General features: G+C 69.1%; 40 protein-coding genes (1 of these 40 only partly in view). 12 read left to right on the plus strand and 28 right to left on the minus strand.

The window, feature by feature from the left end; genetic code table 11:
- Together VDQ83_RS13995 and VDQ83_RS14000 are read right to left on the minus strand one after the other, a co-directional pair.
- On the minus strand, positions 1 to 3,151 hold the 5' portion of the coding sequence (locus VDQ83_RS13995; RefSeq protein WP_455435408.1) for a TonB-dependent receptor. It extends 23 nt beyond the left edge of the window; 3,151 of the gene's 3,174 nt are visible here — the first part of the coding sequence; its start codon is at positions 3,149 to 3,151; the stop codon falls past the left edge of the window.
- Between the two features lie 773 nt (positions 3,152 to 3,924).
- On the minus strand, positions 3,925 to 5,106 hold the full coding sequence (locus tag VDQ83_RS14000) for a class I SAM-dependent rRNA methyltransferase (RefSeq protein ID WP_263396384.1): 1,182 nt from the start codon (positions 5,104 to 5,106) through the stop codon (positions 3,925 to 3,927).
- Positions 5,107 to 5,362: 256 nt separating this feature from the next.
- Between VDQ83_RS14000 and VDQ83_RS14005 the strand changes: the two genes are divergently transcribed.
- The 4 genes from VDQ83_RS14005 to VDQ83_RS14020 all read left to right on the plus strand — a co-directional run bounded on the left by VDQ83_RS14005 (position 5,363) and on the right by VDQ83_RS14020 (position 9,489).
- Entirely contained in the window at positions 5,363 to 6,316 is a 954-nt protein-coding gene (locus VDQ83_RS14005) for a TerC family protein (protein WP_263396385.1), read from the plus strand.
- A 102-nt stretch (positions 6,317 to 6,418) separates the two neighbouring features.
- Complete coding sequence (locus VDQ83_RS14010; protein WP_455435409.1) at positions 6,419 to 7,207, plus strand: rhomboid family intramembrane serine protease; 789 nt, start codon at positions 6,419 to 6,421, stop codon at positions 7,205 to 7,207.
- A gap of 394 nt (positions 7,208 to 7,601) precedes the next feature.
- Positions 7,602 to 8,462: an acid phosphatase gene (locus VDQ83_RS14015; RefSeq protein ID WP_455435410.1), complete on the plus strand. Its 861-nt coding sequence runs from the start codon at positions 7,602 to 7,604 to the stop codon at positions 8,460 to 8,462.
- 172 nt (positions 8,463 to 8,634) lie between these two features.
- Positions 8,635 to 9,489, plus strand: a complete 855-nt coding sequence (locus VDQ83_RS14020; protein ID WP_455435411.1) for an acid phosphatase — start codon at positions 8,635 to 8,637, stop codon at positions 9,487 to 9,489.
- 301 nt (positions 9,490 to 9,790) lie between these two features.
- Here the strand turns inward: VDQ83_RS14020 and VDQ83_RS14025 are convergent, their stop codons facing one another.
- Positions 9,791 to 12,559: a TonB-dependent receptor plug domain-containing protein gene (locus VDQ83_RS14025; RefSeq protein WP_455435412.1), complete on the minus strand. Its 2,769-nt coding sequence runs from the start codon at positions 12,557 to 12,559 to the stop codon at positions 9,791 to 9,793.
- 611 nt (positions 12,560 to 13,170) lie between these two features.
- Here VDQ83_RS14025 and VDQ83_RS14030 point away from each other — a divergent pair.
- Together VDQ83_RS14030 and VDQ83_RS14035 are read left to right on the plus strand one after the other, a co-directional pair.
- A complete protein-coding gene (locus VDQ83_RS14030) occupies positions 13,171 to 13,413 on the plus strand; it encodes a hypothetical protein (RefSeq protein ID WP_455435413.1) in 243 nt (80 codons plus the stop codon).
- Positions 13,414 to 13,684: 271 nt separating this feature from the next.
- Positions 13,685 to 14,704 carry a TIGR00266 family protein gene (locus VDQ83_RS14035; protein ID WP_309919866.1) on the plus strand — a complete coding sequence of 340 codons (1,020 nt, stop codon included), beginning with the start codon at positions 13,685 to 13,687 and terminating at the stop codon, positions 14,702 to 14,704.
- Positions 14,705 to 14,740: 36 nt separating this feature from the next.
- On the opposite strand, the gene VDQ83_RS14040 is transcribed toward VDQ83_RS14035, so the two are convergent.
- The 7 genes from VDQ83_RS14040 to VDQ83_RS14070 all read right to left on the minus strand — a co-directional run bounded on the left by VDQ83_RS14040 (position 14,741) and on the right by VDQ83_RS14070 (position 19,100).
- Positions 14,741 to 15,478, minus strand: coding sequence for an HvfC/BufC family peptide modification chaperone (locus VDQ83_RS14040; RefSeq protein ID WP_455435414.1), 738 nt, complete (start codon positions 15,476 to 15,478; stop codon positions 14,741 to 14,743).
- Positions 15,475 to 16,311 carry an MNIO family bufferin maturase gene (gene bufB / locus VDQ83_RS14045; protein ID WP_455435415.1) on the minus strand — a complete coding sequence of 279 codons (837 nt, stop codon included), beginning with the start codon at positions 16,309 to 16,311 and terminating at the stop codon, positions 15,475 to 15,477. Before bufB (VDQ83_RS14045) ends, VDQ83_RS14040 begins: the two co-directional genes overlap by 4 nt.
- 67 nt (positions 16,312 to 16,378) lie before the next feature.
- Positions 16,379 to 16,654 carry a BufA2 family periplasmic bufferin-type metallophore gene (gene bufA2 / locus VDQ83_RS14050; protein ID WP_263396393.1) on the minus strand — a complete coding sequence of 92 codons (276 nt, stop codon included), beginning with the start codon at positions 16,652 to 16,654 and terminating at the stop codon, positions 16,379 to 16,381.
- 86 nt (positions 16,655 to 16,740) lie between these two features.
- A complete protein-coding gene (locus VDQ83_RS14055; protein WP_455435416.1) occupies positions 16,741 to 17,199 on the minus strand; it encodes a DoxX family protein in 459 nt (152 codons plus the stop codon).
- Complete coding sequence (locus VDQ83_RS14060) at positions 17,196 to 17,957, minus strand: HvfC/BufC family peptide modification chaperone (RefSeq protein ID WP_455435417.1); 762 nt, start codon at positions 17,955 to 17,957, stop codon at positions 17,196 to 17,198. The genes VDQ83_RS14055 and VDQ83_RS14060 overlap by 4 nt, the downstream gene beginning before the upstream one ends.
- Positions 17,954 to 18,796, minus strand: a complete 843-nt coding sequence (gene bufB, locus VDQ83_RS14065; protein ID WP_455435418.1) for an MNIO family bufferin maturase — start codon at positions 18,794 to 18,796, stop codon at positions 17,954 to 17,956. Before bufB (VDQ83_RS14065) ends, VDQ83_RS14060 begins: the two co-directional genes overlap by 4 nt.
- A gap of 16 nt (positions 18,797 to 18,812) precedes the next feature.
- The gene (locus VDQ83_RS14070; RefSeq protein ID WP_309919848.1) at positions 18,813 to 19,100 is read right to left on the minus strand and encodes a BufA1 family periplasmic bufferin-type metallophore; all 288 of its coding nucleotides are present in this window, start codon (positions 19,098 to 19,100) and stop codon (positions 18,813 to 18,815) included.
- 519 nt (positions 19,101 to 19,619) lie between these two features.
- Here VDQ83_RS14070 and VDQ83_RS14075 point away from each other — a divergent pair.
- The 3 genes from VDQ83_RS14075 to VDQ83_RS14085 all read left to right on the plus strand — a co-directional run bounded on the left by VDQ83_RS14075 (position 19,620) and on the right by VDQ83_RS14085 (position 21,974).
- A complete protein-coding gene (locus VDQ83_RS14075; RefSeq protein WP_455435419.1) occupies positions 19,620 to 20,183 on the plus strand; it encodes a sigma-70 family RNA polymerase sigma factor in 564 nt (187 codons plus the stop codon).
- On the plus strand, positions 20,180 to 20,821 hold the full coding sequence (locus VDQ83_RS14080) for a DUF1109 domain-containing protein (protein WP_455435420.1): 642 nt from the start codon (positions 20,180 to 20,182) through the stop codon (positions 20,819 to 20,821). Before VDQ83_RS14075 ends, VDQ83_RS14080 begins: the two co-directional genes overlap by 4 nt.
- 124 nt (positions 20,822 to 20,945) lie before the next feature.
- Positions 20,946 to 21,974 (plus strand): patatin-like phospholipase family protein, encoded by a 1,029-nt coding sequence (locus VDQ83_RS14085; RefSeq protein WP_455435421.1) that lies wholly within the window; start codon positions 20,946 to 20,948, stop codon positions 21,972 to 21,974.
- Between the two features lie 89 nt (positions 21,975 to 22,063).
- Here VDQ83_RS14085 and VDQ83_RS14090 read toward each other — a convergent pair whose 3' ends face one another.
- On the minus strand, positions 22,064 to 24,271 hold the full coding sequence (locus VDQ83_RS14090) for a TonB-dependent siderophore receptor (RefSeq protein WP_455435422.1): 2,208 nt from the start codon (positions 24,269 to 24,271) through the stop codon (positions 22,064 to 22,066).
- Positions 24,272 to 24,521: 250 nt separating this feature from the next.
- The gene (locus VDQ83_RS14095; RefSeq protein ID WP_263396402.1) at positions 24,522 to 25,001 is read right to left on the minus strand and encodes an Lrp/AsnC family transcriptional regulator; all 480 of its coding nucleotides are present in this window, start codon (positions 24,999 to 25,001) and stop codon (positions 24,522 to 24,524) included.
- A 126-nt stretch (positions 25,002 to 25,127) separates the two neighbouring features.
- Between VDQ83_RS14095 and phhA the strand changes: the two genes are divergently transcribed.
- A complete protein-coding gene (gene phhA / locus VDQ83_RS14100; protein ID WP_455435423.1) occupies positions 25,128 to 26,018 on the plus strand; it encodes a phenylalanine 4-monooxygenase in 891 nt (296 codons plus the stop codon).
- A 29-nt stretch (positions 26,019 to 26,047) separates the two neighbouring features.
- Here phhA and VDQ83_RS14105 read toward each other — a convergent pair whose 3' ends face one another.
- The 11 genes from VDQ83_RS14105 to VDQ83_RS14155 all read right to left on the minus strand — a co-directional run bounded on the left by VDQ83_RS14105 (position 26,048) and on the right by VDQ83_RS14155 (position 38,091).
- Complete coding sequence (locus VDQ83_RS14105; protein ID WP_455435424.1) at positions 26,048 to 27,250, minus strand: Fic family protein; 1,203 nt, start codon at positions 27,248 to 27,250, stop codon at positions 26,048 to 26,050.
- Positions 27,251 to 27,373: 123 nt separating this feature from the next.
- Positions 27,374 to 28,501, minus strand: coding sequence for a GDSL-type esterase/lipase family protein (locus VDQ83_RS14110; RefSeq protein WP_455435439.1), 1,128 nt, complete (start codon positions 28,499 to 28,501; stop codon positions 27,374 to 27,376).
- A gap of 137 nt (positions 28,502 to 28,638) precedes the next feature.
- The gene (locus VDQ83_RS14115) at positions 28,639 to 29,295 is read right to left on the minus strand and encodes an RpiB/LacA/LacB family sugar-phosphate isomerase (RefSeq protein ID WP_455435425.1); all 657 of its coding nucleotides are present in this window, start codon (positions 29,293 to 29,295) and stop codon (positions 28,639 to 28,641) included.
- Between the two features lie 155 nt (positions 29,296 to 29,450).
- Complete coding sequence (gene kduD / locus VDQ83_RS14120; protein ID WP_309919824.1) at positions 29,451 to 30,206, minus strand: 2-dehydro-3-deoxy-D-gluconate 5-dehydrogenase KduD; 756 nt, start codon at positions 30,204 to 30,206, stop codon at positions 29,451 to 29,453.
- Between the two features lie 65 nt (positions 30,207 to 30,271).
- The gene (gene kduI, locus VDQ83_RS14125) at positions 30,272 to 31,126 is read right to left on the minus strand and encodes a 5-dehydro-4-deoxy-D-glucuronate isomerase (RefSeq protein WP_455435426.1); all 855 of its coding nucleotides are present in this window, start codon (positions 31,124 to 31,126) and stop codon (positions 30,272 to 30,274) included.
- Between the two features lie 526 nt (positions 31,127 to 31,652).
- Positions 31,653 to 32,711: a LacI family DNA-binding transcriptional regulator gene (locus VDQ83_RS14130; RefSeq protein ID WP_263396408.1), complete on the minus strand. Its 1,059-nt coding sequence runs from the start codon at positions 32,709 to 32,711 to the stop codon at positions 31,653 to 31,655.
- Positions 32,712 to 32,758: 47 nt separating this feature from the next.
- On the minus strand, positions 32,759 to 34,342 hold the full coding sequence (locus VDQ83_RS14135) for a family 43 glycosylhydrolase (RefSeq protein WP_455435427.1): 1,584 nt from the start codon (positions 34,340 to 34,342) through the stop codon (positions 32,759 to 32,761).
- A gap of 74 nt (positions 34,343 to 34,416) precedes the next feature.
- Positions 34,417 to 35,700, minus strand: coding sequence for a TRAP transporter large permease (locus tag VDQ83_RS14140; RefSeq protein WP_263396410.1), 1,284 nt, complete (start codon positions 35,698 to 35,700; stop codon positions 34,417 to 34,419).
- A 3-nt stretch (positions 35,701 to 35,703) separates the two neighbouring features.
- Positions 35,704 to 36,222 carry a TRAP transporter small permease gene (locus VDQ83_RS14145; protein ID WP_455435428.1) on the minus strand — a complete coding sequence of 173 codons (519 nt, stop codon included), beginning with the start codon at positions 36,220 to 36,222 and terminating at the stop codon, positions 35,704 to 35,706.
- Between the two features lie 10 nt (positions 36,223 to 36,232).
- Positions 36,233 to 37,231 carry a TRAP transporter substrate-binding protein gene (locus tag VDQ83_RS14150; protein WP_455435429.1) on the minus strand — a complete coding sequence of 333 codons (999 nt, stop codon included), beginning with the start codon at positions 37,229 to 37,231 and terminating at the stop codon, positions 36,233 to 36,235.
- 35 nt (positions 37,232 to 37,266) lie between these two features.
- Complete coding sequence (locus tag VDQ83_RS14155) at positions 37,267 to 38,091, minus strand: 2-keto-4-pentenoate hydratase (RefSeq protein ID WP_263396413.1); 825 nt, start codon at positions 38,089 to 38,091, stop codon at positions 37,267 to 37,269.
- A 283-nt stretch (positions 38,092 to 38,374) separates the two neighbouring features.
- Here VDQ83_RS14155 and VDQ83_RS14160 point away from each other — a divergent pair, with 283 nt between their 5' ends.
- Positions 38,375 to 39,529, plus strand: coding sequence for an alpha/beta hydrolase (locus VDQ83_RS14160; RefSeq protein ID WP_455435430.1), 1,155 nt, complete (start codon positions 38,375 to 38,377; stop codon positions 39,527 to 39,529).
- Positions 39,530 to 39,708: 179 nt separating this feature from the next.
- The gene (locus VDQ83_RS14165; protein WP_455435431.1) at positions 39,709 to 41,376 is read left to right on the plus strand and encodes a carboxylesterase/lipase family protein; all 1,668 of its coding nucleotides are present in this window, start codon (positions 39,709 to 39,711) and stop codon (positions 41,374 to 41,376) included.
- 236 nt (positions 41,377 to 41,612) lie between these two features.
- On the opposite strand, the gene VDQ83_RS14170 is transcribed toward VDQ83_RS14165, so the two are convergent.
- From VDQ83_RS14170 to VDQ83_RS14190, 5 genes are all read right to left on the minus strand, one after another.
- Positions 41,613 to 42,794 (minus strand): diguanylate cyclase domain-containing protein, encoded by a 1,182-nt coding sequence (locus tag VDQ83_RS14170; RefSeq protein WP_455435432.1) that lies wholly within the window; start codon positions 42,792 to 42,794, stop codon positions 41,613 to 41,615.
- A gap of 244 nt (positions 42,795 to 43,038) precedes the next feature.
- The gene (locus VDQ83_RS14175) at positions 43,039 to 44,586 is read right to left on the minus strand and encodes a PepSY-associated TM helix domain-containing protein (RefSeq protein ID WP_455435433.1); all 1,548 of its coding nucleotides are present in this window, start codon (positions 44,584 to 44,586) and stop codon (positions 43,039 to 43,041) included.
- On the minus strand, positions 44,583 to 44,855 hold the full coding sequence (locus VDQ83_RS14180; RefSeq protein WP_455435434.1) for a hypothetical protein: 273 nt from the start codon (positions 44,853 to 44,855) through the stop codon (positions 44,583 to 44,585). Before VDQ83_RS14180 ends, VDQ83_RS14175 begins: the two co-directional genes overlap by 4 nt.
- The gene (locus VDQ83_RS14185) at positions 44,845 to 45,141 is read right to left on the minus strand and encodes a hypothetical protein (protein WP_455435435.1); all 297 of its coding nucleotides are present in this window, start codon (positions 45,139 to 45,141) and stop codon (positions 44,845 to 44,847) included. Before VDQ83_RS14185 ends, VDQ83_RS14180 begins: the two co-directional genes overlap by 11 nt.
- 6 nt (positions 45,142 to 45,147) lie before the next feature.
- Entirely contained in the window at positions 45,148 to 47,424 is a 2,277-nt protein-coding gene (locus VDQ83_RS14190) for a TonB-dependent receptor (RefSeq protein WP_455435436.1), read from the minus strand.
- Positions 47,425 to 47,681: the final 257 nt, after the last annotated feature.

A 47,681-nucleotide genomic window follows, 5' to 3' on the forward strand; every position in this document is an offset into this window, starting at 1 on the left:
CCGTGTAGCGCGGACTCTGGTCGATCACCTTGATCACCTGCTTCTCCGAGCGCCCGTGCCAGCGCACGTCCTCGCTGGTCAGGTTGATCGCCTCGAAACCCACCGACAGGTTGTCGGTGATCGCGTAGCTGACGCTCAGGTCCAGCTGCCGGTACGGCTCGACGTAGTACGGATTGCGGCTGGACCCGTTCTGGTTGGCCGCGATCAGGTATTCGTCGCGCCAGTTCCAGGCCAGGCGCGCGCTCCACCCGTACTTCTCGTACATCAGCATGACGTTGGCGGTGTCGCTGAGGCCGAGCAGCGCGAACTGGTCGCGGTCCAGCACCGTGTTGTCGAAGCCGACGTCGCCCTTGACCACGGTGTAGTTGGCGTAGACGCCGAAGCCGGTTTCGCCCAGGAAGTATTGGCCGCCCAGTTCCCAGCCGTGGATCTTGGCCTTGTTCTGGTTGATCGGGCGCGACACGTCGAACTCGTACAGCGGATCGTCGGCTTCGCCGACCAGGTCGTAGGCGTTCTCCAGCGCCAGGGTCTGCGCCGAGCTGCCGTTGTAGGCGCCCAGCCCGCCGGTGGCCGCGGAATTGCGCAGCAGCGCCATCGCCGAGAACAGCGAGGTGTCGTTGGCCGAACATGCCGCCGCCACGTCGTTGCCGGCCGCGCCGACCTGCGCGGCGCAGGCTCCGCTCTGCAGGAACGCCAGCGCCGCCTGCGCGTCCGGCCCGGAGGTCGGATCGGTCAGCCCGTACAGGTTTTCGCGGGTGACGCTGGTGCCGATGAAGTTGGAGACGCGCTTGTCCCAGAACGTCAGCGACACGTAGCTGGCGTCGGCGAAGTACCACTCCAGCGCCAGGTCCAGGTTGTTGGATTCCAGCGGATCCAGGCTCGGGTTCTCCGAAGAGCCGGACGCGCGCGTGGAGGGGTTGATCAGGATCGAACCGGACGGCGTGCCCGGGGTCGGCCCGGCGATCAGGTTGGTGTACGGCGCCCGCGCGATGCTCTGCCCGAACGAGGCCCGGGCTTTGAGCGCGTCGGTAAGGTTGATGCTGAAATCCAGGTTCGGCAGGATGTGGCTGTAGCTGTGCTTTTCGCTGAACGGTTGCAGCTCGGCGGAGCGCAGCAGCCGGAAGTCGTTGTTGGCCTGCCACTCCAGCGCGGTCGGAGTCGACACCTGCGAGGTGGAGACCACGTCGGTCTTCTCATAGCGCACGCCGATGCGGGTATTGGTGGTCATGCCGCCGAGCTCGCCGTCGAACTCCAGCTGCATGTAGGCGGCGCGGGTCTTCTCCTCGACCTGGTTGTCGGAGCTGAACTGCGGGTTGTAGCGGGTGGTCGCGCCGTAGGCGGTGCTCGCCCATTGCGCCAGCTGGTCGGCGTTGCCGCGCCAGGCACCCGGCGCGGCGCCGGAGGCGTTGAAATCGTTGAACATGCCGGTGATGCCGACCGGCTGCAGCAAATCGATCATGCCCGGCTCGTTGCCGGCATTGGCCACGCTCCAGTCGCCCAGCGTCGAGTTGGTGTCGCTGATGCGCCGGTGCATCGTGGTCTTGGCGCTGTCCACGCCGAACTGGAAGCGGCCGTTGTCGAAGTCGAACTGGCCGTCGACGCGGCCTTCCTTCACCTCGGTCACCTGGCTCTGGTAATAGATGCGCAGCACCTGCGAACCGATTTCGGCCGGTGAGAAGTTCTGGTTGAGCAGGCCGTTGGTTCCGGCGACCGAATCGGCCGCGGTCGGGTACCAGGTGCGCGCGCCGATCGGCAGGCTGTTGTTGAAGAACAGTTCCTGCGCCCATTGGCCGCCGCATTGCGTGCCGCCGGTGCAGTTGTTGGTGCCGGCATAGCTGAAATAGGTGGCGCTGCCGCCGGTGACCGGATCGTTGGGCAGGCTCTGGGTCTTGGAGTTGTGCGCATCGAAGGTCAGGCGCAGGCGGTCGGTGGCCTGCCAGTCGGCATTGAAGCCGAGCGAGCCGAGCTTGTACTTCTGCATGTTGCGCTGCTGCTCCATGCCGAAGTCCTTGGCGCCGTTGGGCACGTCGCGCAGGTACACCGGCGTGGCCACCGCCTGCCCGGTGTCGAACACCAGGTCGGTGAAGCTGTTGGCGCGCTGCAGCCAGATGCCCTGCTCGCCGCGGTCCTCGCGGATCTCGTTGCTCGAGTAGGTGTAGTCCAGGGTCAGGGTCAGGCTGTCGGTCGGCGCGAACTGCACCACTGCCTGGCCGTTGAGCCGCTCGCGTTCGAAATCGGCGAAGGCGTAGCGCAGGTCGTTGGGCATGCCGTAGAGCTGGCCGATCGCCGGCGCGTTCTGCACGTTGGCGTCCGGGCGCAGCGCCGGATCGGTACCGGTCCAGCGCTGGATGTTCCAGCCGTTCTCGGTCGCCTGCACCGAACCGCCGCGGCGCTTCTGGTAGCTGCCGCTCAGGCCGATGCCCCAGGTCTTGTCCGGGTTGGTATAGCTGAAGATGCCGGAGACCTCCGGCGTGATCTTGTTGTCGAACGGCTGCGAGTCGTCGTACGCGGCCTTGGCGCCGGCGCTGGCGACCAGGCCTTTGTGGTTGAACGGGCGGTCGGTGAGGATGTTGATGGTGGCGCCGATGCCGCCGCTGGGCGCGTTGGCGCGGCTGGTCTTGTACACCTCCAGGCCGGTGATCGACTCGGACGCGAGCTGGGCGAAGTTGAACGCGCGGGTACCGCCGTCCACGCCGCCGATCGGCACCGCGCCCGGCGCGCCGAACGCATCGGCGCCGGGGATCACGCGGCCGTTGAGGGTGACTGCATTGAACTGCGGGCCGAAGCCGCGCGCGGTGACCTGCGCGCCTTCGCCGTCGCGGCGCTCGATCGAGATGCCGGTGATGCGCTGCAGCGACTCGGCCAGGTTGGTGTCGGGGAACTTGCCGATGTCCTCGGCGCTGATCGCATCGACCACGCCGGCGTTGTCGCGCTTGATCCCCATCGACTGGTTGAGGCTGTTGCGGATGCCGGTGACGCTGACCGTGTCCAGCGTGGTGGCATCGGCGGAAGACTGCTGCTGGCTGGTCTGTGCCTGCGCTTGCGCCTGGGTCTGCGGCGCCTGCTGGGCGAACGCCGGATTGATCACCAGCACCCCGCCGACGAAGGTGAACATGGCCTTGGAGCGGAACTTCTTCAACTGCTGACGCATCAGAATGTCCTCGGTGCTGGAGTCGGACGGGCAACGCCGCCTACGGCGCCCGACGCGCGGTCGCGCGCCGAAGCTGTCCCTGGTACGTGACACGCATCGCTGCATGCCTGCATGTGGTCCCCTAACTTCTTGTCGATGGATGAATCGCGCCTTCCCCCCGAAGGGCGCCGGGTGCGCCATCGCGCGCCCGCTTCCGACCCGGGCGCCGACAGAGCCGCCCGCTACAGCGAATGCCGGTACTCAACTCGAAACAAGTTCCATGCGGCGCTGCTGCCGCCGCGGCGGATGACGCGATGGCCACGGCGTCAGACTCTGGCTGCTCGTGATAGCGCTATCAACCGACCGCGCAAACCTAATCCCGTGTGCCAACGTTTGTCACCGTGCGGCGCAACAAAGCTACGTTATGCAGACATTCGCTGGGATGCGGACCACGATGTAAGCGTTATCAGTTGCAGGCGTTGCGCAAGCGGCCGCCTGCAGCGGAATGCTGGAGTTGGGCGTCGCCGCGAGGCCATGGACGCATGCGCAAGGTGCGTGGACGCTGCCGCGTTGGCGTGGTCACGCTGATGTAGACAAAACGGCGGCACGCGCGTGCCCCGGCGCGATATGGGCGTGCGTGCGCATCGCGACCGCGCATGCGCACGCTCGGACTTACGCAATGGCACGCGGCTGGAAGCGTTCTCAGCCGTGACCGCACCGCGCATCGCGATGCCGGCACGCCGCCGGAACGATGGCTTTGCTGCGCGCGGCAAACGCCAGCGCGCAGCGGCGGCTCAGTTCAAGACGCGGCAGAACACCGCTTTCAGGTAGCGCGATTCCTGCACGTGGGCCATGAACGGGTGGTCGGCGCCGGCGCCGGCGACTTTCAGGATCTGGATCGTGCGGCCGGAGAAATACGCGGCGCGGCGCAGCATGTCCAGGAACTCGTGCTCGGCGACCAGGCCGGTGCAGGAGAACGTGGCGAACAGGCCGCCGGGCGCGACCACGCCCAGCGCCAGCTTGTTCATGTCCAGGTATTTCTTCAGCGCCGGGATCACCTGGTCGCGGTCGCGGGTCATCTTCGCCGGGTCCAGGATCACCACGTCGTAGCGGTCGCCGCGCAGCGCCGCGTCGCGCAGGTACGGGAAGATGTCGGCCTGCACCAACTTGAGCCGCACGTCGTTGAGCTTGGCGTTGCCCTTGGCGATCTCGATCACATCCTCGTCGATGTCCACGCCGACCACGTCCTCGGCGCCGCGCACCTTGGCGTAAACGGCGAAGCCGCCGGTGTTGCAGCACAGGTCGAGCACGCGCTTGCCGGCCACCTGCTGGCTCAGCCACTGGCGGTTCTCGCGCTGGTCGGCGAAGAAGCCGGTCTTGTGCGCGCCGGCCGGATCGGCGCGGAAACGCACGCCGTATTCGCTGATGATCGCCGGCTCCGGACGCTCGCCGCTGCTGGACACCGGGCGGTAGTCGAAGCTCTCCTGCTTCTGCACGTGTTCCTCGGCGAAGCTGTAGAAGCGCGCGCCGGGGAACTGGGTGCGCAGCGCGGCGTAGATCCATTCGCGGTAGCGGAACATGCCGGCGCTGAAGAACTCCACCACCAGCAGATCGCCGTAGCGGTCCACCACCAGCCCGGACAGGCCGTCGCCCTCGGCGTGCACCACGCGCCAGGCGTCGGACACCGCGTCCAGCTTCAGCACGTCGCGGCGCAGCGACACCGCCTCGGCGATCTTGCCGGCGAACCAGGCTTCGTCGACCGGCACGTCGCGATCGATCTCCAGGATGCGCACGGCGATGCGCGAATGGCCGTTGTAGAAGCCGCGGCCGATCCACTCCCCGTCCACCCCGACCACGTCGACGAGGCTGCCCGGCTTGGGCTTGGCGGCGGGCTTTTCGACCAGTTTCTGGAAGATCCACGGATGGCTGGAGCGCCAGGCGTTCTTGAGGCGGACTACGGGCAGGGGAGTATTCATGAACGCCATTGTATCCGCCCGGATTGACGCCACCGCCGCCAGCCGCAAGAATGGGCGCAGAAGGGGAGTAGCTCCCGACGTTGTCGCCGTCAATTCGAGCCAGCAGGCTCCGGTGCAACGGCAGCCGGAACATCGGCTGCGAGCGAGACCTTCGCCGCAGTGGCGAAGGCATTCCTCTGGCAACGATCCATCGTTTCCGTCCAGGACGCCTCGCCGCCACGGCCCGAGGTTCAACCTTCACTGACGGGAATTCCCCATGCAAACGATAGGCAACGTGTGGTTGTGGAGCGGTTTCGCGATCGTGGTGATCGCGGCGCTGCTGGCGGATCTGGTGCTGATGCGCCACGGCGGTCCGCACAAGGTCACCTTCAAGGAAGCGCTGTGGTGGAGCCTGGGCTGGATCGGGCTGGCGCTGGCGTTCAACGCCGGCCTGTGGTGGTACCTGCGCGAGACCATCGACGTGGCCACCGGCAACCAGTACGCGCTGGAGTTCCTGACCGGCTACCTGGTGGAGAAGTCGCTGGCGGTCGACAACATCTTCGTGTTCCTGATGATCATGAGCTACTTCGCGGTGCCGGAGGAGCAGCGCCAGCGCGTGCTGGTGATCGGCGTGCTGGGCGCGATCGTGCTGCGCGCGATCATGATCTTCGCCGGCTCGGTGCTGCTGACCAAGTTCCACTGGCTGCTGTACGTGTTCGGCGCGTTCCTGCTGCTGACCGGCATCAAGATGTGGTTCTCGGCGGGCAAGGAGCCGGACCTGGAGGCCAACCCGGTGCTGCGCTTCATGCGCAAGCACCTGCGCCTGACCCCGCAGTACCACGGCAACGCGCTGAGCGTGACCCAGGAAGGCAAGCGCTGGTTCACCCCGCTGTTCGCGGTGCTGATGCTGATCGCCATCACCGACGTGATCTTCGCGGTGGACAGCATCCCGGCGATCTTCGCGATCACCACCGACCCGTTCCTGGTGCTGACCTCCAACGTGTTCGCGGTGCTGGGCCTACGCGCGATGTTCTTCCTGCTGGCGGGCATGGCCGACCGCTTCCACCTGCTGCCGTACGGGCTGGCGATCGTGCTGGTGTTCATCGGCACCAAGATGCTGATCATCGACCTGTACAAGATCCCGGTGCTGGTGTCGCTGCTGGCGGTAGCGCTGGTCATCGGCGCGACGGTGGCCTTGAGCCTGCTGCGCCCGGCCAAGCCGGCGCACTGACGCGCGGGACGGGTTGCGGCCGCGGATTGTCCCGCGGCCGCGGCCAGTCCCTCCCACCGGCGGCGCCTTGCCCTGGGCGCTGGGCGCCGCCATCCAGGGACCATGGACACCTCTTCTTCGCTCGCCTCGCCCCCGCCCGCCGACGACGCGCAGGCGCAGGACCTCTTCGATCGCGCCCGGATCCTGCGCGCCTTCAACGCCAGCCTGGCCCTGATCGCGGTGCTGGTGGCGGTGTTCGCCAGCCAGGGCCTGTTCGACTGGCGGCCGTGGTCGGTGGGGCCGCAGCAGGCCAGCGGCCTGCTCGGGGTGCTGACCGCGCCGTTGCTGCACGGTTCGCTGGAGCACCTGGCCGGCAACGCCGGCGCGCTGCTGATCCTGGGCACGCTGGCCGGCAGCGTGTATCCGCGCGCCGCCCTGGCGGCGCTGCCGTTGCTGTGGCTGGGCTCGGGCCTGGGCGCGTGGCTGCTCGGCGACCCCGGCAGCCACCATCTGGGCGCCAGCGGCGTCACCCATGGGCTGCTGTTCCTGGTGTTCGCGCTCGGGTTGCTGCGCCGCGACCGCGCCGCGATCGCCGCCAGCATGATCGCGTTCCTGTTTTACGGCGGCATGCTGATGACGGTGCTGCCGCACGAGGCCGGCGTGTCCTGGCAGTCGCATCTGGGCGGCGCGCTGGGCGGCGCGGTCGCGGCGCTGCTGCTGCGCCACCGCGACCCGCTGCCGCCACGCAAGCGCTACAGCTGGGAAGACGAGGACGAGGAGACGCTGTCGGCGCTGGACGAGGAACTGGAACCGCCGCCGCCGGCGCAGGTACCGGTGCTGTGGCAACCGCCGCAGGTGCCGCGCGGCGTGGTGCTGCGCTTCCCGCCGCGGCAGGAGCGCGACGAGGGCTGAGGCCTCTGCCGCGGGCGTGATTGCCCGCTGCGCGGTACGGCAGCGGCTGTCTGCCTGCAGGTGCGCTCTGCCCCAGGACGCCCAGCACTGGAGTCTGGCGACCCAGGTGTTTACGGTTACCGCGAGCTTTTTGTGGGAGCGGCTTCAGTCGCGACAGGCCTTACCGGCGATGCGTCGCGACTGAAGTCGCTCCCACAGGTTCCCCCGCTCGGCATGATCGTTGCCGTCCCAGTCCAACACCTCTCGCGCACTGGACGCATCGACCTGGCTGCTGCAGGCCGTAGCGAGGGCCGCTCCAGACCCTCCGACCTGCGCCTTGGTCGCCTGCCGCCGCCTGCCGCACCACGACACCGGCCCTACACTGCCCGATCCGCCGTCGCCCGCCCGAGATCGCATGCCCGCGTCCCCTGCCTTCCGTTTCCGTTCCGCCGCCCTCGCCCTGCTGGCGATGGCGCTTGCTGCGTGCAGCACCTCGCCCGCCCGTGCGCCGGTACCGGCGCCGGACCAGGCGATGGCCGCGGCCGAGGCGGACAAGGCGATCGGCTACCTCGCCGCGGCCGCGGTCCCGGCCAGCCTGCAGCTGCTGCCGCCGCCACCAGCCGAGGGCTCGCCTGGCGAAGCGCTGGACCTGGCGGTCAACCGCGAGGCGCTGGCGTTGCAAGGCAGCGCGCGCTGGCAGCAGGCCGCGCGCGACGCCGAACTGAGCTTCCCGGTCGGCGCCGGCCAGTTCGCCTGCGCGCTGGGCGTGGCCATCGACGCGCAGCGCACCCCGCACCTGTACACCTTGCTGGAACGCAGCCGCATCGACGCCAGTGCTGCGACCAAGGCGGCCAAGAACCAGTACCTGCGGCCGCGCCCGTTCATGCGCAACCAGCAGCCGACCTGCACCCCGGACGACGAAGACGGGCTGCGCCACAGCGGCTCCTATCCGTCCGGACACAGCGCCATCGGCTGGGCCTGGGCGCTGATCCTTGGCGAGATCGCGCCCGATCGCGCCGACGCCTTGATCGCCCGCGGCCGCAACTACGGCGAAAGCCGGCTGGTGTGCAACGTGCACTGGCAGAGCGACGTGCTGGCCGGCCGCTTCATGGGCGCGGCGGCGGTGGCCAGGCTGCATGCCGACCCGGCATTCCGCGCCGACCTGGAGGCGGCGCGCGGCGAGATCGCACGCGCGCAGGCGCAGGGCGCCACGCCGAGCGAGGACTGTGCGGCGCAGATGCAGACGCTGCAGGTGCGGCCGGCCAGCGCCCTGTAGCGCGCGGCCGGTACGACCCGGCGCCATCCGCAGACACCGCCGGCCACCGTATCCCGCTGGCGGCGACCACATCGGCGTTTGCCTGACGCCAGCTGTACGGCCATAGCGACGGCGCCACGCACTGTCACATGCGTGCCTTCACATGGCCGTTTCCCCCGCAGTGGATTTCGCCATGGTTCGTCGCTCTTCCCGTTTCCCCGTGCTCGCCGGCCTCGGCCTGGCCCTGGCCGCCGCGATCGCCGCGCCGGTCGTGTTGCAGGCCAAGCCGCCCGCCGCGCCGGCACCCTCGCCGATGGCCGAGGCCAAGGCCAGCGGCTATCTGACGCCGTCGCAACTGCCCGACAGCCTGCTGCTGGTGCCGCCGCCGCCGGCCATGGGCTCGCCCGGGCGCGCGCTGGACGAGGCGGTGAACCAGGAAGCGCGGGCGATGCGCGGCACGCCGCGCTTCGCGCTGGCCGCCCAGGACGCCGAACTGCACTTCCCCGGCGCGGCCAACCATTTCAGCTGCCCGCTCGGCGTCCAGGTCAGCGTCGAGCACACCCCGCACCTGTACCGGCTGCTGCAGCGCGTGGCCGAAGACGCCGGCGACGCCGCGGAGAAGGCCAAGGCCTACTACCACGTGCCACGCCCGTTCATGGACAACGGCGAAGCCAGCTGCACGCCCGCCGATGAGGCCGAGCTGCGCCCGAACGGTTCCTACCCGTCCGGCCACACCTCCATCGGCTGGGCCTGGGCGCAGGTGCTCAGCGAAGCCGACCCGGCGCGCACCGACGCGCTGATGGCGCGCGGCCGCAGCTACGGCGAGAGCCGCATCGTCTGCAACGTGCATTGGCAGAGCGACGTGCTGGCCAGCCGCATCGTCGGCGCAGCGACCGTGGCCAGGCTGCAGGACAACCCGCAGTTCCGCGCCGACCTGGACGGCGCGCGCAAGGAGATCGCCGCCGCGCGCGCGCAAGGCCTGAAACCGGCCAAGGATTGCGCTGCGGAAGCCGAGACGCTGCAGGTACGGCCGGCGAGCGCGCTGTAGGGCGGGATCGCTGCGGGGATCGATGGATCGGTCGCGGCTGAAGCCGCTCCTACAAACGCGTGCATGCCGCTTGCGCCGAGCCAGCACGCGCTTGTGTAGGAGCGGCTTCAGCCGCGGCGCTTTTCGATCCCGAGGGAGGCTTCGTTGCGTCGCCACTGAAGCGAGCCGCCGGACCCCGTTGCAGCAGATCGACGCACTGCGGGCGGGCGGCACCGACCTGCCGCCGGCCCGCCGCCACGCCACAAAGCGAAACGCCCGGCTAAGCCGGGCGCTCCGTTTGTATCGCTGCTCCAGCACCGCATCAATCGAACCGGTAGACAACCTCCGCCGCCACTTCGCGGCCCACCGGATTGGCCACGCAATAGGCGAAGCCGCCGCACCACTTGTCCTGGTAGTGATCGTTGAGGATGTTGTTGACGTAGACGTTCAGGCGCAACGCGTCCGTGGCCTGGTAGCCGAGGCTGGCGTTCCAATAGATCCTGTCCTGGTTGTAGTACTTCACCAGTTCGCTCTGCTGCCCGTAGCTGATGCTGCGCTCGCCTGCCGCGTTCGTGCGTAGATCCGTGCAGTCGGTGGCCACATCCGGGCGGAAACCATTGGGCAGCGCGGTGCAGCCAGCGAAGCGGTCGCTGCGGGTCCCCGCGGTCCAATCCACGTACAGCACCGCGGTCCAGGGATCCAGGTTCCAGGTAGCGCTGGCGCGTCCGCGATAGCGTATCTGCCGGTCCTGGTCGCGCGTGTTTTCGAACAGATCGCCCGGGAACTGCGCAATCTTGTAGGTCAGCTGCCGGGTGTAGTTCAGCGCGAAATCGAACGTTCCCCAGTTCTCGGTCTGCAGGCTGTAGCGCGACGCGACGTCCACGCCACTCACGCTCTGCCTGGCGCGGTTGATCGGGCCGATCTCCACGCGCGTGACCACGCCGTTGGCGTCGCGCGTCACCCGGCTCAGCTGCAGTTCGCACAGCGCTTGGCTGGGCGGCGTCCGCGCCGGCTTGTCGGCGGGCTGCTGTCCGGTGATGCAGTAAGCCTCGTCCAGCAACACCTGGTTGGCGTCGACGTCGTCGATCGCGTCCTCGATGTTGATCCGCCAGTAGTCGGCACTGACCGAGAACCCTTCGAACGCATCCCAGACGAAGCCGTAGGTGAGCGAGTCGCCGGTTTCGTACAGCAGGTCTTGCGAACCCTGCCGGGCGATCAGCGGATTGTCGATGTGGTACGGGTCGCCATCGCCGCCGGGGCAATTGCTGGTCTGGCGGTTGGGATCGGTCAAGCAGGTCCGGTAGTCGACCTGGTCGGCCACGCTTTCGCTGGGATCGGCATACACGTAGTGCATGTCCGGCGCGCGGAAGCTGGTGGCGTAGCTGCCGCGCAGCAGCAAGGTGGAGAAGGGACGCCACTCCAGGCCAACGTTGTAGGTGCTGGCGGCATCGTCGGCGACCGCGTCATAGCGATCGTAGCGGCCTGCGGTCGACAGGGTCAGGCTCTTGAGCAAGGGGATCTTGAACTCAACACCCGCCGCGTAGCGCTTGCGCTCGCCGCCGCCCGTCTCGACGTTGCCGAACGGGGTTTCGTACACGGGATCCAGGCCCATGGTGTTGGGATCGGGAGTCAGCTTGTAGCCCTGTTCCGCAGCTTCCAGCACGCCGGCAAAGCCAATCGGGCCGGCCCACCCTTCGAACAGGTTGCCGCTGAGTGCAGCGCTCGCCTGGGTGAGCCAGGTGCGCGACTTCTTGTCGCCGAGTGCGCGAATGCCTTCGTAATCGCCGCGGGACGCCGGATTCCACAGCCGGTTGTAGTCGGGCGCATAGATGTCCAAGCCGCTGGCCGCATCCGTACCCAGCGATGGTCCGAGGAAGTATTGCGTCGCCCGCCCGTTGTGGATCGTCGGGAAGCGCTCCCGTATCTCGTATTCGGCGCGACCGGCCATCACTTCCCAGTCGAAGCGATCGCTGAAGACCGTGCCACGCAGCCCGGCGCTGAAGTCCCAGTTCTTCTCCTTGGACTTGGTCAGCGCGCGGTCTTCGCCGCCGATTTCGCCGGGGGTGAAGTAACGCAGCAAGCTGCGTTCCTGGCCACTGTCGCGATCGATGTAGTTCTGGCTGCCCCAGGCCGGCATGAAGGTGTTGCTCTTTCCGGTCGAGTCCCAGTACCCGTAGGTCGCCCAGGCTTCGACGCTGCCGAACTGCTTGGTACCGTACAGATAGATCGAGAGATCCTTGCTGCCGTTGCGCAGCGTCCAGTGCTGGAACGCGGAGCGATTGGCGCACTGCCAGCCGGTATCGGTCTGCGCACCGGTGAAATCGTTGTACAGAATGCGGTTGTGTTCGTAGAAGTCGCCGCCGAACTGGTCGCAGGCACCACTCGGCGGCCTGATGCGCACGTCGTTGGTCACGTCGTAGAGACGGATGCCGGACTGCGGCGTATTCGTCGCGGCGTTTTGCCGCACGCCGCCGTAGGTCCAGTTGCGGCGGGGCGAATCGGACTCCTGGTCCATGAAGGGACGTTCGTGCGACCACAACGGCTTACGGTCGAAGTACTGCATCGTGTAGGCAACGCTCCAGTCCTCGCCGTGCCGGCCACCTGACCAGGAGACATCGCGGACGTCGCGTCCACCCTCGGTGGTGGTGCCGTAGCGCGCGCGCAGGGTGTCGCCGTCGATGTCCTTCTTGAGGATGACGTTGACCACGCCGGCCACCGCGTCGGAACCGTAGATCGCCGAGGCGCCGCTGGAGAGCACCTCGATGCGATCGACGATGCCCGTGGGAATGTTGTTGTAGTTGGCGAAGTTGCTCTTGCCCTGGTAGGGCATCGGATAGTCGGCCACGCGGTGGCCGTTGATCAGCAGCAGGCTGCGGCCGGGGCCGAGGTTGCGCAGGTTGAGCGGGCTGGCGTTGACCGAGCTCTGGCCCCAGTCGTAGTCGTTCTGCACGTTGCCGGTGACCTCGGTGAGCGAGCCGAGCGCTTCGTACACCGTGGTGAAGCCTTCCTTCATGATCTGAGCGCCGGTGATGACCGTCACCGGCGCCGGGCCTTCGACGTCCGTGCGCTTGATGCGCGAACCGGTGACCATGACCGAATCGAGCGTCTTCGCCTTTTCGTTGGTCCCGGCCGCGGCGGACGGGTCGGCCCGCTCCGCGGGGGGTGGTGGCGCGTCCTGCGCCTGGGCCAGTACGGCTGACGGCGAAAACAGCGCCAATGCGAGCGCACTCGCCATGGCAGTGCGATGGAATGTTGAGTGCTGCATGTATCCCCTCCGAACGTTGAAAATCAGGCCTAACGGTCCAACGCGATGGACAGGGTCCACCCCGAATTGCCGCGTTCGCTCGACATGCGAAATGTCAGCCGTGTGTCACCGATCCCCCGGTGGCGAACATACGCGAGATAAACGGCCGATAAACGTGACACAGTTCGCTTTTTGGAACGATCTAAGGAATCCCCTTCAAGACGATTCTGTGTGCGTTGCAGCATCCGCACTGGGACGAGGCGCTTTGCTGATGGGAATCTCCGCGAGCGCCACTGGCAACACCAGGTCGCGGTGTTTGCGATCGACTGCGGCTGGACCGTATGGATGTCGCCCGGTAGGCGGAGTTCGCAAGTAGTCGCCCTCGTATCCGTCGACGTGCAGCCGCGCTCTGTGATGCCGCCGCCCTCACGTCCCCGCCTCAGTGCGGAGCAGGCTCCGTGCTGTCGGGCGACGCATTCGATCTTCGCCGCCATAACGCGCCTTCGTTGCTCAGTGGGGCCGCTCCAACGCCTACCGACGCGCCGATGGCGCGCGGGCGCAGCTGCGGCGAAAGCCGCATCGGCGGCGCGGCGACGGTCGCCAAGCTGCAGGACAACCACACGGTTCCGCGGACCTGGATGGCGCGCGCACGGCTTGAGGAAGCTGAGACCTTGCCGGCGCGGCTGGCGAGCGAGCTGTAGAGCGCTGCGGTTATCGATCGATCGCGGCTGAAGCCGCTCCTACAGGAGCGTGCGCCGCGTGCGCCGGTCCAGCCAGGCTCTTGTGTAGGAGCGGCTTCAGCCGCGACGCTTTTCGATCCCGGGGAAGCGCGCCGCTTCGTTGCATCGCGACCGACGTTGCTCCTGCAGGAAACAGTCGGCGAACAGCCCGCGCCCATGCCTTTGGACAGATGCGAACCGACCGGGGAGGCGGGATAGACTCGCCGCAGATTTCCGCCAAGGACCTGCAACCATGACCCAGTGGTATTTCCTGACCGGCAGCGAGCAGACCCGCTCCGGCCCGTTCGACGATGCCGACGCCATCGCGTTCGCCCGCAACAATCCCGCCGCCATGGCCTGGCGCCAGGGCCAGAACGGCTGGAAGCCGGCGCAGCAGATCGACGAACTGCGTCAGGCGTCCGGTGCCGGCCTGCCGCCGGACCTGCCGCCGCCACCCGGCGGCAGCGGCCGCGCCGACGACATCGAGTACCGCATCGTCGGCCACGAGATGCAGTTCGTGGAGATCGAACTGGACCCGGGCGAAAGCGCGGTCGCCGAGGCCGGCGCACTGATGTTCAAGGATTCGGCCGTGCAGATGGACACGGTGTTCGGCGACGGCTCCGGCGGCGCACAGGGCGGCGGGCTGATGGGCAAACTGTTTTCGGCCGGCAAGCGCCTGGTCACCGGCGAGAGCCTGTTCACCACCGTGTTCACCCACCAGGGCCAGGGCAAGGCCAAGGTCGCCTTCGCCGCGCCCTATCCCGGCACGGTGCTGGCGATGAAGCTGGACCAGCACGGCGGCCGCCTGATCTGCCAGAAGGACAGCTTCCTGGCTGGTGCGCGCGGGGTGTCGCTGGGCATCCACTTCCAGCGCAAGATCATGACCGGCCTGTTCGGCGGCGAAGGTTTCATCATGCAGAAGCTGGAAGGCGACGGCTGGGTGTTCGTGCACGCCGGCGGCTGCGTGGTCGAGCGCGAGCTGGCCGCCGGCGAGCGCCTGGACGTGGACACCGGCTGCGTGGTCGCGTTCCATTCCACGGTAGACATGGACGTGCGCCCGGTCAGCGGCATCAAGAGCATGTTCTTCGGCGGCGAAGGCATGTTCCTGGCCACGCTGACCGGCCCGGGCAAGGTGTGGCTGCAGTCGCTGCCGTTCTCGCGCCTGGCCGGACGCATGTTCGCCGCCGCGCCGCAGGGCGGCGGGCAGAACCGCGGCGAAGGCTCGGTGCTCGGCGGCCTGGGCCGGATGCTGGACGGCGACAACAACTTCTGAGGCTGCACCGGCGTGAGCGGCGCCAGCGTGCGCCGCTCACGCCGACACGACCGCCTCCAGCACTTCGTCGCGTAGCCATTGCTCCAGCACCCGTCCGATCACCGCCGGATCGTGGTCAGGCGCATGCCGGCACAACGCGCCGAAGCGCAGCCCGGCCAGCCCATCGCGCAGCATGCGCGCCTCCAGCGGCGACATGCTCTGGAAATACGGCGACAACCCCTTGCGCCACACCCGGATCGCCACCGCCTCGGGCAGACATACCGCCGCGGGCGGCGCACGCCCCTCCGACAGTGCCAACCAGATCGCAGCGGCGTTGCTGCGCATGCGGCGGCGGCGCAAGGTCGGCACGAAGCGCAGGCGCGCCTGCTCCCAATCCACACCGGCCAGTGACGCCAGCGTCACCGGCGCCGCGTCGCTCCCATCGAAAGCGCGGCGCAAGGCCAGGTCGAGCCAGGCCAGGTCCGCGAGCTCCGGCCGCTCGGGATGGCGCGCGCCCAGGTAGGCGCCGAACCGGTCGCCGTAGGCGCCAAGGTTCCAGGCAGCAGGAGGATGTCGCGCCACGTAGCCGGCGGCGGCCGCGTCGAACGCAGCGTCGCCCAACCAGGCCAGGGTGGTGGCGTAGGTGTCGCGCAGTGCGTCGCCGAGCTGCGCGCGGTAGGCATGCCGATACACGCGCAGGCCCGCACGCTGACGCGCGTCCAGGCAGGCATCCGCATCGGCCTCGGGGTCGCGCAGCCAACCCGAGAAGCGGCGCTGCAGGTCCAGCAGGCTCATGCGGCCGCGCGTGCCGCGTCGGCGGCGATGCGCCGCGCGATCTGCAGCTCGTCCAGCAATTCGGGCAGCGGCGGGATCCGGTCGTCGCGCTCGATCATGGTCGCGATCGCGCCGATGCGCCGGCACACCGTCGCGTACAGCGCCCACACCGGATCGCAGACGGGTTGGTCGTGGGTATCGATCAGCAGCTCGCGGCCCTGGCTATGTCCGGCCAAGTGCACCTGGCGTACGCGGTCCCAGGGCAGCGCGTCCAGATAGGCCTGCGGATCCGCGCCATGGTTGATGGCGCTGACGTAGACATTGTTGACGTCGAGCAGCAGGTAGCAGCCGGTCCGCGCGCATACCTCGCGCAGGAACGCCGATTCGCTCATGGTGGCGCCTGCGAAGGCCAGATAGGTGGAAGGGTTTTCGAGCAGCAGCGGCCGCTCCAGCACGTCCTGGGCGTGGGCGATGTTGGCGCAGACGACGTCCAGCGCTTCGGCGTCGTAGGGCAAGGGCAGCAGATCGTGCGAATTGAATCCTGCCACCGTGCTCCAGCTCAGGTGGTCGGAGACCCACAACGGACGCACGCGCTGCGCGAGGCGTTTGAGCCGCAGCAGATAGTCACGGTCGAGACCGTCGGCCGAGCCCAGCGACATGGAGACGCCATGCAGCGCCACCGGATAGCGTTCGCGCACCCGATCCAGCACGTGCAGCGGCCGGCCGCCGGACACCATGAAGTTTTCCGAGATCGCTTCGACGAAATCCAGCGCGGGCGGTTGCTCGATATACAGCGGGTAGTGCGGCGGGCGCAGGCCCAGCCCGAAGCCGTGGAAAGGCGCGATCGTGTCCATCTGGCGCAGGGTCTCGTTCGTCGTCCCGGCCGGCGCGCGTGGCGCCGGCCGGGACCCAGGCGTCGGCTCAGCCGGCGGGGGCGGTCAGCGAGCCGCCGGCCGCGGTGCACTGCTTCACCGTCACGTCCTTGAAGCCCTGGCCCTTGCACGCGTTCTGGCCCTTGCACTCGTGGCTGCCGGATTTGCAGTCGGACTGGCCCTTGCAGCTGTTGATGCCATAGCAGGCCACGACCTTGGCATCGCCCTTGGCGGTGGCGCTGGCGGTGGCCGGGACGCTGGCGGCGGCGACGGCGAGCAGGGCGGCGGTGGCGGCGAAGCCGGTGACGGTACGGGTAGCGATCATGGACGTTCCTCGGGGATGGACGGATGCCGGATTGGCAGCAGGTACTTCGGCGCAAGCGCCGCCGCGGTTACACCGCGATGCGACGGTCAGGCGATGCGCAGCAGCCGGTCCAGCGATACGCGGCCGGCACCGCGGACGATCAGGTACGACAGCAGCGCGGCCCAGCTCAGGTGCGTGGGCCAGGCATCGGGATAGACGAAGATCTCGATCACCGCGGTCATGCCCAGCAGCGCCAGCGCCGACAGCCGGGTGCACAGGCCCAGCACCAGCAGCAGCGGGAACAGATGTTCGGCATACGCGGCCAGGTGCGCTGCCAGCTCCGGCGCAAGCAGCGGCACGCGGTAGTCCTCGCGGAACAACGCGTAGGTGCTGTCGGTGATGGTCAGCGCGCCGCTGACCTTGGTGCGTCCGGACAGGAAGAAAATCGCGGCGATCGACAGCCGGAACAACAGCGCCAGCGCGGAGTGGCCGATGCGCTGCGACACGGCGGCTGCGAAGCGATTCCAGCGCGCGCGCAGGTCCGGGGAAGCGAGGATGGGCGTCATGGAATTCCTTGCGTGGAAGAAAGGTCGAGGGAAGAAAAAGCACCGGCGCCCAGCAGCGTTGCGAACGTGGCCGCCAACGCCAGCATGGGCTCGGCCTGCTGCGCCCGCTCTGCCGCGGCATGCAGCGTGGCGCCGCCGTGGCAGGCCTCCAGCAGCACGCAACCGCCCAAGCCCAGCGCATGCCGCTGCACCTGGCCGCCGTGCCGCAGCAGCAGCGCGCCTTCGCCGCGCCACTCCAGGTCGGGTACCGGCGCCGCATCGCGCTGCGCACACCAGATCGCGTACACCGGCAACGCCTCGAACCAATGCCAGCGCGCGCTCGGATGCACGGTCAGGCGCGCACCGGCCAGCCGTTCGGCGGCCAGCGTTGCCACGGCCAACGGATCCAGCGCAGCGGCATCGGCCGCGACATACGCCTCGCGCCAGCTACGGTCCAGTTGCGCCACGCCCGGCAGGTAGGGCAGTTGTCCGGCCTCGGGAAGCGCGGCGAGAAACGCATCGAAGTCACCGCCGTAGTGCAGCAGGCGCGCATCGTCGGGTGGGCAGCGCTGGGCGTAGGCACGCGCCGCGTCTTCGAACCACGCCTCACCCACCAGCCTGCGTACGCTCGGAAAATTTTCCTGGAGCGCATCGATACAGGCGCGCAGCACGGTATTGCGATAGATGCGGAATCCCGGCTGCGTCGCCAGCCCTTCGGCATCGCTATCGCCGTACAGCGCGCGCGCGAAGCCGTCCTGGAACTGCGCCAACGCGGTCATGCCGCACACCGCCGCCGCGTCGTCGCCCGCTCCAGCAAGCGCTGCGCGCGATCGCGCTCCAGCAGCAGCGCATCGAATGCGGGCACGTCGCCATCGCGCTCGATCAATGTCGGCCGCGGCCCGGCGATGTCCAGGAAATGCGCGTACAGGCGCCAGACCGCGTCGTCCACCGGCGCGTCGTGCGAATCGATCAGCAGCGCCTGCTGGTCCGCCGCATCCTCGGCATGGCCGGCCAGGTGGACTTCGACCACGGCATCGGCGGGGAAGGCGTCCAGGTAGGCATAGGCATCGAAACCCAGGTTGTGCGCACTGACGTATGCATTGTTGATGTCCAGCAATAGCCGGCAACCGCTGCGCCGCACCAGTTCGGACAGGAAATCCGGTTCGCTCCATGCATGCCCGGGCAGCGCCAGGTAATGGCTCGGGTTCTCGATCGCCAGGGTGCGGCCGAGCGCCTCCTGCGCGCGCTGGACATTGCTCACCACGCGCACCAGCGCTGCGGCGCTGCGCGGGACCGGCAACAGATCCGGGTGGTAGCGCCCACGCCAGACCGACCACGCCAGGTGCTCGGACATCTGCCACGGCTGGACGCGCTCGGCGAGCGCGGCCAGGCGGTGCAGGTGCCGCGCGTCCGGATCGGCATCGGCCGCCAGCGACAGCGACACGCCGTGCAGCGACAGCGGGTGGCGCGCGGCGATCGCCTCGAGCCAGGCCAGCCGCGGCCCGCCCTGGACCAGGTAGTTCTCCGGATGCACCTCGAACCACAGCCCTTGCGCAGGGCAGTCCAGCGCCTGCGCGTAGTGCTGCGGCTTCAGGCCGATGCCGGCGCCGAGCTGCATCGCCGCGGCGCCGCGCTCAGGCGCCGACCGGGGTCAGCGTGCCATGGCCCTTCGGCGTCTTGATGCCGACGCAGGTGCCGGCCGGTACGTTCTTCCAGGCATTGCCTTGGTAGTCACGCTTGGACGTGCCCGCGCAACTGGTGCCGGCGCCGGCCTTGCAATCGTTCTGGCCGGCCTTGGCGACGCCATAGCACTTTTCCATCGGCTTGGGCTGCGCGGAGGGGTCGGCGCCCTGCGCCATCGCGGCTCCGGTGACGAGGGCCGCCAAGGTCAGGGCCGACGCTGCAGCGTTGCGTACGTTCATGGGATGCTCCTGTGGAAACGGGTGAAGAGAGGGAACGGATCGCGAGCGCACCATGCGACCGGATCCTTTCTGCAATTCGCCACGAATGCCGCCACGGTTACAGCCAATGGCCGAGTCGGAACTGAAAAATTTCTGTCGCTGGCTGTAACCGCCGTCGCGGATGCGACGAACTACCTCTGAATCGATAAGGGGCAGGGAAACCGGAGTGAACAGCGAGACAGCGATGGTGGCGGTGGCCGTCGCCCCTGCGCCTGCGGCGCCATTGGTCGCGGCGGCGGCGGGCCTGTGCGCGGTAGCCCGCCCTGGATGGCGGGAACCGGCGCCGGCGCCAGGCGCTGCCGGGTCCACGGCGGTGGCGGCAATGGCGGTCGGGCACGGGACGCAGATCCGGCGTCCAGGCCGGCGCCGTCCTATCCTGCGTGTCCGGCGCCCGCCAGACCGCCGTGGAGAGCGCTGCATGTGCATCCGCCGTTCGCGCCGTGCCCACGTCCCATCCCGGGCCGCCGGCAGCGTGCCGCGATGAGCCGCCTGGACGCACTGCAGGCGGTGGAAGCGCGCCTGCACCTGCTGTTCGTGGCCGGCCTGGAGGGCGACGCGCGCGACTATCGCGCGTTTCTGGACGAGCTCAGCGCCCACCTGCGCGGTTTCCTGCGCCGACGCCTGAGCCATGCGCCCGACGACGTCGAAGACGTCCTGCAGGAAACCCTGCTGGCCATCCACAACAGCCGCCACACCTACCGCCGCAGCGAGCCGCTGACCGCGTGGGTCTATGCGGTCGCCCGCTACAAGCTGCTGGACTTCTACCGGGCGCATGCACGCAAAGGTCCGCTGCAACTGCCGCTGACCGCCGCCGCCGATCTGTTCGCGCATGCGGACGACGCGCCGGCGCACGCCCGCCATGAAATCGGCCGGCTGCTGGAGCAGTTGCCGGACCGGCACCGCTTGCCGATCGTGCATGTGAAGCTGCAGGGCCTGTCGGTCAGCGAAACCGCCAGGTTGACCGGCATGTCCGAATCGGCGGTCAAGATCGGCGTGCACCGCGGACTCAAGGCGCTGGCGCTGAAGATCAGGAGTACGACATGAAGACCGATGAATTGATTGCGCTGCTGGCGCAGGAACCCTTGCGCGTGGACCGGCATGCCTCTGCCGAGCGGTTCGCGCTGGCGCTGCCGAGCGGGCTGCTGGGTGCGCTGCTGTTGGCATCAGCGGTGTTCGGGATCCGCCCGGATCTGGCGGTGGCGACTGCGGATCCGGCGTTCTGGGCGAAGCTGGGCTTCGCCGCGTGCATGGCCGCTGGCGCCGGCCTGGCGACCTGGCGCCTGGCCACGCCCGGGCGGCGGGTCGGCACCGCCGCCATCGCGATCGGCGTCCCGGTCGTGGCGTTGTGGATCGCCGCCAGCACCGCGCTGTGGGCGGCGCCGGCGGACCTACGCCTGCCATTGCTGCAGGGCCAGAGCTGGCACAGCTGCCCGTTCAATATCGCGCTGCTGTCGATTCCGAGCTTCGCCAGCGTGTTCTGGGCCTTGCGCGGACTGGCGCCGACCCGCCTGCGCGTAGCCGGCGCCGCCGGCGGGCTGCTCGGCGGCGCGCTGGCGACCATGGCCTATTGCATCCATTGCCCGGAGATGGCGGTCCCGTTCTGGGCGCTCTGGTACGTGCTCGGAATGGCGCTGCCGACCGCCCTCGGCGCCGCGCTCGGCCCACGTCTGTTGCGCTGGTAGCGGCGGCGCCTTTCGTGGGGCGGCGCCGCGTCCGCCACCCGGCATGACCTCCGGTCGTGGGCGGTGCAGGCGGATCCCGGTATGCTCGCGCCGGCTCCGCCCTCCCTTCCACGACACCGCCTCCATGACCGCCTTCCGTTCCCCGCGCCTGCTCCTGTCCCTGTCCCTGTTCGGCCTGCTCGCGGGCTGCGGCGGCGACCCCAAGCCGGCACCGCCGGCGCCGGTGGTCGTGGGACCGGCACCGACCGCCGCGGCCAAGCCGCTGCGCATCGGCATCGCCCTGGGCGGCGGCGCGGCCAAAGGCTTCGCCCATATCGGCGTGATCAAGATGCTGCAGGCCAACGGGCTGGAACCGGTGGTGGTGTCCGGCACCAGCGCCGGCAGCGTGGTCGGCGCGCTGTACGCCAGCGGCATGGACGCGTTCCAGATGCAGCAGGCCGCGGTGGCGCTGGACGAGACCAGCATCCGCGACATGCGCCTGTTCTCCGGCGGCCTGGTGCAGGGCCAGGCGCTGCAGGACTACGTCAACGCCCAGCTCAAGAACCGCCCGATCGAAAAACTCGGCAAGCCCTTCGCCGCGGTGTCCACGCGCCTGGAGGACGGCGAGCGCACCGTGTTCGTGCGCGGCAACGCCGGCCAGGCGGTGCGCGCCTCCAGCAGCATTCCCGGCGTGTTCGAACCGGTTACCATCGGCAAGTTCCATTATGTGGACGGCGGCGTGGTCAGCCCGGTGCCGGTGGACGCCGCGCGCCAGCTCGGCGCCGATTTCGTGGTCGCGGTGGACATCTCCAGCAAGGCCAGCGGCAAGAACCCGGGTGGCATGCTCGGCATCGTCAACCAGTCGATCGCAATCATGGGCCAGCGCCTGGGCCAGCAGGAACTGGCGCGCGCGGACATCGTGATCCGGCCCAAGGTCAACGACATCGGCGCCGCCGACTTCGCCCAGCGCAATGCCGCCATCCTGGAAGGCGAAAAGGCCGCGCTGGCGGCGATGCCGCAGATCAAGGCCAAGCTGGCGCAGCTGCAGCAACAGCGCGCCGCGGCCGCCGCCGCTGCCGCAAAGGCCGCACAGCCGGTCGCCCCGCCGTGCGAACCGCGCTCGCGCCTGGGCCGCCTGATCGGTCGCGACGATCCGTGCAAGAAGCAGGACTGAGCTAGCACGGCAACCGCAGGCACCCGGCGCAATTCGGGCGCGATGACAGGAGCGGCTAGGCGTCCACGCCCACCGCTCCTACGCACGCCTCAGTAACGCCAGCGCAAGGTGAAGCTGACGAAGCGCGGTTCGCCGTAGTTCTGGTAATCGAGGTTGGCCCAGTACTTCTTGTCCAGCGCGTTGCGCACCGCCAGCGTCGCGGTCCATTGCGTGCTGAGCTGGTAGTTCGCGTTGAAGTGCACCAGCGTGTAGGCGTCCTGCACCACGGTGACCGGCACCTCGGCGCCGCTGCCGTCGCCCACCGGACGCAGGATGTTGTAGCCGCGCACCGCGCTCTGCCAGCTGAGCCCGCCGCCGATGCTCAGGCGTTGCCAGGCGCCCGGCAGGCGCCACTGGGTGGACAGCTGCAGATAGTCTTCCGGCAGGTTGGCGTAGATCGCGTCGGTCGGCGCGCGGGTGACCTTGGCGTGGGTGTAGCCGGCGTTGAGCGTCCAGCCCGGGCGCAGCTCGCCGCTGACGTCCACTTCCCAGCCGCGGCTCTTGGTGCCGTCGATGCCGAGGTAGGCCGAGCTGCCGTCGGGCAGCGACGCTTCGGGCTGGCTCATGTCGCGCACCGCGTAGTTGTCCTGCCGCGCCTCGAACACCGCCGCGCCGAGCAGTGCGCGGCCATCGCCCAGCTGCGCCTTGACCCCCGCTTCCAGGTTGGAGCCTTCCACCGGCGCCAGCAGGTTGTTGTCCTTGTCCTTGTAGTTCTGCGGGTTGAAGATCTCGGTGTAGCTGGCGTAGGCGGAGATCTCCGGGGTGATGGCGTAGACCAGGCCGACGTAGGGCGTGACTTCGTCGCTGACCTCGTAGTGGCCGCTGGTCCCGGTGTAGGCGCCGCTGGTGTCGTAGGCGCGCGTGCGCGTTTCCCACGAGCTCAGGCGCGCGCCGGCGATCAGCGACAGCGGCTCGGCCAGGCGCAGGCGCGTGGACGCGTACACGCCGCGCTGGGTGGTGCGCGCCACGCGCGAGGCGCCGGTGCGCGCATAGGTCACCTCGGAAATGTCGCCATCCCAGTCGTGGACGTTGGGGATGTAATAGCAGCGCTCGCGGCCGCAGCTGGCCCAGTCGCCGGGATAGCGAAGCGCCAGCGTGGAGGCGGTCGATTGCAGGTCCTGCCAGCTGCCGCCGACGACCAGGTCGTGGTCGCGGCCGAACAGCGGGAAGGTGCCGGAGAGGTACACGTCCACGCCGTCGCGCGTATCGGCGGTCTCGCCGGCGGCGGCGCGCAGATAGATGCCGCTGCCATCGCGCGCGTCCGGGTAGCCGCTGCCGTACACGCGCAGATTGCGCACCTCGCCCTCGGTGCGGGCGACGTTGACCTTCAGCAGCCAGTCCTCGCCGAAGCGCTGCTCCAGGTTGGCGAAGGCGGTGTGCGTGTCGCGCTGCCAGCGCGACCACTTCGGCGCCAGGTTGGTCGAACTGGGCAGGTCGGCGAAGGAACCGTCGGCGGCGAAGTACGGCACCGTGCCCCAGGTCGAGCCGACCGGATCGTTGTCCTGGCGCTGGTAGCCGACGGTGACCGTGGTGGCGTCGGTCAGGTCGCCTTCCAGCACCGCCATGCCCGACATCTTCTGCTCGTGGTAATGGTCGTAGTAGTAGTCGCGGTCCTGCCAGGCGGCGACGACGCGGCTGCGGAAACGGCCGTCGTCGGTGAGCGGTGCGGTCACGTCGGCCTGGGTGCGGCGGAAGTCCCAGCTGCCGGCGGTGGCCGCGAACGAGGCGTCGAAGCTCTTGCCCGGACGCTTGCGCAGCATGTTGACCGTGGCCGAGGGGATGCCCGCGCCGCTGAGCAGGCCATTGGCGCCACGGATCACTTCGACGCGGTCGTAGAAGACCATGTCGTATTCCTGGTTGGTCGAACCGCTGTAGGTCGGCAGGCCGTCGACCTGGAAGTCGGTGATCTGGAAGCCGCGCGCGAAATACAGCGGGCGTTGCGTGTCGTAGAAGGACACGTTGACGCCGGTGACGTTGCGCAGCACATCGTTGACGCTGAACAGCGATTCCTCCTCCAACCGCTGCAGGCCGAGCACGCTGACCGACTGCGGCGTCTCCTGCAGGGTCAGCGGCAGGCGCGTGGTCGTCGACGGCTGCGCGCGCGCACGGCTGCCGCTGACCTCGACCTTGTCCAGCGTGGTGGGCTGAGCGGCGCCGGCATCGGCCGCCGCGTCGGCCGCGTGCAAGGGCGCGGTGGTGGTGGACAGGACGGACAGCAGGGCGAGATGCAGCAGGTGGCGCGTGGGGGAGCGGGTCATGGAATCGGCGTCGTCGTTGAGCGGCGGCGACCGATGCAGGCGCGCCGCCGAGGGGGAGAGGAAACGGACGGGCGCAGACGGGCTCCACGGCACGGATATCCGGCATGGCTGGCCCAGAGTCGGGCTGGCGGGATCGAGCGGGAGACGCTGGGCCGGCTGCGGCCGTCGCGAGACGCAAATGTAAATCGTTAGCAACAACTTAACAAGCGCTGGCGCCGTTCGGCACGCGTGCTGTCGTCCCGATCGCCGCTCAGCCGCGCGGCAGCGGCAGGCCCGCGAAGTCCTTGACCGTGCGCAGCACGAAGCTGGAATTGACGTCGGCCACGCCGGCGGCGTTGAGCAGCTTGTCCAGCAGGAAGGCGGAGAAATGCGCCAGATCGCGCACGTAGACGTGCAGCAGGTAGTCCATGTCGCCGGTCAGCGCGTGGCAGGCGACCACCTCGTCCCAGCCCTGCACGCTGTCGGCGAAGTGGGCGATGCCGCTTTGCCCATGCTTTTCCAGCTGCACGCGGACGAAGGCCTGCAGACCCAGGCCGATCGCGCCCGGCACCAGGCGTGCCGCGTAGCCGGCCACGATCCCGTCGGCCTCCAGCCGCTGCACCCGGCGCAGGCAGGCCGACGGCGACAGGTTCACCTGGGCCGCCAGTTCGGCATTGCTGGCCCGGCCCTGCCGTTGCAGCAGGGCCAGCAGGCGCAGGTCGGTGCGGTCGAACGCGGCCGAATCGGTCATTTATTGCTCTGCAACATGGATTTGGTGCAACAATCTTGCGCGCAGCGGCCGCAAGCGCGCAACTTCGCAAGCCCATTGCGTGGCTTGGCGCCTACCATCACAGGCACTCTTCCGGAGCTACCGCCCATGGACACCGCACCGCGCCGCGTCGAACACCAGCAGACCGACAAGGGCTACGTGCCGGTCTACACCACGGCCGTGGTCGCGCAGCCATGGGACAGCTACAGCGCCGACGACCACGCCACCTGGGGCACGCTGTACCAGCGCCAGCGCGAACTGCTGGTCGGCCGCGCCTGCGACGAGTTCCTGCAGGCGCAGGACGCGATGGGCATGAACCCGCAGGCGATCCCGCGCTTCGAGCAACTCAACGAGGTGCTGGGCGCGGCCACCGGCTGGACCCTGGTCGGAGTCGAAGGCCTGCTGCCGGAACTGGATTTCTTCGACCACCTGGCCAATCGCCGCTTCCCGGTGACCTGGTGGATCCGCCGTCCCGAGCAGATCGACTACATCGCCGAGCCGGACCTGTTCCACGACCTGTTCGGCCACGTGCCGCTGCTGATGAATCCGCTGTTCGCCGACTACATGGAAGCCTATGGTCGCGGCGGGGTGAAGGCGCACGGCATCGGCCCGGACGCGCTGCAGAACCTCACCCGCCTGTACTGGTACACGGTGGAGTTCGGACTGATCGCCAGCGCCGACGGCCTGCGCATCTTCGGCGCCGGCATCGTTTCGTCCAAGGGCGAATCGCTGTACGCGCTGGAATCGGCCGCGCCCAACCGCATCGGCTTCGACCTGGCGCGAATCATGCGCACCCGCTACCGCATCGACACCTTCCAGAAGACCTACTTCGTCATCGACAGCTTCGAGCAGCTGATGCAGGCGACTGCGCCGGACTTCACTCCGATCTATGTGGCGCTGGAAACCCAGGAGCACCTGCCGGCCGGCGAGGTTCAGGAAGGCGACCGCGTGTACCAGAAGGGCACCGGCGAAGGCTGGGCGGAAGGCGGCGACGTTTAACCGTAGAGCCGGGCCCTGCCCGGCTGCTTTCAACGCGGCCGCGTAGCCACGCGCGCTGGTGGCTGGTTGAGTCGCTTGAGGACGGCGTGGGCGTGGTACGTCCTGCCCCACTTCTTCTCGTTGCCCTTCGACAGGATTCCGGCCTCCTCGAGCGCATAGATGCCGGTAAGCGCTGACCGGTCAGACACATCCAGCAGCGAAGCAACCTGTGACGCCGTGACCACCGGATGGCCGACCAGCAGCGCGGGAAGCCGGCGCGCGACAGAATCGCCGCGATAGCGGCCTACCTTCACCGACCACTCTGCTACAAGCTGCTGCATGTCCTCGGCGATGGCGATCGCATCGTTCGCCGACTCCACCACGGCCTTGGAGACCATATCCATCCACGGTACCCAGTTGCCTTTGATCTGCACCTGGTTGAGCGCTTCGTAGTAGGTGTCCTTGCTTCGGAGCAATGCGCCGGACAGGTACAGCGGTGGATATCCTTCTGCCGCCAGTATCAGCGGCATCAGCAGCCGACCGGTGCGTCCATTGCCATCCTTGTATGGATGGATGGTTTCGAACTGGGCGTGCGCGATGGCGAGCTGGGCAAGGATGTTCAGTTCGAACTGTTCGTCTTCCGCCGCCTGGTACTGCAGCATCTGCCGTTCCAGTTCCTGCATCGCCTCGCCGATCCGGTCCGGCGGCGAAGGAACGAAGCGTGCGTCTTCAAGGCGTCCTCCCAACGGGCCGATGACGGCCTGTTCCTGACGATAGCTGCCCTTTGGGAAATGCTCGGGCGTGTCCTGCATCAGCACTGCGTGCAGGTGATTGACCAGCGCAAGGTCGATGGCGGGCCTACCCCGCTCCCTGACCGCTTCAAGGCCGTCCTGCAGCGCCTGTACGTAACGCTCGGTGACCACCACGTCGGCGGGCAGGCCGTCGAGGCCAAGGGTAGCTTCATACACCAGCAACTGGTCCAGATCGGTCTGGGTCCCTTCTATCTGGGAGCTCTGCACGGCTTCGCGTCGCGCCAAGGTACGGGTGACCAGATCCGGGGCAGGCCAGTGGCGCATTGCCTGTTCCAGCCGGGCCAGCGCCGCGTTGGCGCCAGCGAACAGTTCGCGGTTGCCCGACTGCCCAGCGGGCAGCCTGCGCGGCGTTGGCGGGGCTGCCATGGCCACCAGGTTCGGGCGACCTTCGACCGGCACCAGGTACTGGCGCAGTGGGACCGCTATGTCTTCCCGTCGCATGGAACCCTCCGCCCTAAACTTCAAAAGCACTTTACGCTTTTGAAGTTTATGGCGCCATCCTTCAAAAGCATCAATGGCTTTTGAAGGTTGGCGCCGGTAGAGCCAGGCTCTGCCCGGCTGGCTTCACCGCGGATACGCCAGCAGCACCACCAGATCCTGCTCCCCCCGCTGCTGCAGCGCATGCAGGCTGCCCACCCGGGTCAGCAGCGCATCGCCTGCCGCCACGTCGTACTGCTTGCCATCCAGCACGTAGCTGCCCTGCCCGCTGACGATGTAATAGATCTCGTCCTTGTGCTGCGGGTGCAGGCCGATGCCCGCGCCCTTGTGCAGCACGCGCTTGCGCAGCACGAAGGGCAGGTCCTTGTCGTCGGCGAAGAAGGGATACGCGGTGGTCGGCCCGGCGCCGCCGTGCGGGCCGGGCTGACTGATGCCGATATCGCGCTCGTGGACCACGCGCGAGGGCTTGGCCGGCTCGCTGCCCTGCCCTGCGGGCTGACTCACGTCGCAGTCGATGTCGCGCTTCAAGGCCGGCTTCAGCTCGGGCGTCGACGCCACCCAGTCGCGCAGCACCAGGCAGGCCACGGCGGTGGCGCCGGCGGTGCTGAAGTGGGTGCCGTCGGCCTTGTTCTGCTCGGGCACGAACATGAAGTACGGCTTGGCGCCCTGCTCGCCCAGCGCGCGGATCCAGCGGGTGGAACTGGCGTTGAGGTCGATCAGCGCGACGTGCTCGCGCGTGGCCAGCTGTTTCACCGCCTGGGTGTACAGCCCGTGGGTGTCGAGCAGCGAACCGAAGTCGTACAGCAGCCGCGCGACCGGAGTGATCAACACCGGCGTGGCGCGCTTGTCGCGGGCCAGCTGCACGTAGCGCATCAGATACTGCGGGTAAGCGGTGTCCGGGTCGTCGTAACGCATAGGGTCTTCGACCTTGGCGTCGTTGTGGCCGAACTGGATCAGCAGCACGTCGCCGCGGCGCAGGTCCTTGGCGATGGCGTCGAGGCGGCCTTCGGCGATGAAGCTGCGCGCGCTGCGCCCGCCCTTGGCGTGGTTGCGCACCTGCCAGGCGGCCGGATCCAGATAGCTCTGCAAGGCCTGGCCCCAGCCGGCCTGCGGCGCGCGTTCGGGACCGTAGTCGGCCGCGGTGGAATCGCCGGCGATGAACACGCGCTGCGGCTCGGCGCAGGCGATCCCGGCGCAGAGCGACAGCAATGCAGAAAAGAGCAGACGCATGGTGGACTCCGCTGCGCTGTGTATGCGCTTGGCATCCTGCGCCTGTCGGCGGGAAGCACGCCAAGCCGATGGGAAGCGTGGTGCCGCTTGGTCGATCGTGTTCGGCCCTCACCCCAAACCCCTCTCTCGCGGGAGAGGGGTTCGAGCGTGGCGCTGTGCGGTCAGGCCGCGGCGGCTTCCGGCTTGCCCAGCACGCCGGCGACGAAGCTGCGGATCTCGGCGTCCTGCGCGTTGTCGAAGAAGCACTGCTGGAAGCGCTCGCCGCCGACCGCCTGCTTGACCAGTTCCGGATCGATCGCGCGCAGGCCGTCCAGGTAGGACTTGGCGGTGGCCTGCTTGACCTGGGCGAGGATGCCGGCATTGGCCTGCTGCGACTCGCGGCGCTCGGCCGGGTAGCCCATGCCGCGCTCGCCGCTGAAGGCCTTCTCGAAGATGTAGCGCACGTTGATTTCCGCGCCCCAGCCATAGCCCTTGGCGAAGGCCAGCGCCAGCGCGTTGCCGTTGTTGACCTGGGCGAACAGGTAGGCGTCGGTCGGCTCGATGCAGTAGCCGCAGAACACGCCCGGGTAGGCGTTGAGCGACATCATCGCGCCCTGGCCGGTGCCGCAGCCGGCGACGACGAAGTCGACCGCCTTGGAGTTGAGCAGCAGGCTGGCGACGATGCCCAGGTGGATGTAGGTCAGGCGATGATCGTCGTCGCCGTCCATGCCGACGTTGAACACGCTGTGGCCCTGCGCGCTCGCCACGTCGGTGAGCTGCTGCAGGATCACCGGGTTCTTGCCGGCCTGGCTGAATTCGTTCATCAGTGCGATTTTCATGGTGTCTCCGATTGCGGGGGAAGATGGTGCGTGTGATTGATGTGGCGCCGACCGCCGTCTGCATCTGGATGGTGTGCGTGCGGGCCAACCCTCATCCGCCCTGCGGGCACCTTCTCCCGGGGGGAGAAGGAAGCAGCGCACGCTGCGTGCTTGGCTCAGCGCGCCAGCCAGCCGCCGTCGACCGGGATGATGGTGCCGTTGACGTAGTCCGAGGCGCTGCTGGCCAGGAACACCGCGGTGCCGCCGAGGTCTTCCGGCACGCCCCAGCGACCGGCCGGGATGCGCTCCAGGATCGACTGGTTGCGCGCCGCGTCGGCGCGCAGCTGCGCGGTGTTGTCGGTGGCCATGTAGCCCGGCGCGATGGCGTTGATGTTCAGGCCCTTGGCGCCCCACTCGTTGGCCAGCAGACGGGTGATGCCGGCGATGCCGGACTTGCTGGCGGTGTAGGAAGGCACGCGGATGCCGCCCTGGAACGACAGCATCGAGGCGATGTTGATGATCTTGCCGCTGCCCTGGGCGATGAAGTGGCGGCCGGCGGCCTGCGACATGAAGAACGCGGACTTGATGTTGACGTTCATCACGTCGTCCCAGTCCTGCTCGCTGAAATCCACCGCGTCGGCGCGGCGGATCAGCCCGGCGTTGTTGACCAGGATGTCGAGGCGGCCAAGGCCGGCCAGGGTCTCGTCGAGCACGCGCTGCACCGGCTCGATGCTGATCAGGTTGGCTTCGATGGCGACGAAGCGGCGGCCCAGCGCCTTGACCTTTTCCTCGGTCTCGGTGGGCGCCTGGATGCCGGCGGCGGCGATGTCGGCGCCGGCCTGCGCCAGCGCCAGCGCGATGCCCTGGCCGAGGCCGGTGTTGGCGCCGGTGACCAGGGCGACCTTGCCTTCGAGACTGAACGGGTTCGTCATTGCGGATGCTTCCTATGAGGTGATGCGGATGCGGTCAAAAACGCGGCGGCGGCGCGCATGGCGGCCTACTTGAGCTGGCAGATGTCCAGCACGTGCATGTCGGTGTAGTCCAGGTTCTCGCCGCCCATCGCCCAGATGAAGGCGTAGTTGCTGGTGCCGGCGCCCATGTGGATCGACCACGGCGGCGACACCACGGCTTCGTCGTTCTGGATCACGATGTGGCGCTGCGCGTCGGGCTCGCCCATGAAGTGGTAGACGCGATCGTTGGCGCCGAGGTCGAAGTAGAAATAGACCTCGCTGCGGCGGTCGTGCAGGTGCGGCGGCATGGTGTTCCAGACACTGCCGGGCTTGAGCACGGTCAGCCCCAGCAGCAGCTGCGAGGACTGGCAGGTGGCCGGCACGATGAACTGGTAGATGGTGCGCTCGTTGCTGGTCTCCAGCGCGCCGCGGTCCAGCGCCACCGCGTCCTTGATCGACAGTTGCTTGGTCTGGAAACGCGCATGCGCCGGGGTCGAGGCCAGGTAGAACCGGGCCGGGTTGGCCGCATCGTCGGAGGCGAACACCACCTCCTCGCTGCCCATCGCCACGTACAGGCCGTCCTTCGGTCCCAGCGTGTAGGCGGTGCCGTCCACGGTGACCGTGCCGCTGCCGGCGCCGACGTTGATCACGCCCAGCTCGCGACGCTCCAGGAACGGATGGCCGGCGGCGGACGCAGGCTCGGTCTGCTTCGGCAGTTGCACGGCCTTGTTCACCGGCGCCGCGCCACCGAGCACGAAGCGCTCGTAGTGGGTGTACTTCAGGGTGACCGCGTCGTCGACGAACAGGCCATCGAGCAGGTACAGCTCGCGCAGCTGGTCGTTGCTGGCGCCCTTGATGGCATCGGGATGGGTGGCGTAGTGGGTCTTGCAGTACAGGGACATGGGGATCTCCGGGGCAAGCAGGGGCCAGGCGACGGCCCGCAGAAGGCTATTCTAGCGGCTCTGGTAAACCGGTGTCATTGCGCAGTGCAAGAAACGGGTGTTCCCTTCTCCCATCGGGAGAAGGTGCCCCGCAGGGGCGGATGAGGGTACGAGCGCAGCCTCATGCACCCAAACTCCGCGAGACGCTTCGCGCCGCACCCTCACCCCAACCCCTCTCCCGACGGGAGAGGGGCTACGGCTGCTCCCTTCTCCCATCGGGAGAAGGTGCCCCGCAGGGGCGGATGAGGGTACGGGCGCAGCCTCATGCACCCAAACTCCGCGAGACGCTTCGCGCCGTACCCTCACCCCAACCCCTCTCCCGAGGGGAGAGGGGCTACGGCTGCTCCCTTCTCCCGTTGAGAGAAGGTGCCGCGCGGGGCGGATGAGGGTACGGGCGCAGCCTCGTGCACCCAAACTCCGCGAGACGCTTCGCGCCGTACCCTCACCCCAACCCCTCTCCCGGAGGGAGAGGGGCTCAGCGGCTTCATCAATCTTCCGGCGGCTGGCAGGAGTCGCGCACGATCAGGTGCGGGCGCACGCTGGCCACGGCCAGCGCCGGGGTGCCTTCGGGCTGGATCAGCATCGCTGCGGCGGTGCGGCCGGTGTCGCGGGTGTGCCGGCGCACCGAGGTCAGCGACGGCCACAGGCGCGAGGCCAGTGGGCTGTCGTCGTAGCCGATGATCGACAGCTGGCGCGGGATGTTGATGCTGGCGCGCAGCGCGACCTTGTACACGCCGGCGGCCATCTCGTCGTTGCCGGTGAAGATCGCGCTGGGGCGCTGCTTGCCGAGCAGCAGTTTCTCGGCCGCGGCCACGCCGGATTCGAAGGTGTAGCCGGCCTCGACGATGCGCTCCGGCGGCAGTTCGATGCCGCGCCGGGTCAGCGCGTCGATGAAGCCGGCGGTGCGCTCGTGCGCCGAGCGGTAGGCGCTGGGACCGGTGATCAGTGCGATCTCGCGGTGGCCCAGCGACAGCAGGTAGTCGGCGGCCTCGGCCGCGCCGTCGCGGTCGTGGGTGACCACCATCTGCGAGGTGGCGTCCAGCGGCAGCGAGGCGATGCGGGTGTAGCGCACGCCGATGCCGGCGAGCATGTCGGCCAGCGCCTGGTCCTCGGAGGCGCGCGGCACCAGGATCACGCCGTGCAGTTTCTGCTGCTGCACGAAGCGGCGCACGCCCTCGATGTAGCCGGGGCTGCGGCTGTCGCACGGATGCACCACCAGTTCGAAGCTGGAACCGCGCAGCGCGTCCAGCGCGCCGTACTGCATGTCCACGATGTACTGCGCGGTGGGGTTGTCGTACACCATGCCGATCAGGAACGAACGCCGGAACGCCAGTCCGCGCGCCAGCGGATCCGGCGCGTAGCCGACCTCGCGCATCAGCGCCTCGACCTTCTCGCGCGTGTCCTTGCGCACCAGCGGCGAGTTGTTGATGATCCGCGACACCGTCTTCTTCGACACCCCGGACAGGCGCGCAATGTCGTTGATCGTCGCCGCCTTGCCGTGGACGGAGGCGTGGACATCGGCGGAAGTGGGTTTGCTCGGCGCCATGGACGGAAAACCGGACGGAAGAGGACGGATTCTACCGGTAGTCATGTTCAGTCCAGCGCGCGGTAGCGGAATTGACGGAAATGCACCTTTCCATTTCCGGCCGCATACAGCGCCGGCTTCAGCGCCAGGAACTTGCCGGCGACGTTGTGGTGGTAGCCGGACACTTCCATCTGCACCGGGTACTTGGTCCACGTCTTGCCGTCGCGGCTGCTGTGGATGGTGACGATGTGGCGGTCGTTGCGCACCCGCAACCACAGCCGACCGCCCTTGGCGCTGGGCGCCAGCTGCGCCGGGCGCTCCTCGCCGTAGCGGTGCATGACGAAGGCCTCGCCGTTGCTGCCGACCCCGGCGTACAGGCGCTCGCTGTAGAACAGCAGCGCGCCGCCCTGCGCGCCGGGCTCGATCTCCATCTCCACTTCGAACTGGTAGGCGGTGTCGGGGGCGATCACGGTCAGCGGCGAACTGTCGCGCGGCGCACGGCCCTTGCCCTGCACGCTCAGCGTGCCGTCGCCAAACGACAGCCGCTGGTACTCGTCGCGGCCCGGGTTGAAGAACGACCACTGCGGGCCGAGCCGGTCGCCGCGGAACGCGTCCGACAGCGCCAAGCCGTGCGGCAGCGCCTGCCCGCTGGGCTTTTTCAGCGGCGTGCCGAGATCGCCGCCCTTGGCCACGAACCAGCCGTCGGCGGTCCACTCGATCGGGTCCAGCAGCGCCTGCCGGCCCAGCGTCCAGTAGCCGTTCTCGTAGCCGTGGTAGAGCATCCACCAGCGGCCGTCGGTGCCTTCGACCAGGGTCGCGTGGCCGCGCGACCACCACGGCTCGGCGGCGCTCTTGGTGCGCGTGATCGGGTTGTTCGGCGCGTTCTGCCAAGGCCCATGGATCGAACGCGAGCGCGCGGTGATCACCATGTGCCCGGTCGGCGGCCCGGCGGTGCCGCCGACCGCGGTGGTCATGTAGTACCAGCCGTTGTGGCGGGTGATCTTCGGCCCTTCCTGCGCATAGGCCTCCACGTCCCAGCTTTCCGGGTACTTCCAGCCGTCGTAGACGTGCTTGGGCGTATCGACCACCTTGAGGCCGTCGTCTGACAGCTGCACGTAGTCGCCGCCGCTCAGGAACAGGTAGCGCTTGCCGTCTTCGCCGACCGCGTGGCCGGGGTCGATGTACTTGCCCAGGCCGATGTCGATCGGCGCGCTCCACGGCCCCTTGATGTCGTCGGCCCAGACCACGAAGTTGCTGCGCTGGCCCTGCTCGCCGCGGCGCGCCGGGAAATAGATGTAGTAGCGCCCGCCGTGCTTGATCAGGTCCGGCGCCCAGATCGCGCCGACGTTCTCGGTGATGGCGTGGCCCAGCGGCTGCCAGTTGACCAGATCGCGCGAATGCCAGATCGGCAGGCCGGGGTAGGCATCGAACGAGGACAGGGTGAGGTAGTAGTCGTCGCCGTCCTTGAGCACCGACGGATCGGGGTGGTCGCCGGCCAGCACCGGGTTGAGGAAGCTGCCGTCGCCCTGGTCGGCGATGCGCTGGTTCTCGATGCCGCGTTTCCAGTCGGCCGCCGCGGCCAGCGTGCTGGCGGCGAGCAGGCCGGCCAGCAGCAGCCAGCGCAGGGAGGACGAGGTGGTAGGCGAAGTCATGGATTCCACTCCTGGGTTCGCGCCGCCGGCGCGTACGGGGACGCGGCCGGCGATGACGGCCGCGCCACGAAGGATCAGGCGCGCAGCGCGCGCGGCAACCACAGCGACAGTTCCGGGAAGAACGCCACGATCAGCAGCACGCACAGCGCCGCCAGCCAGAACGGCCAGATGGTGCGCATGCTCTGGGCCACGGTGATCTGTCCGATCGAGGTGCCGATGAACAGCACCGAGCCGATCGGCGGGGTGATCAGGCCGATGCCGCCGGCCAGCACCATCACCAGCCCGAAGTGGATCGGGTCGATGCCGTAGGCCTTCACCACCGGCAGGAAGATCGGCGTGCAGATCAGGATCTTCGGCGCCAGGTCCATGAACATGCCCAGCAACAGCAGCATGATCACGATCATCAGCAACACGGTGTTCTTGCCGTCGGCGACCGATTGCAGCAGCTTCACCGCCGCCGCCGGCACCTGCAGGTAGGCCAGCAGCCAGCCGAACACCGCCGCGGTGGCGATCACGAACAGGATCACGCCGGTGGTGCGCGAGGCATGCGTGACCGCGGCGAAGAACTCGGCCCAGCGCAATTGCCGATACAGCAGTGCGGTGACCAGCAACGCATACACCACCGCGATCGCCGCGCTCTCCACCGCGGTGAAAATGCCGGCGCGGATGCCGACGAAGATCAGCGCGACCAGGCCCAGCCCCGGCAGCGCGCCGATCAGGCGCAACGCCACCGCGCGCCAGCCCGGGAACGGCTCGGTGCCGTAGCCGCGGTGGCGCGCCACCGCATAGCCAGTGATCATCATCGCCACGGTCATCAGCAGCGCCGGGAAGATGCCGGCCGCGAACAGGTCGGCGATCGACAGCCCGCCGCCGGCCGCGGCCGAGAACAGGATCAGGTTGTGCGAGGGCGGCACCAGCAGCGCGACCAGCGCCGCGGTCATGCTTACGTTGACCGCGTAGTCGCGGTCGTAGCCGCGCTTGATCATCTGCGGAATCATGGTGCCGCCGACCGCCGACACGTCGGCGATGGCCGAACCGGACACGCCGCCGAAGAACAGCGAGGACAGCACGCTGACCTGGCCCAGGCCGCCGCGCATGCGTCCCACCAACGACGAGGCCAGCGCGATCAGGCGTTCGGAGATGCCGCCGCGCAGCATCAGTTCGCCGGCGAAGATGAACAACGGAATGGCGATCAGCGACGCCGAGCCGCTGCCGGCGGAGATCTGCTGCACCAGCACGATGGCCGGCAGGTCCAGGTACAGGATCGTCGCCAGCGCCGCGGCGCCCAGCGCATAGGCCACCGGCACGCCGATCAGCAGCAGCAGCACGAACAGCCCGAGCAGGATTGCAATGGCCATGGATCAGTTCACTCCTTCAGCGGTGGCCGGGCGCAGCACCTGCCACGCCTGATACAACGCGAACACGCTCATCAGCGCGCCGCCGATCGACAGCGGCAGGTAGTTGATGCTCTGCGGCAGCGCGGCGCCGGCCATCTTGATGTCCAGCCCGTCCAGCAGCAGCACGCCGCCCCACCAGGCGATGACCGCGCCGATGGCGACGATCGTCAGCGGGCGGATCAGGTCGATGACCCGGCGCACGTGGGCGTGCATCTTCTCGGCCAGCAGGAAGAAGCCGAAGTGGCGCCGGGTATGCACGCCGGCCGCCGCCGCCATGCTCATCGCGGTGCTCAGCAGCAGCAGCGTCACCGGCTCGGTCCAGCTCGGCGAATTGTTGAGCACGTAGCGGGTGAACACCTGCCAGCCCTGCACCACCACCAGCCCGAGCAGGGCGGCGGCGGCGATGCCGATGGCGAGGTTGGAGATCCGGTCCAGCAGCCGCTGCAGCGGCGCCACCGGGACGGCAATGGCGGGGTCGGTCATCGGCATGGCCTCAAGCGAAATCGCGGATGCGGCGGTACAGGGCTTCGATCTCCGGCTGCCGCCGGTACTCGGCCAGCAGCGGTGCGGCGGCCTTGCGGAAGGCGGGCATGTCCACCTCGTTGACCAGCACGCCGTAGTCGGTCACTTCCTGGCGCGCCTTCGACTCGGAGGCGTCCCACAGCTTGCGCATCACCGCCACCGATTGCCGCGCGGTCTCCACCACCAGCGCGCGGTCGCCCGGCGCCAGGGCCTGGAAGCTGCGCCGCGACATCACCAGCACGTCCGGCGCGTAGGAATGCTCGCTCTGCGACCAGTAGCGCGCGGCCTCGAAATGGCGGCTGGACTGGAAGCTGCGCATGTTGTTCTCGGCGCCGTCGATCATGTGCGTCTCCATCGCCGAGAAGGTTTCGCCCAGCGACATCGGCGTCGGATTGGCGCCGAGCATGCGCATCAGCTTGAGGAAGATGTCCGACGAGGCCACGCGCAGCTTGAGGCCATGCAGGTCTTCCGGACGATGCAGCGGGTGCTTGGTGTTGTAGAAGCAGCGCGCGCCGCAATCGTAGATGGCCAGGCCGACCAGGTCGCGCTGCTCGAAACTGGCCAGGATGCTGTCGCCGACATGGCCGTCGATCGCGCGGCGCAGGTGCGGCACCGAGTCGAACACGTACGGCAGGCACAGCGCCTGGGTCAGCGGGAAGGTGTTGTTGAGCGCGCCGGAATAGACCCGGGTGATGTCGATGGCGCCGAAGCGCGCCATGTCGATCGCTTCCGCTTCGCGGCCGAGCTGGCCGGAGTGGTACTGGCGCAGTTTCAGCCGCCCGCCGGTCTGCTGCTCCAGGGTCTGCCCGAACCAGCGCACCGCCTCCACGGTGGGATAGTCGGCCACGTGCACGTCGGTGGCGGTGAGCAACCGGCCGCCGCCGCCGGCCTGGGCCAGCGTGCCCAGCGGGGCGGCAGCGGCCGCGGCCGCGGCCAGCCCTGCGCCGAGGAAACCTCTACGAGTGATCATGCTGCGCCCTCCCGCGCGTCGTCGGCTGCCGCGGCTTACGCCGCGACGGCCCTGCAATGAAGTTCGCCATAGCCGTCGAAACGGATCGTCGCGTGCTGGCCGATGGCGATGTCGTGGATGCCGGTGGCGTTGCCGGTGGCGATCAGCTCGCCGCGCTTGAGCGGCCGGCCGCGACGTGCCGACCGCGCCAGCGCGAACGCGAACGCCGCGCGCAGCCCGCCCGGCAGCAGGGTGGCACCGCCGCTGCCGACGCGCTGGCCCTCGATCAGGGTTTCCGCCAGCAGCGCGGCCTCGTCCAGCGTGGCCCAGTCGGCGACCTGCGGCCCCAGGATCAGGCCGTTGTTGTTGCCGAAGTCGGAGATCACCACCCGCGGCCCCAGCTGGTTGATCGTGGCCAGCGGGCTGCTGGCCACTTCCACGCCGATGAACAGCGTGGACGGCACCTGCGCGGCCTGCTCCGGGGTCCAGTGCAACTGGTCGGCCGGCACGTCCGCATCCAGGCGCATCACGTACTCGGCCTCGACCGCGCCGAAGCCGCCGGCGAACACCGGGATGTCCGTTGTTCCACCGGTGGCATTCCATAGGTTGCGGGCGAAGATCGGGCCGAGCAGGCGCTCGTCGCCGGAGTGGTCGCGGCGCTCGGCGCCGATGTAGCCGACCTTCCAGCCGACCACCTGGTCCGGCCATTGCGCGATCGCCAGGTCCTGCACGCGGTAGGCGGTTTCCAGGTCGTCGGGGATGGTGCCGGGGAAATCGGGCAGCGAACGGCCTTGCTGGCGGGCCTGGACGAAGCGGGCCGCGATGTCGGCCAACGCGGACGCTGGCGTATCCGAAGGGCCGGAATGAGTGCTCAAGGGCATCTCCGCAAAAAGGTTGGGGATCGGGAAAATTGCTGCGCCGCTCATCGACAACGCGTTGCGCAGTTGTATATGGTAAACCGGTGTCATTGGCAATGTGCGGTGCGGCAAAAGCTCGGGACTCGGGACTCGGGACTCGGGACTCGGGGCGGGCGGCGGGCGGCGGGCGGCGGGCGGCGGGCGGCGCAGGCTGCCACCTCTTTAACCCGTGCTGCGGATACTTGCTGGCGCTTGCCGCGTGGCGTTGCCGAGGCGGCCGATCGAGCGCGTACGTTTGTGAGGGAACATGGCAATGAGGCGAATCCAGAAAGAGATCGGCAGGCCGGAGCCGGGCACAGCCGCAGCGGCGCCACGAGGGCTGTCGTGCACTGGCATCGTGGCGGCGCTGTCGCGCGCGGTGCGGCCGGCTGCACGTGGCGCGCTGCTGGCGCTGGTCGTCGGCTTGGCCGGCGCCGGCCCTGCCGCGGCCGCGGAGCATCCCGGCAGCGAGACCGCCGTCGAGCAGGCGGCGCGCATCCCGCTGTGGCCGGGTCCGGCGCCGGGTTCCGCGCCCGATCCGGAGCAGGCGCGCATCGTCGACCGCAGCGACGATCCGGCGCTGCCCGACCGCGCCATCAGCGGCCGCTACCAGCCCTATCTGGTGGTGTACCGGCCGAAGACGCCGAACGGCAGTGCGCTGCTGGTCGCCCCCGGCGGCGGCTACGCGCGCATCGTGCTGGACAAGGAAGGCACGGCGCTGCTGCCGATCTTCGCCGAACAGGCCGGCATCACCCTGTTCGTGCTGCGTTACCGGCTGCCCGACGCGGAAGCCGGCGGCGCGGACGCGGCGGCGCAGCGCGACCTGCCGCTGGCCGACGCGCAGCGCGCGCTGCGCCTGATTCGCGCGCGTGCCGCCGACTACGGCGTGGACCCGCAGCGGGTCGGCGCGATCGGCTTCTCCGCCGGCGGCCACGTTGCCGCCAGCCTCGGCACCCGCTACGACGAGCGCGTCTATCCGGCGCACGATGCGATCGACCGGCTCAGCGCGCGGCCGGACTTCCTGCTGCTGCTGTACCCGGTCATCGACATGGGCAGCGGCACCTCGGCGCATACCGGCTCGCGCCTGCGGCTGCTGGGCAAGCATGCCGATGCCCCCACGATGGCCGCGTATTCGCTGCAGAACCGCGTGATTCCGGCGATGCCGCCGACCTTCCTGGTACACGCGCAGGACGATCGGGTGGTGCCGGTGGAGAACAGCCTGCTGTTCTACCAGGCGCTGCGCCAGGCCGGGGTGCCGGCGGAACTGCACCTGTTCGCGCATGGCGGCCACGGGTTCGGCACCCGTGGCATCGCCGGCCTGCCGCTGGCCGCCTGGCCGACGCTGGCGCTGGAATGGATGCGCAGCGTGCAGGGCGATGCGACCGCGCTGGCGCCCATCCCGCCTGCCGCGCCGAAGCAGTAACAGGCGCTGCCGCATTGCCATGCACCAGACCGTCATGACCGAGCGCCGCACGCCGCCTGCATCGCACCGCCCCGAGCGGCGCTTGGCATAGCGCCGCGCCGCATCCACCCGACCCTTTCCGCTGCCGGCCCGGACCTTCGCCCGTGGCCGGCGGCGCCTGCCCACGGACTCCGCCACGCATGACCACCACGCCCGCCGCCACACCGCCTGCCGACCTTGCCGCCGCCGTGTCCACGGCACCCGACGACTACGGCCGCCGCCGTTTCCTGCACGGCGGCGCGCTCGGCGCACTGGCGCTGAGCGGCGCCCTGCCGGGCGCTCGCGCCGACGCCGCACCCGCACCCGCCGACCCACAAGCGCCGCTGGCGCGCACCCGCAGCGGGCGCATCCGCGGCTATCGCGACCAGGGCGTGCAGGTGTTCAAGGGCATTCCCTATGGCGCCGACACCGCGCCGCGCCGCTTCCAGCCGGCGCTGCCGGAGCAGCCCTGGCGCGGCGTGCGCGACTGCAGCGGCTACGCCGCCTCGGCGCCGCAGCTCAAGCTCGATCCGGTCAGCGAGGACTGCCTGTTCCTCAACGTGTGGACGCCCGGCCTGCGCGATGGCGCGAAGCGCCCGATCCTGTTCTACATCCACGGCGGCGCCTACAACAACGGCTCCGGCAGCGACCCGCAGTACGACGGCGTGCGCCTGTGCCGGCGCGGCGACGTGGTGGTGATCAGCGTCAACCACCGCCTCAACGCGTTCGGCTATCTGTACCTGGCGCAGCTTGGCGGTGCCGATTTCGCCGCATCCGGCAACGTCGGCCAGCTCGACTTGGTGCAGGCGCTGCAGTGGGTGCGCCAGCACGCGGCCGAATTCGGCGGCGATGCCGGCAACGTCACCGTGTTCGGCCAGTCCGGCGGCGGCGCCAAGATCGCCACGCTGATGGCGATGCCGACCGCAAAAGGCCTGTTCCATCGCGCCTGGACGATGAGCGGCCAGCAGGTCACCGCCGCCGGCCCACGCGCAGCCACGCAGCGCGCGCAGTTGCTGCTGCAGGCCTTGCAACTCGATGCCACGCAACTGGCGGCGTTGCGCACGCTGCCGATGCAACGCCTGCTCGAGGCCACCCGCACCCGAGATCCCTCGCGGGTGGAAAACACCGGCCTGTACCTGGGGCCGGTGCTGGACGCGCAGGTGCTGCACCGGCACCCGTTCTGGCCCGACGCGCCGCCGCAGTCGGCGCAGATCCCGATGGTGATCGGCAACACCCACGACGAGACCCGCGCCTTCCTCGGCAACGATCCGGCCAACTTCACGCTGACCTGGGACACGCTGCCGGCGAAACTGGAACAGGAGCAATACGTGGACCTGCTGCCGCAAGTGGTGATCGCCGAATACCGCCGGCTGTATCCGCAGTACACGCCGAGCGAGGTGTTCTTCGCCGCCACCACCGCCGGACGCTCGTGGCGCGGCGCGATCGAAGAGGCCGAGGCGCGCGCGCGGCAGGGCGCACCGACCTGGGCCTACCAGCTGGACTGGGGCTCGCCGCTGGACGGCGGCAAGTTCGGCGCGTTCCACGGCCTCGACATTCCGCTGCTGTTCGACAACATCCGCCAGCCCGGCTCGCGCACCGGCGACGGCGCCGACGCGCAGCGCGTGGCCGATGCGATGAGCGAAGCGCTGCTCGCCTTTGCCCGCCACGGCGATCCCAACCATGCCGCATTGCCGCGCTGGGAAGCGTATTCGCTCGCCCAGCGCGAGACCATGCTGTTCGACGCGGACAGCCGCCTGGCGCACGACCCGCGCGGCGGCGAGCGCCGCCTGTACCAGCAGGCGCCGTTCGTGCAGCGCGGGACGTTCTGAGGCTGACGCTGCGGGGCAGCCGGGAGCGTGTTTTTCGATTGCTTGCCAGCAGGCCGTGGCAGCGACTTCATCCGGATCGCACGCCTCAGCATCTTCTGTCGAACTGGAACCGCTATTTGTAGGAGCGGCTTCAGCCGCGACAAGCGTTACCGGTAGCGCCCGTCGCGACTGAAGCCGCTCCTACTATGTGCAATAGCACTCAAGGAAAGCCCAAGCCCGCGTCGATACCGGCCGCGCTACCAGCCCGTCTCCTCAGCCAGCACCACCTGGTTGCCGCCGCCGATGCGTGCGCGCTGCAGCAGCGTTTCGGCGCGTTCCAGCAGCGTGGCGGCGGTGTCGGCGGGCGCGGCGAGCAGCGCGCCGATGCTGACGCTGAGCTGTTCGGACGCCATGTCGGCATGTTCGATCGCCAGCAGTTCGACCATGTCGCGCAGCGCCGGCGCCACCTGCCGCAGGTGCGCGCCGCTGGCGTCGTACAGCACCAGCGCGAAGCGATCGGCGTCGATGCGCATGGTCACGTCCATCGGCCGCAGCAGGCATTGCAGTACCTCGGCCACGTCCACCACGGCGCGGTCGGTCTCGCGCGGACCATAGCGCTGCACGAAGGCGGCGAACCCGTCCAGTTCGACCAGGATCAACGCCAGCCCGTGCTGCAGGCGCCGGGTTTCGGCCAGCGCCACCGCCAGGTGCTCGTCGAAGCGGCGGCGATCGCCCAGGCCGGTGAGCGCGTCGCGCAGGGCCTCGTCGTCGCGGACGCGACGCTGCAGGAAGCCTTCGCGCCGAGAATGCTCGCGCAGGTAGCCGCCGACCGCGCCGATCGGCACCGCGACCCACAGCAGCCATTGCAGCCGCAGGTAGGCGTCCTGCGCCGCGCCGTCCAACAGCAGGTGCGCGGCCGCGGCGCTGATCGCGCACAACGCCAGCGCCACCGCCACGCTCTGCCACAGCGCCAGGCCCAGCGGGAAGAAGCCGGCGACGATCACCAGCGTCATCACCGCCGCGGCATAGCGCAGTTCCTGCGGCGGGTAGCCGATGCTGGACAGCACCAGCCCGGTCCCGCCGACCAGCAACAGCAATGCGGCCCGGCCCGGCCCGTGCGAGGACGCGCGATGGATCGACACCGCCACCCACAGCAGCGCCAGCAAGGTCGCGGCGCGCACCGCCACCGCGTAGCCGGCCAGGTCGGCGCCGCCCAGCCAGCCGAAATGCAGCGCGTCCCATGCCAGCAGCAGCAACGCGATCAATACCCCCAGCGAGGCCGCCACGCGCTGCGCGAAGCCCATGGTCGCGGCGGTATGGCGGCGATAGGCCAATTCCAGCGGCGAGTCGAAACGCAGCGTGGCGAAGCCGTCGCGCAACTGGCGGGCATAGGCGTCGCCGGACGGAACGTCGGGCGGCCCTTCGTGGCGATGGTGCATGCGATCCCCTGTAGACGCAGCGTGGCAGAACACGGTGACGGCCACACCATGCGACCGCGCGACGCACAGCGCTGACGCTGCCGGCTCCGACTTCCAGGGACATGAGAAATCACTGGCGCGCGATTGTCCACTTTTTGACCCACGGTGCACGCGTGCCGCGGCACGGCTTTCGAGCCAAACATTCAGGCAGCGCTGGCTGGCGCTACCGCGTCGCTGGCGCGTTCGCCGCCGCGCGCGGGCGCGCTCAGGTCTTGGCCGGCAGCGCCCACACGCTGTTGGGATCGCCCTGGCGGCCGCGGCGCAAGGTGGCGCGCGCCATCTGCCAGTACGTCCAGGCCAGTGCCAATGCGCAGCCGTCGACTGCCAGCAGCAGCGCGCTGCTCCACGGTGCCACCCAGCCGCCGGCACCGCGCAGCGCGGCCAGCGGCACCAGCGCGGTGAGCACGGCGCAGGCCAGCAGCAGTTCGTAGGCGCCGCGCGCGGTGGGGCGCAACAGCGCCCACGCCACGCCCAGGCCGAACACCGCGTAGTACACGATGCGTTCCTGCCCCGGCGGCAACAGGCGTGCGGCCACGAACAGCGCCGACACGCCGGCCACGCAGCCCAGGCAGAGGCCGACGGTGAGCCGCGCCATCGCATGCGTGCGCCACGGCTGCGCCTGCTGGCGGCGCTTGCGCCGCGCCTCCACCCACAGCAGATTGCCGCTGTAGAACAGGAACGCGCCGCCCAAGCCGAGCAGGAAATACAGCCAGCGCACCGGCGCCCCGCCGAAGTTGGCGTAGTGCAACGCCTGCAGCCCGCGCAGCGACGCCACGCCCGGCGACATGTCCTGCGGCGCCAGCACCCGCAGCACCTTGCCGGTGGCCGCTTCCATGGCCACGCCGGCCAGCGTGTTGAGCCGGCGCTGCGGGTGCTGGCCGTAGATTTCCACGCGCGCATTGGCATCGCCGGCGTCGTGGAAGGACAGGCTTTCCGGCTCGAGGCCAGGACTGGCCGCGCGCGCGCGCGCCAGCAGCTCGGCCACCGGCAGCGGCGGCGCCTTGATGTGCGCCGGCTGCACGTGCGGCGTCAGTTCCAGATCCGGCTCCAGCACCTGCATCAGCTTGCCGTCGAACACCAGGTACTGGAATGGCGCCAGCAGCAGCACGCCCAGCGCCAGCACCGCGCCGGACCAGGCGAAGATCACATGGAACGGCAACGACAGCATGCCGACCACGTTGTGCGCGTCCTGCCACACGCGCTTGACGTTGCGTCCCAGGCGCAGCGCGAACAGGTCCTTCAGGAACACCGGCGCGTACAGCACCACACCGCTGACCAACGCCAGGCCATAGAGGATGCAGACCACGCCGAACAGGTAGGTGCCGAAGGTGCGCGGCAAGCCGGCGGTGAAATGCAGGTCGTACAGGAAGTCGACGAAACCGGTGCGTTGCGGCAGCTGCAGCGGTTGCCCGTCGGCGCCGGGCTGGAACTGCACGGTGCCGCCGAACGGCTGCGCCGGCGGCCCGAACGCGTACAGCCGCGGCTGCGCGCCGTGCTCGCCCGGCAGGGTCAGGGTGAACGATTCGGCCAGCGCCGGGTGCCGCGCCAGCACCGCGTCGGCCAATGCCTGCGTGGCCTGCTCCGGTGCCTGCGCCGGCGGCGCGACCGCGGCGGCCGGGCGCGGCCAGTCGTTGAGCTCGTGCGTGAACACGGTGATCGCGCCGGCGTAGAACGCGATGAACAAGGCCATGCCGGCGAGCAGGCCCATCCAGCTGTGCGCCGACAGGAACTGGCGCAGGGTCGCCGCCTTCATACCGTCACCTGCACGAGGCCGCCGGCCTTCAACGCGTACAGCAGGCCATGGCACAGCAGCGTGGCCAGGCCCAGCCACAGCCAGGCGCGCGCGCCGCTGCGGAACACGAACGCCAGCGACATCGCGCCGATCCACAGCGGGAACATCAGCAGCAGCCAGGGCAGCGTGTGCACCTGCAGCGCGCCCGGCCACAGCAGCACGCACAGCCCGACCACGCCCACCGCAAGCGGCAGGCCCAGCGCGATCGCCGCCAACCACCTAGCCCACATCGGCGTGGCCTCCGCGCAGTTGCCGCCAGGCGTCCAGGTACGGCAACGCGACCGCGGCGAGCATCAGCGCGCTCAGCGCCGCGAACGTTCCGGCCCACACCCCGAGCGCGACGATCGCCGCGGCCAGCGCCAGCGCCGACAGCGCCACGCCGCCCACGCGCAGCGCGCGCGCATGCCGACGCCAGGCCGGGCGCAGGCGCTGGTGCGCGGTGGCCAGGTAGAACGCCAGCGCCGCCAGCGGTGCGGCGAGCAGGTACACAGCGGTGGTCAGTGCGTGCATGGCCATGGGCGTTTACCAGCGCATCTCGAAGCCGATGCCGACCACGCGCGGTGCGCCGAGGACGGCGATCGGCTGGTCGGTCCAGCGGTACTGCAGGTACTGCTTGTCGAGCAGGTTGTTGGCGAACACCCAGGCGCTCCAGTCCAGGGTCTCGTAGCCGAATTTTGCATTGACCAGCGTGCGCGAGGCCAGCTGCGGCGAGTCGGTGCCGATGTCGGTGTAGACCTTGTCGCGGAAGTTGGCGTTGAGGTTGGCGACCCAGCCGCCGCCGAAGCGCCAGTTGGCGCCCATCGCCGCGGTCCAGCGCGGCGCGTAGGCGAACTCGCGGCCGGCATAGTCGGTGATCTCGGCGCCGACCACGGTCTTGAATTCGTCGAAGCGGGTGCGCGAATAGCCCAGCGACGCATACCAGTCGAAGCCCTCGCCGAGCCGGTGGCTGGCCTCCAGCTCGAAGCCGTACAGGTGCGCGCGCCCGGCGTTGATGGTGTTGTAGTCGTAGTCGTTGAGGCCGAAGAAGGCGAAGACCTGCTTGTCCTTCCAGTCGATGTAGTAGGCGTTGGCGTTGACGCTCAGGCGTCCGTCCAGCCACTGCGAGCGCAGCGCGGCCTCGTAGTTCCAGGTGTATTCCGGGTCGTAGGCGAAGGCCTGGCTGCGCGCGGTGTTGAAGCTGGAACCGCCGGAGCGGTAGCCGCGCTGCACCACCAGGCTGGCGGCCAGGTCCGGGCTCCATTCATAGCGCGCGCCGAGCTTGGGCAGGAACGCGCTGAAGTCGCGCGCGTTGTTCGGCACCTCGCCGCTGGCCGAGGCGACGATGCCGGCCACGCCGGCGTTGATCGCATCGATCGCCTGGTACAGCGCGGTGCCCGGGCTGGCGAAGCTGGCGGGGCTCGGATAGGTGCCGACGAAGGTCGCGTCGGTGCTGGAGGCCATCTCGTAGCGCTGGCGGTCGTAGCGGAAGCCGCCGATCAGCGAGAAGCCGCGGCCGACATGCCACTGCCCGTCGGCGAACAGCGCGCGGTTCTCCGAGGTGGTCGGCGACGCGCTGACGTACGACACTGGGATCACCGGCAACGCCCGCCCATACGCGGCCGAGATCGCCGCCGCGTTGGCGGCCGGGAAGCCGGCGCCGCGCAGCAGGCGGGTGATGGTGGCGAGCGGGGTGTTCACGTCGAGCCGATTGACCAGGTCGTCCTCGGTCTCGTGCCTGGCCCAGTACGCGCCGAACAGACCCTCCACCGCCTGGCCGTCGTAGTTCAGGCGCAGCTCCTGCGAGGTGGTGCGGGTGCCGGTCACGCGCCTGGCATCGGCGATCTGCACCGCGCTGCGGTCGCCGTCCCAGGTGCTGTCGAGGTCCACCTCGTTCCACGCCGTCACCGCCGACAGCGACCAGGCCGCGTTGAGGGCGTAGTCGACGTTGAGGGTGGCGATGTCGCTGTCGGTGCGGTTGCGGTTGGGGACGTTGTCGTGGTTGACCCGGCGCTTGAAGGCGCCCGCTTCGTCGGTGTGCAGGTACACGTACAGGTATGGCCCGGTGCGGTGCGCCTTGGTGTAGCCGAGCTGGACCCGCAGGCCCTCGATCGCCGACGGGGTCCACAGCAGCTTGCCGCGGTAGGTCAGCGCATGCTGCGCATCGTCGGAGGCCTGGCGCGTGTCGTTCCACAGGTAGCCATCGAAGCTGCGCTGCTCGACCGAGGTGCGGAACGCCAGTTCGTCGGCCACCAATGGGCCGCCGAACGCCGCGGCCAGGGTGCGGTCGGACGGATCGGACGCCAGCACGCGCACCTTGCCTTCCCAGTCCATGGTCGGCTCGGCGGTGTGCAGGATCACCGCGCCGGCCAGCGCGTTCTCGCCCTGCAACGTGGACTGCGGCCCGCGCAGGATCTCCACCTGCTGCAGGTCCCACATGCTCAGCGGTGCCGAACTGGTCGCGGTCCGCGGCAGCGCCGCGCCGTCCAGGTAGATGGTGGCCAGCGGCGCATCGCCGCCGCCGTCGATGTCGCGGATACCGCGGATGGTGAAGCCCAGATCGCCGTAGCTCTGTGACACGTTGGCGGTGCGATTGAACACCTCGTAGAGGTTCTGCAGGTTTTCCTGCTCGATCCGCGCCTGAGTGGTCACCGCCACGCTGCTGGTGGTGTCCTGCAGCGTGCGCTCGCGCTTCTCGCCGGTGACGACGATGCGGTCCAGGGTGGTGGGATCGGCCGCAGCCGCTTCGGCGGCCAGCGCGTGCGCCGGGCTGGCCAGAACCGCAGCAATGGAAACGGACAGCAACAGCAAGTTGACGCGCACGCGCATCGCTCCGTGGAAGCAGGATCGGACGGAGGCATGGCGGCGGCTGTGCCTGGCTGCCGGACCCGGCAGCGCTGGGCGCGGACTTTAACAGAGGGTGAAGATGGGGGCTACAAATTTGTGCGGCGTATCAAGGGCTGCCATGGCGGATCTTCGGCATGGGTTCTCCCGCTCTTCAGGACGGAGCGGCCCTCTGTAGGAGCGGCTTCAGCCGCGACAGGCGCTACCGATAGATCCTGTCGCGGCTGAAGCCGCTC

It is taken from the genome of Xanthomonas sp. WHRI 7945, from assembly GCF_035026585.1.

What these genes read in the sequence shown, in the direction of transcription:
- phhA (WP_455435423.1), top strand. Translation starts at nt 25,128, where the DNA reads ATGGACACCGCACCGCGCCGCGTCGAACACCAGCAGACCGACAAGGGC.
- VDQ83_RS14075 (WP_455435419.1), top strand. Translation starts at nt 19,620, where the DNA reads ATGAGCCGCCTGGACGCACTGCAGGCGGTGGAAGCGCGCCTGCACCTG.
- VDQ83_RS14015 (WP_455435410.1), top strand. Translation starts at nt 7,602, where the DNA reads ATGCCCGCGTCCCCTGCCTTCCGTTTCCGTTCCGCCGCCCTCGCCCTG.
- bufB (WP_455435418.1), bottom strand. Translation starts at nt 18,796, where the DNA reads ATGCAGCTCGGCGCCGGCATCGGCCTGAAGCCGCAGCACTACGCGCAG.
- VDQ83_RS14165 (WP_455435431.1), top strand. Translation starts at nt 39,709, where the DNA reads ATGACCACCACGCCCGCCGCCACACCGCCTGCCGACCTTGCCGCCGCC.
- VDQ83_RS14140 (WP_263396410.1), bottom strand. Translation starts at nt 35,700, where the DNA reads ATGGCCATTGCAATCCTGCTCGGGCTGTTCGTGCTGCTGCTGCTGATC.
- VDQ83_RS14180 (WP_455435434.1), bottom strand. Translation starts at nt 44,855, where the DNA reads ATGTGGGCTAGGTGGTTGGCGGCGATCGCGCTGGGCCTGCCGCTTGCG.
- VDQ83_RS14115 (WP_455435425.1), bottom strand. Translation starts at nt 29,295, where the DNA reads ATGAAAATCGCACTGATGAACGAATTCAGCCAGGCCGGCAAGAACCCG.
- VDQ83_RS14145 (WP_455435428.1), bottom strand. Translation starts at nt 36,222, where the DNA reads ATGACCGACCCCGCCATTGCCGTCCCGGTGGCGCCGCTGCAGCGGCTG.
- VDQ83_RS14135 (WP_455435427.1), bottom strand. Translation starts at nt 34,342, where the DNA reads ATGACTTCGCCTACCACCTCGTCCTCCCTGCGCTGGCTGCTGCTGGCC.
- VDQ83_RS14175 (WP_455435433.1), bottom strand. Translation starts at nt 44,586, where the DNA reads ATGAAGGCGGCGACCCTGCGCCAGTTCCTGTCGGCGCACAGCTGGATG.
- VDQ83_RS14040 (WP_455435414.1), bottom strand. Translation starts at nt 15,478, where the DNA reads ATGAGCCTGCTGGACCTGCAGCGCCGCTTCTCGGGTTGGCTGCGCGAC.
- bufA2 (WP_263396393.1), bottom strand. Translation starts at nt 16,654, where the DNA reads ATGATCGCTACCCGTACCGTCACCGGCTTCGCCGCCACCGCCGCCCTG.
- VDQ83_RS14085 (WP_455435421.1), top strand. Translation starts at nt 20,946, where the DNA reads ATGACCGCCTTCCGTTCCCCGCGCCTGCTCCTGTCCCTGTCCCTGTTC.
- bufB (WP_455435415.1), bottom strand. Translation starts at nt 16,311, where the DNA reads ATGGACACGATCGCGCCTTTCCACGGCTTCGGGCTGGGCCTGCGCCCG.
- VDQ83_RS14020 (WP_455435411.1), top strand. Translation starts at nt 8,635, where the DNA reads ATGGTTCGTCGCTCTTCCCGTTTCCCCGTGCTCGCCGGCCTCGGCCTG.
- VDQ83_RS14090 (WP_455435422.1), bottom strand. Translation starts at nt 24,271, where the DNA reads ATGACCCGCTCCCCCACGCGCCACCTGCTGCATCTCGCCCTGCTGTCC.
- VDQ83_RS14060 (WP_455435417.1), bottom strand. Translation starts at nt 17,957, where the DNA reads ATGACCGCGTTGGCGCAGTTCCAGGACGGCTTCGCGCGCGCGCTGTAC.
- VDQ83_RS14155 (WP_263396413.1), bottom strand. Translation starts at nt 38,091, where the DNA reads ATGCCCTTGAGCACTCATTCCGGCCCTTCGGATACGCCAGCGTCCGCG.
- VDQ83_RS14130 (WP_263396408.1), bottom strand. Translation starts at nt 32,711, where the DNA reads ATGGCGCCGAGCAAACCCACTTCCGCCGATGTCCACGCCTCCGTCCAC.
- kduD (WP_309919824.1), bottom strand. Translation starts at nt 30,206, where the DNA reads ATGACGAACCCGTTCAGTCTCGAAGGCAAGGTCGCCCTGGTCACCGGC.
- VDQ83_RS14105 (WP_455435424.1), bottom strand. Translation starts at nt 27,250, where the DNA reads ATGCGACGGGAAGACATAGCGGTCCCACTGCGCCAGTACCTGGTGCCG.
- VDQ83_RS14185 (WP_455435435.1), bottom strand. Translation starts at nt 45,141, where the DNA reads ATGGCCATGCACGCACTGACCACCGCTGTGTACCTGCTCGCCGCACCG.
- VDQ83_RS14010 (WP_455435409.1), top strand. Translation starts at nt 6,419, where the DNA reads ATGGACACCTCTTCTTCGCTCGCCTCGCCCCCGCCCGCCGACGACGCG.
- kduI (WP_455435426.1), bottom strand. Translation starts at nt 31,126, where the DNA reads ATGTCCCTGTACTGCAAGACCCACTACGCCACCCATCCCGATGCCATC.
- VDQ83_RS14035 (WP_309919866.1), top strand. Translation starts at nt 13,685, where the DNA reads ATGACCCAGTGGTATTTCCTGACCGGCAGCGAGCAGACCCGCTCCGGC.
- VDQ83_RS14000 (WP_263396384.1), bottom strand. Translation starts at nt 5,106, where the DNA reads ATGAATACTCCCCTGCCCGTAGTCCGCCTCAAGAACGCCTGGCGCTCC.
- VDQ83_RS14170 (WP_455435432.1), bottom strand. Translation starts at nt 42,794, where the DNA reads ATGCACCATCGCCACGAAGGGCCGCCCGACGTTCCGTCCGGCGACGCC.
- VDQ83_RS14160 (WP_455435430.1), top strand. Translation starts at nt 38,375, where the DNA reads ATGGCAATGAGGCGAATCCAGAAAGAGATCGGCAGGCCGGAGCCGGGC.
- VDQ83_RS14070 (WP_309919848.1), bottom strand. Translation starts at nt 19,100, where the DNA reads ATGAACGTACGCAACGCTGCAGCGTCGGCCCTGACCTTGGCGGCCCTC.
- VDQ83_RS14025 (WP_455435412.1), bottom strand. Translation starts at nt 12,559, where the DNA reads ATGGTCACCGGTTCGCGCATCAAGCGCACGGACGTCGAAGGCCCGGCG.
- VDQ83_RS14080 (WP_455435420.1), top strand. Translation starts at nt 20,180, where the DNA reads ATGAAGACCGATGAATTGATTGCGCTGCTGGCGCAGGAACCCTTGCGC.
- VDQ83_RS14095 (WP_263396402.1), bottom strand. Translation starts at nt 25,001, where the DNA reads ATGACCGATTCGGCCGCGTTCGACCGCACCGACCTGCGCCTGCTGGCC.
- VDQ83_RS14055 (WP_455435416.1), bottom strand. Translation starts at nt 17,199, where the DNA reads ATGACGCCCATCCTCGCTTCCCCGGACCTGCGCGCGCGCTGGAATCGC.
- VDQ83_RS14005 (WP_263396385.1), top strand. Translation starts at nt 5,363, where the DNA reads ATGCAAACGATAGGCAACGTGTGGTTGTGGAGCGGTTTCGCGATCGTG.
- VDQ83_RS14150 (WP_455435429.1), bottom strand. Translation starts at nt 37,231, where the DNA reads ATGATCACTCGTAGAGGTTTCCTCGGCGCAGGGCTGGCCGCGGCCGCG.